Source organism: Haliscomenobacter sp. (genome assembly GCF_040403615.1).
Lineage (GTDB): Bacteria > Bacteroidota > Bacteroidia > Chitinophagales > Saprospiraceae > Haliscomenobacter.
Map to the genome: position 1 here is coordinate 1 of NZ_JBBAKG010000051.1, position 42,319 is coordinate 42,319.

The following is a 42,319-nucleotide window of genomic DNA, read 5'->3' on the forward strand; positions in this document are numbered from 1 at the left end:
CAACCCAAATATTCCATGCTCGACCGCTGGGTGGAAGATGGTTTGTTGGATGTGTTGGAAGAAACCGGAGTAGGCTGCATCCCATTTTCGCCACTGGCGCAAGGTTTGCTCACCAATAAATACCTGAAGGGCATTCCCGCAGATTCCAGAGCATCCAGCCACCGCGGCAATGGTGCCATTGAAGAAGACCAAATTTCGGAAGATAACATCAGCAAGGCCCGCCAATTGAATGCCCTGGCCGAAGCACGTGGACAGAACCTGGCGCAAATGGCTCTGGCCTGGATATTGAAAGACCAACGCGTCACTTCAGTATTGATCGGTGCAAGCAAACCCGAACAGGTTTTGGATTCCATCCGCTGCATCGATAATTATGCGTTTTCTGGTGAAGAGCTGAATCGAATTGAGGCAATTTTGAAAAACGCTTGATTCTCATATCACGCATCAAAAACAAACAATTCGGATTGTTTGTTTTTGATATAAAAACATTTTTCTTGACTAAACCCCAAAATTTTGTAAATTTGCTTGCCAAAACATCCACAGCAGCAATGGAAATAAGTAGCCAAGACAGCAACTATAACGAGTACATCATCATACCCAACCCTATTTATGATGTGGTGTTTCGTTATTTGATGTCAGATCACGAAAGTGCACTGATCGTGCTCTCTACTTTAATCAATGAAAAAATAACCAAACTGCAACTCGAACCTCTCACTTTTCCAGAGAAAAAAGAAAAATCCAACTCCGTACAATTGCAAGACCCCAAAACGAAAGATGACATTCAACTGTTTCATCTGGATTTTACGGCAACCATTGAACTGGCAGACGGCTCAGAAGAATTGATCATGATCGAGCTTCAAAAGGCCAGTGAACCAGAAGACATCTTTCGTTTCAAGCGCTACATCAGCAAAAATTTTCAGAAGAAACAGGAAATTGAAGTAACCGATCTGGAAACCCAAGCCATTAAAAAGGTAAATCGCCCTATTCGTTTGATTCCTATTTTTATCCTCAATTTCCGCATCGAAAACGAAATCAACGACTTGTTGATCAAAACCAATCGCTTCAAAACTGGCTTGTTCAAAAACGAAGTCCTGAAAAAACACAATGAATTCATCGACAACCTTACTTATGATCTGCTGGTGATACAACTGCCCAATCTGCGCAACATCAAAGTAGAGGAGTACATGAACGATGAATACAAAAAAAGGCTATATTCCTTATTGAAGCTTTTCGATCAAAAAGAAAGGGTAACTGGCAATGATCACCGTTTGCGCTTGATCCGCAAATTTTTTCCAGGATTTCTGGATCGCGTCATTTCCCGGCTGCAATCCGCAGACATTGACAATCCCGATTTAGAAGAAAAAATGCTGGTGGAAGACGAATACCTTAAAGCCTTAATTGAACGTGACAATAAAATTGCCTTTTTCAAAGAAAAGTTTGAAAAAGCCGATGAGCTATTGAATACCACCAAAAAACAATTTAAAACTACTAAAAGGCAGTTGGATACCGCCAAAGAGGAATTGGATACCGCCAAAGAGGAATTGGATACCACCAAAGAGGAATTGGATACCACCAAAGAGAAATTGGATACCGCCAAAGAGGAATTGGATACCACCAAAGAGAAATTGGATACCGCCAAAGAGCAGTTGGATACCACCAAAGAGCAGTTGGATCAAGCTTTAAAGTTGCGCCAAGAAAAAGATAAAGAATTGATTGAAAGAGACTTATTGATTCTAAATTTGGCCAAAATGCTCAAGGAGAATGGTGTTTCCTTTGAAGACATTCACCGGCAAACTGGACTTTCAATAGCGGAGATTCAACAGCTTTAGTGGGAATTTATATCGTTCAGGTTTTGATCTTGAGTCCAAAAAAACATGAGGTTAATACACTGGAGCATCAAAGAATCCTCGATCCTTGATGCTCCAGTTTTACAACAGATCTATTCTTCCAATTCCAAAATCCGCGCGGGCAGATAACCCACAAAATCGCGAAAACGCACCTTCCACCATTCGTTGTTGGTTTTTTCCATTAATTCGAGGCGGTGACCAATTACTACAGGCAACAAGTCAAGACTATTTTCATCGGGATGTTGACGGATGGCCGAGTTTTCGAGCACGCGGTACACTATAACCCGACCAGGTCTTGAAGAAGGCTTACTGATCTGAGTTTCTGGCTTTGGAGCTGGTTTTTCTGGCACAACAATGGGTCTCTCTGGGATCGTAACCGGTTTTTCTGGTACAATGATCGGCTTGTTAGTAGGTTCAATGATTCGATCTGGCACCCGAATTTCTTCGGGTTCAGCAGGGGCTTCAATGGTTGGAGGCGCTGCTTGTACACCTGCTGTCAATTCAAATTCCCGTTTCAACTGGGGCAACCCTCCCATTTCATCTGTAGTCAGAATGATTTCTGTTGGAGCAAAACCCGATTTGCGCAGCATCAGGCGGTGATTGTGGTCTCTTTTTAAGGACATCAAGATGATGCCATTGCCAAAAGTTCGCTTGGTAATGACCGCCTCGGTTCCATCTTCATTTTGCATGAAGACTTCCAATGATATGCCCGTAAGTTGTTCTTTGCTGATGGAATTGAAAACCGTTCCAATCAAAGAAATCGATAAAGAAGGAGGTACGGAGCGCGGAACTGTCTTGGGTTCGTCTTTATTGCTTTTGTTTTCTGCCAGAAGTGGCTTGTCTTCCTCTTTTTTCTTTTTTTCTACCTTCTTTTTGCCATCCAATTCCGCGATGCGGTCTTCTCGGGTTTGGCGACCTATGTTGAAAGTTAAACCCAAGTTGAAATGAGCTGTTTTTGCACTCTTAAAAGAAAGCGCAGCGAGGGCATTGTCCGTAACAAAAAACAATTGGGCGGGACCCAAATTGAGCGCCGTTCCCAGGCCGAAATTGATACTGGCTTTGTTGAAAGAAGAAATATTGCCACCGATTTGTAGAAATTTGTTCACTCGGGAAGTCACCCCTACCGCAATCCCAAAATCAATTTCACCCAGAAAGAATCGGGGATTGATGGTCACATCGATTGAGGTAGTTGGGCTGACAAAATAGCTCCCCCCTACGTACAAAAGCATCGGAAGCTTGGTGCTAAAGGTGGTATCAAACTTGGGCTTGCGGCCAAGGCTATCAATGAATTCGAGTACCTCTTTGTTGTAGGTTTTCAGGTCTTGCGTAGGAAATTCGATGTTGTCGTCGGCAATTGGGTTGATGGTAATTCCTTTCTTCCAGGTGATGCTGCCCACGTTGAGCACACTGGCGTACAGGTCTATTTCGTCATTGATCCGGTATTGCAAACCTAGATCGAATGCGAAACCATTATTACCCGTTTTTTGAAAATAAGTGGATGGGTTGCGTTGCAAAGCCTGTACGGCTAAATTGCTGAAATTCAGGTTGCCCAGGGTTGCATAATAGGGATCAAGGTTGCTGGCACCTGAGCTCATAAAACTCAAATTGCCCAATACCCCAAAATAGCGGTCGTCTTTATCGCTTACAAAGCGCATCGAGTCGTTGAGGGTTTGCACATGGCTGATGCCCATTAAGGATTTTACCCGAATACCTGCCGAGAGTTTGTTGGTAATCTGCCGCGTGTACCCCAAGCCAATTGCCCGGTATTGCAATACATTGAGTCGGTAAGTCTGAATATCGTAAGTGCGGTCTACAATTTTGCTGTTGCCTACATTGAACAACATCTCCGCCATGGAGCGTGGATAACTCATGGCGGCATTCATGTTTTCGTTGACAAAAAAATTGAAGTAATTGCGCTTGCCAATACGAAACCCCAAATCGAGGAGATTGACACTGATGTCCATCGAAGCCTGGTTTTGCTGATCCAGTCCATCCAGGAATTTTTTGTAAGGATTGACTGGAGTGCCTTCAACGGAATTGCCTTCCTGAAAATCGCCCAACTTAAACCCCGAACTACTGACAGCACCATTTGCACCACTCATCAGCGGCAATCCGATATTGTATTTGGTCAAAGGAATTCTTCCAAGGTTGACCTGGTAAGATTGCGGCGCAAAGGACAGTTGGGAAAGGGTAAGATTTCGCTGCGCAAAAATTGGGTTGGTGAGCAACCACAGGAGGCTACAAACCAACCAAAAGGGTTGGGAAAGAAATGAAAAAAATCGAATACGTGGGTTTGGGGTAGCTTTCATCAATGGTTGTTTTGTAAAGTTACTCATGCTCTTCTCGGTTTTTGGATGCTACATTTGTAAAGTAAACGATGTTTTTTGATAGATCCACTTGTTCGTCAAGTCAAAAGAGCGTCAAAAAAAATACAATATATAAAAAAAAGCCACTGCGTTCAAGGCTACAGTGACTTTTTTAGGGCATTTTTCGCAATAAACCGGCTCGGTTTTCAGAGCTTAGATCAGCAAGGTTTTCATTTCAACCTGTTGACGAACAATTTCTTCGATTCTATCGATGTGCACGCGTTCCTGCTTCAGGGTGTCACGCTCGCGAATGGTTACGGTATTGTTTTCGAGGGTTTCAAAGTCAATCGTGACACAGTAAGGGGTTCCAATTGCGTCCTGACGGCGGTAACGGCGGCCAATCGCGTCTTTTTCGTCGTATTGGCATTGGAACGAAAACTTCAGTTTATTGAACACGTCCGTTGCTGCCTTCACCAACTCTTCGCGGTTTTTCAGCAAGGGCAATACGGCTACTTTGATTGGAGCCAATGCTGGATGCAGCTTCATCACGGTACGAGTAGAATCTTGACCGTCAGCATCGGGCACGGTTTCTTCAATCAAGGATTCGCTCATCATGGCCAAAAACATCCGATCGGCACCTACGGAAGTTTCAACTACAAAAGGCACGTAGTTTTCATTCAGTTCTGGATCAAAGTATTGCAGTTTTTTGCCCGAAAGCTCTTGGTGGCTGCTCAAGTCAAAATTGGTACGGGAGTGAATGCCTTCCAATTCTCTGAAACCAAAGGGAAATTCATATTGGATGTCCACCGCAGCGTTGGCGTAGTGGGCCAGGTTGTCGTGGTCTTTGAAACGCAATTTGCTCTGCGGCGTCCCGATCTTGAGGTGCCAGTTCATGCGCGTTTGCTTCCAGTAATCGTACCACTTCATCTCCTCGCCTGGGCGCACAAAGAATTGCATTTCCATTTGCTCAAATTCGCGCATGCGGAAAATGAACTGACGGGCAACAATCTCATTGCGGAAAGCCTTTCCAATTTGTGCGATTCCGAAGGGAACCTTTTGGCGGGTAGACTTCTGGATGTTGAGGAAATTCACAAAAATCCCCTGAGCCGTTTCGGGGCGCAGGTAAAGTTTGCCTTCTTCTCCCGCAATATTTCCCAATTGGGTATTGAACATCAGGTTGAACTGACGCACTTCCGTCCAACTGCGCGAACCTGTGTCTGGATCGGTAATGTCGAGGTCATCAATGATTGCTTTCATCTCGGCCATGTCGCCATTGGACATCGCCGCAGTCAAGCGGTCATTGATGGCTTCGGCTTTCTGGGTATACTCCAGTACCCTGGGGTTGGTGGTGCGGTACAGCGCCTCGTCAAAGGAATCGCCAAATTTTTTCTTGGCTTTTTCTACTTCCTTATCGGCTTTGGACTGCATTTTATCAATCTCTTCCTCAATCAGTTGATCGGCGCGGAAGCGGCGTTTGCTGTCTTTGTTGTCGATCAGGGGATCGTTGAAGGCATCTACGTGACCAGAAGCTTTCCAGGTTTTGGGATGCATAAAAATGGAAGCATCCAAACCCACGATGTTGTCGTGCATTTGCACCATGGCAGCCCACCAATAATCCTTGATGTTGTTTTTTAATTCTACGCCATAGGGACCATAATCGTACACTGCGGCAAGACCATCGTAAATTTCGCTCGATTGAAAAATAAAACCGTATTCTTTGCTGTGTGCAACCAATTTCTTGAACAGATCCGCTTGCTGGGTCATCGTGACGTATTGTTTGTTAGAGCATGTCTAAATGCTAAATAGGCTGCAAAAATGGCAAAATTTCGGGTTTAAAGAGGGAGAAATAGCGATTTTTTTGGTTTTCCCTGCCGTTTATATTTTAAGTGTGTGCTAAAATAGGGGCATTGGCCGTTCTTGACATCTTTATAAGTGCTAGACGCCTTTACTTAGGCTTCTAGTTTTGCTTCACGAATTTAAACAACAACAAATATGAAACGATTAATGCATATTGGATTGCTTCTGAGCGTCCAATTCCTGGGCTTCAATGGGAATCTACAAGCGCAGAAAGAAATCAAAGTAGAGCCGTTTGACCAAATCAGCGCCACGGGCAGTGTAACCGTACACCTCGAAGCCGGAGATGCCGACAAGGTGGTGCTTTACATCGATGGCATTCCTGAAAAAGAGATTGAAGCCAAAGTCTCTAAAGGCGTATTGCGCATCCAGGTTTTGAATGGTTTTTTGTACAAAGATGAAATCGTCAAGGCTTATGTGACCTACAAAGCACTGCGCGGAGTAAGGGCAAATGCGGGCGCAAAAGTGGATGCCAAAGAAACCCTCAAAGCAGATTTGTTTTCGGTAAGTGTCTCCGCAGGAGGACAATTGGACTTGAGCCTGGATGTAAAAAACCTGGATGCCAATGCCTCAGAAGGAGGTCAGTTGAACTTGAAAGGAACGGCAACCTCACAGGAAATCAACGCCAGCACTGGAGGTGTATGCCGTTGTACTGACTTGATTGGCGAAAAAGGCAACGTCAAAACCAGTACAGGTGGTCGGGCAGAGGTACACATTACCGATTTGCTGGAAGCTTCAGCCAATGTTGGCGGCGAAATCTTGTACGAAACTGACCCAAAGGAAAAACGGATCAAGCAGTTTTTGGGTGGCGATGTACGAAAGTATTAAAATGAAATAGGGTTGTACCCAATTTTCACATTGAGTACAACCCTAAACACAACACCGAAAAAATTATTCCTTATCGAACCTGATTTCCTGTACAAAGCATTTGTCCCCTTCTACCCGTACATAGGTATACACCCGGTATGTACCTGTAGCCGTACTCATGCTGCCAATGCTGTATTGGGCTTCTTTGCCTTTTGATTGACCCGTGTGCATTTGGCTGAACGTTACCGGTTTGTTTTTCAGGAAGAAGTTTTTAAGAATTTGCACCGCTTCGGTTTTGCCGTACACATTCTCTTGTTCCAGAATGGAAATTTCCACTGATTTATCCAGGTAAGGTTCCAATGCAGTAACATTACCAGTACTGATGGCTTTGGTAATGTTGTCGAATGCGAGCTGCTGATCCCAGAAATTCAGGGCAAGCAGCAATATCAACATGCTTTTCATAGTCGTCCTTTTTTAGGGTTAGGCCGACCGATTTGGTTTAATGAAAACGATCGACCTTGAAAATGTAAAGTTTCATAAACATGATTCACCTCCTTCACCGTTTTATCTTTTTGACGCAATTGTCGGGTGATGGTAACATTTTTTTATAAGGAACGCAGAAAAATTACTTCCCGATTTTGGGTTTTGAATAGGAAGTCGAACGGTTCATTTCAAGTGAGCTTCCTATTCAAAAGCCCCTCAAAAAATCGGGAAGTAATTTTTTGCGTCATACATGGCATACAAATACTTAACGATTTCTTTGTTTTTAAATTGTTTTTTTCTTTAGAAAAAAAGCCTTTTGCACTTTAACTATCAATTGCTTGTGTTATTTTCGGCGCGAGATACTGATAGCAGCTATTTTGAAAATTTTAACCAAACACCCCATTTTAAATTTCGGGGCAGACAAACAAACATGAGCACAAAAAAAGTTCTACTGGTCATTATGGATGGTTGGGGATTGGGTCAGATACCTTCAGCTGACGCGATTGCCCAAGCCAACACTCCTTTTGTAGATGGTTTGTACGCGAAATACCCCCACGCCACCTTGGTTACACACAGCGAGCAGGTAGGTTTGCCGGATGGGCAAATGGGCAACTCTGAAGTAGGTCACCTCAACATTGGTGCAGGACGCGTGGTGTACCAAGAATTGGCCCGCATCAATAAAGCCGTAAGAGAGCACGAATTGAACCACAATCCGGTATTACTCGATGCCATAAAATACGCCAAAGACAATGGCAAGCCACTGCACATCATGGGACTGGTTTCTGACGGAGGCGTTCACTCACACATCAACCACCTCAAAGGACTGATTGACATCGTGGAAGAACAAGGCTTGACCGAAGCGTACATCCACGCTTTTACCGATGGGCGAGATTGTGACCCCAAAAGTGGGCTTGGCTTTTTGCAAGAGATTGTAGATTATTCCGCCAACAAAGCCACCAAGCTGGCTTCCGTGGTAGGGCGCTATTACGCCATGGATCGCGACAAGCGCTGGGAACGGGTCAAATTGGCTTATGATGCTATGGTCAATGGCATTGGCGAGGCCAGCACCGATGTACTGGCTACTTTTAAGGCCCGTTACGAGGCGGGCGAAACCGATGAATTCATCAAACCAATCATCTGTACCGATGCAAAGGGTGAGGCCGTAGCCAAAATTAAAGATGGCGACGCCCTGCTTTGTTTCAACTTCCGCACCGATCGCCCTAGGGAGATCTCTCAGGTATTGACTCAAATGGATATTCCAGATTTTGGGATGCACAAGCTGAATCTGCACTACACCACCATGACCACCTATGACGAAACCTACCAGAACGTAAGTGTGCTTTTTGAAAACGACAACCTCGCCAATACCCTCGGAGAAGTGATCTCCAAGGCGGGCAAGACCCAAGTACGCATTGCTGAAACCGAAAAATACCCCCACGTAACCTTCTTCTTCAACGGCGGTCGCGAAGAAGTATTTCCTGGAGAGCGTCGCTTGCTGATACCCTCACCCAAAGTAGCCACTTACGATCTACAGCCCGAAATGGGCGCACAGGGCATCACCGATGCCATTGTGAGCGACATCGTGGAAAACCAACCAGATTTCATTTGTCTCAACTATGCCAACGCCGATATGGTGGGGCATACCGGGGTGTTTTCAGCAGCCATCAAAGCCGTTGAGACCGTAGATCATTGCATGAACAAACTCATCAATACTGCCCTCGATTACGATTACGATTGCATCATCATTGCTGATCACGGCAACGCCGATTTCATGATCAACGAAGATGGTACACCCAATACTGCACATACAAAAAACCCGGTTCCAATCATTTACGCCAGTGCCCAAGCTGCTGGAGCAACCGTAAAAGATGGAAAACTGGGCGATATTGCGCCAACCATCCTCAACTTGATGGGCGTTCCGGTTTCTCCTGAAATGACAGGATCGGTGCTGATCGGGCGCTAAGCTCTACTTGAACACAAGTTACAGCAGTAAGCAGTTCCGCTGCTTCATGTATTCACCACGACGAAACGACGGACACGACGTTAGCTCCGCACAACCCAACGCAAGCGTCGTGTAATTGGGGTGCGTAGCATGCCAATCGTCGTGTTCGTCGGCCGTCGTGGTGAATTAAAATACAGCGAAGCTGCGCCTTGCGTAATCGTGAGGAACAAAGAGACAGGATGCAAAAAAAATTGTGCTTATTGACTTTGTGGGCTTTGCTGCGCAGCAAGAATGGTTAACTTTGTCAAGTACATCACATCGCAAAGTCAAAGTTTACCTACATGAAGCGCATTTCCTTATTCGCTCTGCTCGCAGTATTCCTCTGCGCCATCATCGCCTTCCTCAATGCCGATGGAGACCCTGCCGGCACCGACTGGCCCGAATACCTCGGCGGCCCCGACCGCAACCACTATTCGGTGCTGACCGAAATTACTCCCGACAACGTAAGCAAGCTGAAGATTGCCTGGCGCTATGCTACCCCCGACTCAGGTCAGATGCAGGTCAGTCCGATCGTGATCAAAGGGGTGTTATATGGTGTTACTGCAAGCGTGCAAGCCTTTGCGCTAGATGCCGCTACCGGAAAAGAACTTTGGCGTTTTGGTGATCCGCTGAAAAACTGGGCCAGTACCAGTCGCGGAGTAACGTATTGGCAAGACGGAGCCGATCAACGCATCCTGTACACTGCTGGCCCCAACCTTTGGGCACTCGATGCCAAAACGGGCAAAGCCATTCCCAGTTTTGGCGATGGGGGCAAGGTCGATTTGCACACTGGGTTGCCTGCTGTTTCCCAAAACAAGTTCGTCATTTCCAATACCCCAGGTACGCTATTTGAAGACCTGATTATCATGCCCGTTCGGCTTTCGGAAGGAGCCGACGCCGCTCCCGGCGACATTCGCGCTTTCAATGTAAGAACAGGCAAGCTGGAATGGACCTTTCATACCATCCCCTACCCTGGCGAGTACGGCTACAAAACCTTTCCCAAAGACGCTTACCTCAACAACTACACCGGAGCGGCCAACAACTGGGCGGGCATGTCGGTCGATCGCAAACGTGGGATTGTATATGTACCAACTGGTTCGGCAGGTTTTGATTTTTATGGCGGCAACCGCAAAGGACAAAACCTTTTTGCCAATTGTCTGCTCGCACTGGATGCGCGTACCGGCAAAAGACTCTGGCATTTCCAGACTACCCACCACGATATCTGGGATCGAGATATGCCCGCTCCGCCCAACTTGATTACCCTCAACAAAGACGGGAAATCCATTGATGCAGTTGCCCAAATCACCAAGCAGGGTTATGTGTTTGTCTTTGATCGGGTGACCGGAGAGCCGCTGTTTCCGATCAACGAAGTGCCTGTTGCTGACTCTGATTTGAAAGGAGAAAAAGCCTGGAAAACCCAACCCATCCCCAGCTTGCCTGCGCCTTATGCGCGTCAATCCAAAGACCTGACCGAAAAAGACATCAGCCCTTATGCGGAAAACCGCGAAGAGTTGTTGCAAAAATTCAAGACCTACAAAAAAGGATTTTACGATCCGCCGAGCAAAGAAGGTACCATTATTTTCCCAGGATTTGATGGCGGCGGAGAGTGGGGCGGTGCGGCCGTTGATCCTGATGGTATTTTGTACGTCAACAGCAACGAAATGGCCTGGGTGCTGACCATGATCGAAAAACCAGCCAAAGAAGAGATGGCCAACGCCAGCCCCGGAGAAAAAATTTACCTGACAACTTGTGCATCTTGCCATGGGGTGGATCGCAAAGGCAATCCGCAAAGCAATTACCCTTCACTGCTCGGCATTGAAAAGAAGCGCGACAAAGCTTTCGTGACTCAAATCATCACTGCGGGCAAAGGAATGATGCCTGGTTTTACCTCGCTTTCATCAGAACAAAAACAAGCATTGGTGGCCTATCTTTTCGGAGACGAGAAAAAAGAAGTGAGTGCAACTGCTGCTGCTTCCAAAGCCGTGCAGCTTCCTTATGGCATCACGGGGTACAACAAGTTTTTGGACAACAAGGGCTTACCCGCCATCGGGCCACCCTGGGGTGCACTCAGCGCCATCAACCTCAACACCGGACAATTCCTCTGGAAAGTGCCTTTTGGCGAAGAGCCCGCCTTGATTGCCAAGGGCATTCGCAATACCGGTGTGGAAAATTACGGCGGCCCCGTGGTGACTGCTACCGGATTACTTTTCATTGCGGCAACCAAAGACGGCATGTTTCGGGCTTTTGACAAAAAAACCGGTAAAATACTTTGGGAAACCAAATTGCCCGCTGCTTCATTTGCCACGCCCGCAACTTACGCGGTCAATGGCAAACAATACATCGTGCTGGCTTGTGGAGGTACCAAACTAGGCACCCCCAAAGGCAATGAGTACGTAGCCTTTGCTTTGCCCAATTAAGAACAGGCAATTATTGAACCAACTGTAAACATTCAACAAAATGAAAAAGTTAATCCTTTGCATCCTTTTGGCTGGTTTTTCGGCCACAGGGTTTGCCCAATCCAAAGCAGAACAGCAAGTAGCAGATGCGGTAAACGCCTGGCGCAAAGCGATGCTCGATGCAGATAAATCTGCACTGCAAAATGTGCTGGCCGAAGAACTCAGTTATGGCCACTCCAGTGGAAAAATTGAAGACAAAGCCATGATCGTCACCTCCATCTCAACGGGCCAATCCGATTTCGTTACCATGGAATTGACGGAGCAAACCATCAAAATTGCGGGCAAAACGGCCATCGTACGGCACAAACTGGCCGGCGACATCAACGATGGCGGAAAGGCAAGTAGCGTAAAACTGATCGTGTTGCAGATTTGGCAGAAGCAGGGGAGTGCTTGGAAACTGTTGGCAAGACAGGCGGTGAAACAGGCTTAATAACGCAGGAAAATTAACTTCCCGAGTTTTTGCGTCAACCTGAAAACAAAAAAGGTCGCCTGATGCTGTTTCAGGTGACCTTTTTGATTGGACAATCATTAAAGATCGACCAAATGTTGGCGGTCCGGACGGGACTCGAACCCGCGACCCCCTGCGTGACAGGCAGGTATTCTAACCAACTGAACTACCGAACCAATATTTAATCAAACTTTGATCTAAAAAAAAGCGTAGAAGCAATCACAAAAATTGCCTCATTGATGGCGGTCCGGACGGGACTCGAACCCGCGACCCCCTGCGTGACAGGCAGGTATTCTAACCAACTGAACTACCGAACCATCGATGGGCAACCTTGCGGACACCCATATAGATCAAAATTGTATATGGTAACAGAAACGGCATTTCTGGCGCTTCTGGAACGCACACAAGCACTTTTTGCAAGTGTGGCTGCAAATGTAACGGGAGTTCTCGGAACTTGCAACTGATTTTCATCAAAAAATAAAAAAAATCTTCCCTTTCAGCATTCCATACAGGTAATTGTTAATTTTGCACCTCTAATCTAATTGCATAGCTATGGTCTTTTTGGAGTTTGAAAAGCCGTTGGAAGTATTGTATGAGCAACTGGAAAAGCTCAAGGAAATCGGCGCAAGCGGAGAAATCGACGTTTCTGAGTCGATCAAAGCCCTGGAGACCAAAATTTCCGATAAGCGCAAAGAGCTGTACGACCACCTCACTGGTTGGCAAAGGGTGCAACTTTCTCGCCACCCGGAGCGGCCTTATACCCTATTTTACATCGAACAAATGTGCAGCAAGTTTATTGAGCTACACGGAGATCGGTATGTAAAAGACGATAAGGCCATTGTCGGTGGGTTGGCAGAAATAGATAGTCAAACCGTAGTCATCATCGGACACCAAAAGGGCATCAACACCAAGATGCGGCAATACCGCAATTTTGGGATGGCCAACCCCGAAGGTTACCGCAAAGCCTTGCGCCTGATGAAAACTGCCGAACGCTTTGGTTTTCCAGTGATTACCTTGATCGATACTCCAGGCGCTTATCCTGGATTGGAAGCCGAAGAGCGCGGCCAGGCAGAAGCCATCGCCCGGAATCTTTTTGAAATGGCGCAGTTGAAAACGCCTATTGTTTGCGTGATTATTGGCGAAGGTGCTTCTGGTGGTGCCATCGGAATCGGCTTGGGCGATCGGGTGTTTATGCTCGAAAATTCCTGGTATTCAGTAATTTCTCCTGAAAACTGCTCCACCATCCTTTGGAGAACCTGGGACTACAAAGAGCAAGCGGCTGAAGCACTCAAGCTAACTGCCGAAAATATGTTCCAAAATGGGCTGATTGATGGCATCATTCCAGAACCATTGGGAGGGGCACATTCTGCTCCAGAAGAAATGGCTCAAATTCTAAAAGCATACATCAAGAAAACCTTGGCTGAACTACAAATGTTGAGCACAGATGAACTTGTTGATGCCCGGGTAGATAAATACGCCAAAATGGGTGAATACGAATACGTTCATACAGAGGCAAAATCGGAAGACAAATAACCCCCTACCCAAATCAGCAACGATGAAGATCATTCACGATATCAGAACCTACTTTCGCAACAATTCGCTCAAGAGCAAATTGCAGGCGCAAAGCAAGCAACAGCGCAAACGGATCAACTTTGAAGAAGCACAAACAGTCGGGCTCATTTTTGATGCCACCGATAACGACAAGCGCCAAACTGCGCTGGGCTACGCTGAAAAATTGAGCAAATTGGGCAAAAAAGTCAAGTTGCTGGGTTTTTTTGACAGCAAGCAAGACAGCGTCGACTTCACTTTTGGTTATTTCAACCGCAAAAACATCGATTGGGCGCTGCGACCCAATGGCAAAAGTGTAGAAACATTTTTGCAAGGGGCTTATGACATTCTCATCACCCTCAATCCGCTGACCAATCAACATGTAGAGTACATTTCTGCCTTGGCCAATGCACACCTCAAAATTGGCCCCGACACCAATAATACTTATTGCTACGATCTGATGATCGATGTGCGCAATAAAAATAGTGTGATGGACTTCATCCGCGAGATGGAGCAGTTGTTGACCAAGACAAATATCAAACATGGGGCAAGCAAAGTTTAGAGGCACAGGTGTAGCATTGGTTACTCCTTTTCGCCAGCACGCCATCGATTACAATGCCCTTGAAGCCATCATCGAGCATGTTATTCAGGGTGGGGTAGATTACCTTGTTTCATTGGGTACTACTGGCGAGGCAATTACACTGAGCAGCAAAGAATGCCGCGAGGTGTTTGATTTCACCATCAAAGTGGTAAACGGACGCAAGCCGTTGGTTGCCGGCCTTTTTGGCAGCAATTTTACGGAGGCACTGGTAGAAAAGATCCGCAATTACAACCTGGAAGGTTTCGACGCCATCATGTCGAGTAGCCCGGCTTATAGCAAGCCACCGCAAGAGGGCATCTACCAGCATTACATGCAGGTCGCCGGGATTTCACCAGTGCCGATTATCATCTACAACGTTCCCGGAAGAACAGGCAGCAACGTCAAACCAGAAACCATCATTCGCCTTGCAGAAAGCAGCGATAAATTTGCCGGAGTAAAAGAAGCCTCTGGCGACATCAACCAGGCCATGAAAATCCTGAAACACCGCCCTGAAAATTTTGCGGTGATTTCCGGCGAAGATTCCCTGACCGTACCAATGATGTCTTGTGGAGCAGATGGCGCCATCTCGGTAATCGCCAACATGTATCCGGCGCATTTTTCCAGCATGATTCGTAGTGCATTAGAAGGAGATTTCCCCACGGCAGCCCGGCTCAACGCAGAGTTGCTCGATATTCACCAATGGTTGTACGTCGAAAACAACCCAGTGGGTGTAAAAGCGGGTATGGAAATTCTGGGATTGTGCAGCAAGGAAGTACGCATACCACTGGTTCCGCTTTCAGAAGCCAATTACTCGAATCTGCAACGAGAAATGGCCAGGGTACCAGAACTTACTTTGGTGTAATTTGGTTTTCAATTGAGTGCTTTTAGGGCACAATACATCAACGCCATGCACAATCCAATTCCCACCATTCCTCGCCTCAAAACCCTGCTCAGTTCGCTCAGATTCCTGCGCGATCCATTGACGGTCATCACCGGCAATATTGCCCAGTATGGCCACACCTATCGCTTTTACATCGGCGGCATCATCCCGGCCACTTTTACTGCTGACCCTGCTTTTATTCAGCACATTCTGCAAAAAAACCACCGTGGATACGTCAAATCTCCCATCCACTTTGAACACCTGGGGCATTTTGTCGGCAAAGGCTTGCTTACCATCGATGGTGACCATTGGTTGCGGCAACGCCGCTTGATCCAGCCCAGTTTTCACCGCTCCAGACTGGCCAGCTTGACTAACCTGATGAATGGAGTCATCGCCGAACGCCTGGAAAAGTTTGAACAAGAGGCCCAGCAAGGCCCCGTCAATGTGGCCGAGTACATGATGGACATGGCCTTTAACATCATCATGCGTTCGATTTTCAGCGTAACGGTTCCCGAAGAGCAGGTGCGCAAAATGAGCAATCAAATCACCCAGATTCAGGCTTTTGTGATTCAATTGATTCGTCAGCCTTATTTGAATTGGTGGCGAAAGCTAAGTGGCCTCATGAAACAGCACGAGCAAATTGCTGCCGATTTGGATCAGGCCATACTTGACCTGGTACACCAACGCCAGGCCAGCGGCGAGCAAAGAGATGATTTGTTGCAAATGCTGCTCGATTCCCGCTATGAAGATACGGGGGAGGCCATGAGCGAACAACAGTTGCTGGACGAACTTAAAATCATTTTTGTGGCTGGCCACGAAACTTCCGCCAACGGCCTGGCCTGGGCCTGGTACATCCTCAGTCAACACCCGGAAGCGGTGGCCAAAATCCGCACCGAATTGGAGGAATCTGTAGGTGATCGCGTCCCTGCTTTTGAAGATTTGCCCAAACTGGAATACCTCAGTCAGGTGGTAGATGAGGTCTTGCGCATGTACCCTCCTGCCTGGATAACCGACCGCATGGCGGCAGAAGATGACGATTACAATGGCATCAAAATTGCCAAAGGAGCCATTGTGGCTACCTATATATATGGAGCACACCATTCTCCCGAACATTGGGACGAACCCAACACCTTCAAACCTGAGCGATTTGACAAGGGCACCAAGATTCCGCCCTTCGCCTACTTGCCTTTTGGTGGTGGTCCTCGCTTGTGCATCGGCAACCATTTTGCCTTAATGGAGATGCAATTGGTGATTGCCGAAATGACCCGGAGGTATGATTTCGCGCTGGAACCCGGCCATGAGGTCGTGCCTCAGCCATTGATTACCCTGCGGCCCAAAAATGGCATCTGGATGCGGTTTGGGAAAAGAAAAGTAGCGGCAAATTAGGCCCAGGCTTTTTCTCCTTTTTTGTAATCCACGCAGCCATCAAAGCGGCCAGGAATAGGGTTGTAGCGCAATGCCTTGGTTGTCCCCACTTCCGAACTGAAATAGGCAAATACCGAAAGTTGCTTCAGTAAGGTGAAGTAATGACTGGGGGCATCGTCCGTTTTACTCGATTCGTATTGCTGGGCTTCTTGGTCCAGATTGGCTAGCAGATCATGGCGTTGTACGGCATTGAGTACAACAAAGTCTCCTTGGTTGGCTTGTTTAGCGGCAGTTTGTATCTTTTGTAAGCCTTCCAACACCAGTTTTTGCTCCCTTGATTCGTAACAATCCTCCACAATCAGCATCATGAATGCCCCCACGCCAGCTTGCTTTGCACCAGGAGAATCGGGGGTGTCGGGCAAAATGGTATCGGCAATTTCGGTCAGCAGCGCTTCGTCTCCCTCCTTAAACAAGCCTGACTTTTTCTGCTGCGTCTGGGGTACACAGCCACTCAGGATGGCCTCTGCGCCAACGATGGTTCCACCAAGCAGGAATGCGGTGGTTTGAAGTGCGGTTCTGCGATCCATATTATAGGTTTCCTTTTTTCATTTCTGCTGCCGCAAAATTTGCAGCGCGTGCAGTCAATGCCATGTACAAAATCGATGGACTTTGGTTACCCATGCTGGTCATGCAAGCGCCGTCGGTTACAAACACGTTTTTGCAGTGGTGCAATTGGTTGTGTTCGTTGAGGAGCGAGGTTTCAGGGTCACGGCCCATCCGTACGCCGCCCATTTCATGGATGTCCAGTCCAGGAGCTTGCTTGTTGTCATACGTTTCGATGTTGGTGCAGCCAGCGATTTCGAGCATCTCGCGACCCTGGGTCAAAAAGTCTTTGACCATTTTTTCCGCGTTGTCGTCGTAGCCTACCGAAGTCACCAGCAAGGGGATGCCCCATTGGTCTTTCTGATCGGTACTCAGGCGCACGTGGTTGTTTTCGTTGGGCATGGATTCACCCTGCATGTACATGTATACCCGCCAGCCAGCCGGTTCGGACAAGGCTTTTTTGAAGTCAGCCCCGATGCCTTCCACCTCGTTGGGGCGTGCCCGATACGCCCCCATGAAAGAGGTGTAACCGCCAAAGAAATCGGTGTCCTGTTCTTTCAGGTTGCGGAAATTGGCCAGGATGCACTCCACCGGATTGCGGCCATACACGTACTTGTCTTCATAACCCGGCATATCTGCCCCCATCGAGCCACGGTAAATGTGAAAACCAATATACTTGCCCAGTAGCCCATTGTCGTTGCCCAGGCCATTGGGGAAGCGTTTGCTGGTTGAATTGAGCAAAATGAGGTTGCTGTTCAGCGCCGAAGCATTGACAAAAATGATGCGGGCCTTGTACTCGATGACTTCCTTGGTCTGGGCATCGATCACGCGTACGCCGCTGGCCTGGCCCTTGGTTTCGTCGTAAATGATGGAATGCACCACCGAGTGTGGCCGAACGGTCAGATTGCCCGTTTTTTTCGCCCAGGGCAAAGTGCTGGTCACCGAGCTGAAGTAACCACCATATGGGCAACCTCGCATGCAGAGGTTGCGGCGTTGGCAGCGACCACGCCCTTGTTCCAGGTGAATCTCGTTGGGTTCAGTGAGTTGTGCCCAGCGGCCTTGCACCAGGTAGCGGTTTTTGTAGTGCTCCAAAAACTTCTTTTGCAGGACACTTTCGACACAATTCAATTCGATGGGGGGCAAAAATTCGCCGTCGGGCATGGACTCAATGCCATCCTGGTGACCACAAACCCCGATGAATTTTTCCACATGACTGTACCAGGGTGCCACATCCTTGTAGCGAATCGGCCAATCGATGCCATATCCAAAGCGGGCTGGCGCCGAAAACTCGTATTCGCTCCAACGCTGGCAAGCCCGTCCCCAAATCAGGGATTTTCCACCCAGCTGATAGCCCCGCACCCAGTCAAATGGCTTTTCCTGTACATAAGGATGGTCTTTGTCCTGTACAAAAAAATGCGCAGTATCTTCGTTGTAGCCTGCCGCCTTGCTGATCAGGGGATTTTCTTCCCTTGTCTGGCGGGGCAAAAAATTTCGATGCTTGAATTCCCAGGGTTCGGTAAAGGCAGTAGGGTAATCGGCAATGTGCTCGATATTGCGGCCGCGCTCCAATACCAGGGTTTTTAAGCCCTTCTCGCACAATTCTTTTGCTGCCCAGCCGCCACTGATTCCCGATCCAATGATGATGGCGTCGAAATCTGACATAGCTTGTGTTTTTGTTGGAACAAGTTAGGAGAGAATGCTGAGAAAAAAAGTAGAAATTTTTGCTGTACCCAACGGATAGATCACCGTTCATTTAGCATCATTTTTTCTTTTCACACAATTAATATTTCAATCCCCCCGTATTTTACTTAATTTGCTTTGGTTTAACAGGCTACTTCAAAAAACTAAAATATGAACAGACGAGAAGCAATCAACACAGGTTTACTGAGCCTTGCGGCGATGCAAGCTCCCAGCATGGTAAGCTCCATGCTAGGGGGATCAAACCAAAAAGAAACAATCATGAAAACCAAAGCTCCTTTTCACCACTCTGTATGCAAGTGGTGCTTCGGCGACCTTCCGCTTGAGGCCATGGCCGAAAAGGTCAAAGACATGGGCATCACCTCCATTGAATTGGTGGGTGTAGACGACTGGGCCATTCTCAAAAAGCACGGCCTGACTTGTGCCATCGGCAATGCCCCATTCATCAGCCTTACCGACGGGTTTAACGACGTCAACAACCACGCCAAGTACCAAAGCATGTTTCCTGACCTGCTCAAAAAAGCAGCGGATGCAGGCATCCCCAATATCATCGTTTTCTCGGGCAATCGCCGTGGAAAGAGCGATGTGGAGGGTATGGAAAACTGTGCCAAAGGCCTGGATCCCATCGTGAAACAAGCCGAAAAACTGGGCGTAACCATCGTGATGGAACTGCTCAACAGCAAGGTCAACCACAAGGATTACCAATGTGACCACACTGAATGGGGCGTGCAATTGATGGAAAAAGTGGGGAACACCAACTTGAAGTTACTGTACGACATCTACCACATGCAAATCATGGAAGGGGACGTTATTGCCACGATCAATAAGTACAACAAATACTTTGGGCACTACCACACTGCGGGTGTACCCGGACGGCACGAGATTGACGAAAATCAGGAATTGAATTACCACGGAATCATGAAAGCGATTGCGGCTACTGGTTTCAAAGGCTATGTAGCGCAGGAGTTCATTCCGATCGCGCAGGATAAATTGGGCAGCTTGCGCAAAGCTGTCGAGATTTGTGATGTAGCGTAAAGAATAAATCGGCGGTCGGTCGTCCCGACCGCCGATTTATTTTACTCCCAATCGCAGCCAATCGGCGCGCCATCAGGCATCGCGGGTGCTGCTGGCACTTTATACGCAGCAGGATCAGCGCGGAAACTGCGCAATTGCTCCCGCAAATATTCATAGTGCGCCCGTTGGTTGATGTCTTCCACTATCAATCGACCGAGCAAGTATTTTTCTATCTGGGTCAGGCGCAATAAAGCATGAGCCGACACTTGTTGGTTGATTTCTTTGTCGCCCGCCAAATTGAGTACATGCAACACCAGTGATTTCTCCACCATCCGGTTCAATTCCTGCAAGTAAGGCGTGAGTGGGCGTTCTCTTTGTACTGCCCCAAACAAGACATCAAACAAACCACTTAGTCCCAGTCGCTTGCTGTCGCGGGCATTTTGCTCCACCAAACGCGCCAAGCGTTGCGGATTGAGGAGCATATCCAGCGTATGTTCTACTGAGCTTTCGGCAGCAGCAATCGGATCAAAAGTAAGCCCGGTATGTACCTTGAACAGTTCCCGGTCGCGGCGATAACCTGTCGGCTGAGGAGGAATCAAGGCAATGACTCGTTCCGGAATAGCCAAAAAGTCGGAGCTAAGCGTGGCGATCAAGGCATTTAGTGCATCGCGTTGTGCAGCATCCTCGATCATTTGGTTGGTAGCCTGCCCATCACCACGTACGGCGTAGGTATAATTCACGCCAGCAACCAGTTTCGCAGTGGCCTCTACCTGATAGCGATGTGCCAAATAAACCGGCACCAGCACACTCTCCAAAGTTCCCATCGGAGCACCCATTGGGATGTTTTTCTCACTGAATCCATTCAATGCTTTTTGGCGCACCTGGATGATCCGGCGCAATTCTTCGGGGGCTGACTTTCCGCCGTCCCACAGGTGGGAGTAAGGATGTGCGCCACCGGGTGCTCTGGAATCTTCGTCGGTGATGAATTGGAAACCCAGTTTGATGTTTTCGTCCAACATTGCTTTAAGGGCTGCTGCCTCATCCACATTGTCTGGGAAATCCTGGTAGCCATACGTGATGCTGCGTTTGTCCCAGTCGCCAATGCCCACGGCATAAGCTTTAGAAAAGTCGATGTTGCCTGCATTGTCCAGCGCAATCAGTGGGTGCGGATAATCCATTACGGAAGCGCGGTCTTTGACGCTGGCCGCAAAATTGTGCGCCAGTCCCAGGGTGTGCCCCACTTCGTGCGCCGACAATTGCCGCAAGCGGGCCAATGCCATTTCCAGTAAGCGAGGATCCGCAGTGGTGCCATTTTGATATGCTTCCACCATGCCCTGGGCAATCAGGAAATCTTGCCGTACCCGCAAAGATCCCAGCAGTACATGTCCTTTGATGATCTCACCAGTACGCGGGTCAGTCACCGTGCTGCCGTAGCTCCAACCACGGGAGGAACGGTGCACCCAGTTGATCAGGTTGTAGCGCACATCCATGGGGTCGGCGCCTTCGGGCAATACCTCAACCTGGAAGGCATTGCGGTAGCCTGCGGCTTCGTAAGCTTGGTTCCACCAACGCGCTCCTTCGAGGAGGGCAGATTTGATGGGTTCTGGCGCACCCCGATCGAGGTAATAAATGATGGGTTTGACCGGATCACTGATGGCCGCCGTAGGGTCTTTTTTCTCCAAACGGTGACGGGTGATGAAACGTTTTTGCACGGGTTGGTCAATTGGAGTAGCATAATCGCGGTATCCCGTCATGAAGTACCCCGAGCGGGGATCATAAATCCGAGGCTTGAAATTGGCATCAGGCAGTTCGACCAAGCTGTGGTGCATGCGCACCGTAACTGCATCTGGGCTAGGGGTTACAGAACGCACCCATTCGCCTTGGGCATCGCCGGTAAAGGTGATGAGGGCTTCAAATTCGCTATTTTTGGGAAAATTTTTGGTTCGTTCCAGGAAAATGGCCGAGCGACTGGCATCCACATTGTAGCTGCCTTGTCGAGCGGCGCGCAAGCGATTGGCTACGCCGTGGGCATCCCGCAGCAAAAACGGGGTGAAATCGACAAGAACTTTGCCGCCTTCTTCGGCCTCTGCTTTGAAGCCCCAAAGGGTGGAACTGGCAAATGCTTCGGCAACGGAGCGGGCTTCGTCTGGATTTTTACTGATGGCGCGGTAGTCGTAATTGGGTTGAATCATCAATACCTTGGGGCCAACGCGTACAAACCGCACGATGCGCTCGCTGCCCAACTGGTTGCGATCCAGGCCGATGTCGTTAGAACCTACGCCTGCGGAGAGGCCATTGACATACAGGATTTCCTGATCCCATTTGTCGATTTCGAGCCAGATTTTTCCTTCTTTTTCGTCCCAATAAAAATTGAAATAGCCAGTATAGGCTTTGCTGTTTTTGGTTTTGTCCGCAATGCTGGGTGTTTTGTCCTGGCTCCAGGAGGTAACTGCAGCCAAGGCCAGCAAGAGGAGGAGGGCGTATTTTTGCATGTTAGTGCGTATTGTTTGGTGAGTGATAGGGTAAAAATAGGAAATAAATGGTTGCGCTAAAAAACACCTGCTAAGCAATTACGCCAAAGCCACAAAAAACAACCAACTTTGGCCACTTATAAAATTCATACTTTTAGAAGGTGTAAACCAAAGGTGTTAAAAATTATCTTAATCATTTCATTATCAGTTACTTATTTTTATTTCTCTAATTTTAAACTTGGCCAAAGTTGTGCTTTTTTCTTAGTTTTGGCCACTTATAATTTTTTCAGCAATTTTTTCTCAAAAACAACGGTATGAAAAACCTGCTCTTGCTACTGCTTTTACTGCTCGGCAATCTTGCCCATGCCCAATTTTTCAAACAAGACAATGGCCTTGCCCATACTTTTTCCATTGTAGCCCGCGATGAAAAAACGGGAGAAATGGCGGTTGGAGTCCAAAGCCATTGGTTCAGTGTGGGTACCTCTGTTTCCTGGGCTGAGGCGGGGGTAGGCGCAGTGGCCACCCAATCTTTCACCAATAAATCTTTCGGCATTCGGGGTTTGGCCTTGCTCAAGGAAGGAAAGACAGCTCAGGAAGCGCTGGATATTTTATTGTCCGATGATCCAGGCAAGGAGGTACGCCAGGTTGGGATCGTGGATGCGAAAGGCAATGTGGCCAATTTTACCGGAAAAAACTGTGTGGACTTTGCCGGAGATTTGAAGGGAAAGGGCTACGCAGTACAGGCCAATATGATGCTGACGAACAAAGTTCCCGCAGCCATGGTCAAGGCGTATGAAGCCAATGCACAGCTGCCCCTGGCCGAACGGGTTTTGGCCACACTCAAAGCCGCACAACAAGTCGGCGGAGATATTCGCGGCAAACAATCGGCAGTTATTTTGGTGGTAAAAGGAGACGCGACAGGCAAACCCTGGGACGAAAACCACCTGGTCGACTTGCGGGTAGATGATCACGCCACTCCACTGGTCGAGTTGGAGCGCCTTTTGACCTTGCACCGCGCTTACGAGCACATGAACAATGGCGACCTGGCCACCGAAAAAAACGACATGCCCCTGGCCATGCAGGAATACAATGCGGCGATGAAAATGTTTCCCAACAATCTGGAAATGCAGTACTGGACAGCCATAACATTGGCCAACAACGGCAATGTGGCCAAAGCGGCGCAAATGCTCAAGGTGATTTATGCGAAAGATCCGAATTGGCGGGAAATGACGAAAAGGTTGCCGAAGGTGGGCTTGCTGACGGTGAAGTCGGAGGAGATGGGGCTGTTGGTGAAGTAGGGTTAGGCTACCGCAAACCCCGTATACTGCCGCTTCGCAGGAGCATGAAAGGCCAAGACGATGTCCTGTTTGGGTATCCCTGCTTCTGCAAACAAATCCGCGAAACCCTCGTCAGTTCCATCGTATTCCACATACACTTTTTCGTTTTTAATGCGCACATGCAAAATGCAGCCATAACTGCGGCTATTTTGCTTCCAGGCATTGTGGTAAATGAGGTAATTCATCTTCACTTTGTCCTCTACTAGATAGACTTCCTCATCAAGATTGGATGGCATAGTAGCAGTGTAGTCATCCAGGATTGATTTGATGATTTGTTGATAGTGTGCTACTTTTTCCATGCGTGAATGATTGGGTTTTGAATATCAAAAATAATAAGTTTTACCCTGTGTCGATCTAAAAATGTTTGAACGATAGGTTCTCGAATTAGATCCTCATAGGCATCTTGAGGCATAGCCAAATAAGGGATGCGCTCTGGTTCTTGTTCTTCTAGCAAAAGTGCATAAAAATCATATTGTCCAACAGAATGATGCAATTCATTTATGTTGGAAGAAGTGATGAAGCTTTTTATTTCAACCAATATTTTTTCGGTATTCTTTTCAGCAATGATAAATTTTTCAGCGGCAAAATCAGCTGCAACTTGTCGTCTGCCTATTCCTACTGTCAAGTAGTAAGGGTCATGGGTAACAGACCACCCTTCTTGTTCCAAAGCTTTTTTCACTAAATTATGATAAATGTCTTTTGCCAATTTATAATGGTATTTTGATTATCATGATCTTTTTTTGACGTACCCAAGTTAACATTATTTCTGAATTATCGCAACTTAGAAACAGGGTACTCGGTGAATGGTATTTTGAGGAGTCGGGCAAGCGCGAGGCTTGCCCTCTACGACATCGCCTGCAACTCCACCAACTTCCGGTATTCGCCATTTTTCTCCATTAGCTCCGCATGAGTACCCCGTTCCACAATCTGGCCAGCGCGCATCACGATGATCTCATCGGCGTGCTGCACGGTAGACAAACGGTGCGCGATGACTAGGCTGGTGCGGTCTTTCATCAGGTTAAAGAGGGCTTCTTGTACCAGTTTTTCGGATTCAGAATCAAGTGCTGAAGTGGCCTCGTCAAGGATCAGGATGGGTGGGTTTTTGAGCACCGCCCGCGCAATGGTCAGGCGTTGGCGTTGGCCGCCGCTGAGTTTGTTGCCCCGATCGCCGATATTGGTTTGGTAGCCATTTTCTGAGGCGATGATGAAGCTGTGGGCGTTGGCTATTTTAGCGGCGCGTTCTACATCTTCAGCGCCTACGTTTTCCAAACCAAAAACGATGTTGTTGTAAATGGTATCGTTGAAAAGGATGGCTTCCTGGGATACAATCCCCATCTGGTTGCGCAGATCTTTGAGGGTCAACTCCTTGATGTTGATGCCGTCGATAAAAATGCCGCCTTCAGTTACATCGTAAAAACGGGGTAGGAGGTCGGCCATGGTGGATTTGCCCGCACCAGAAGCGCCCACCAAGGCAACCAATTTGCCTTTGGGGATGCTCAGATTGATGCCGCGCAACACGGGTTCGTCGGCATTGCGGTAGCTAAAACTTACATCGCGGTATTCAATAGCCTGGGTGAAATGCTCAAAGTGTTGGGCATCGGCCTTTTCTTCAATCAGGGAAGGTGCATTGAGGATGTGCTCCACGCGCTGCATGGCTGCGATGCCTTTCTGGATGTCGTACAAGCCGCGGGAAAAGGCTTTTGCGGGATTCAACACACTGAAAAATGCGTACAAAAAGGAAATAAAAGTACTGGCCTCAATACTGCCCTTGAACACCATTCTGGACCCAAACCACAGCAAGACCGATACTACGGCGATGCCCATAAATTCGGATAAAGGTGATGCCAAATCACGCCGCCAAAACATTCGGGTTTGCAAGCGCCGATAAGCATTGTTTTCACGGTTGAATTTGGTTTCCTGGTAACGTTCCGCATTAAATCCCTTAATGATCCGCAAGCCGGAAATGGCTTCTTCCACAATGGACACTATGGTACCGAGGCGTTCCTGGACTTTGGAAGAGCTTTTGCGGAGCGTGCGCCCGATGCCCCCAATAATGACTGCCGAAAAAAGGATGAGGACAAACACAAAGCCCGTCAGGACTGGGCTGACATACAACATAAAAATTAAACTCAGGGTGATGATGATCGGTTCCCGAAAAATGGATTCCAGGGTATTCAGGATGCTCCATTCTATTTCCTGGACATCTGCGGTGATCCGTGACATGAGATCGCCCTTGCGCTCTTCTGAAAAGTAGCTGAGGGGCAGCACCAGAATTTTACCAAACAATTGTTCCCGCACATCGCGCACAATCCCATTGCGGGCTGGAGCCATGAAAAACATAGCCAGGTAATTGAACAGGTTTTTGCAGAAAAAAACCAGCAAGATCACTGCGCAAATCCGAATCAGTGCTGCTTCTTGTCCATGCACCTGGATCAAATGACTGATTTGGTAATTGAGCTGATCCTTGAGGCCCTCTGCACTCCAGCTCCAAACGGGTTCGGGTAAGGCTTGTGCGTTTTTTTGGAAAATAATATCGAGCAAGGGAATCAGCAGTGGAATACTGGCTACATTGAAAACAGCCATCAAGATATTGCTCGCAATGCTAAGCGCTACGTTGACGCGGTACTTGCGGAGAAAAGAAAGTAAGCGCCAGAAACTGGTCATAAGAGTTATAAGTTATGAATTATGAGTTATGAGCTGAGCCTTGAACCAAAACAAGGAGTTTTCTCCATTTAGTAAACAACTCATAACTCATAATTCATAACTCACAACCGGTATTTTAGTCCTTAAAATTGAAATCATTTAAAAAGCTGGTATTGAAATTTCCCTTACGGAAATTTTCATCCTTCATCAATTTTTGGTGAAAGGGTACCGTTGTCTTTGGCCCTTCGATGATGAACTCGTCCAGGGCACGTTCCATTTTGCGGATACACTCCTCGCGGGTGCGGGCACGGCAAATGAGTTTGGCAATCATAGAGTCGTAATACGGTGGAATGGTATACCCAGCATAAACATGCGTATCTACCCGTACTCCGTGGCCTTTTGAGCTGTGGAAGGAGGTGATTTTGCCCGGGCTTGGACGGAAATCGAAGTTGGGATCTTCCGCATTGATGCGGCATTCCATGGCGTGCATTTGCGGATAGCGGTTTCCACCGGTAATTGGGTCACCTGCGGCAATTTTGATTTGTTCTTTGATCAAATCAAAATCGATTACCTCTTCCGTTACCGGGTGTTCTACCTGGATACGGGTATTCATTTCCATGAAATAGAAATTCCGGTGCTTATCCACCAGAAACTCGATGGTTCCTACTCCTTCGTAATTGATGGCTTCCCCCGCCCTTACCGCAGCATTGCCCATTTCTTCGCGCAGTTCATCGGTCATGAAGGGAGATGGGCATTCTTCTACCAGTTTTTGGTGGCGACGCTGAATAGAGCAATCGCGCTCGGAGAGGTGCACGACCTTGCCATATTGATCACCCGCAATTTGGAATTCGATGTGCCGCGGTTCTTCCACAAATTTCTCCATATAGATGCCGTCGTTTGAGAACGACGCTTTGGCTTCCATACGGGCTGCATTCCAGGCATTTTCAAAGTCTTCTTCCTTCCAGACTACCCGCATCCCTTTGCCCCCGCCACCTGCGGTAGCTTTGAGGATGATGGGGTAACCCACTTCTTTGGCCTGCTTTATCCCAGTAGGAACATCAGGAAGCAGTCCGCCAGAGCCGGGTACCACGGGTACTCCAGCTGCGATCATGGTTTCTTTGGCCGTGATTTTATCTCCCATTTTCCTGATTTGGGCAGGAGTAGGGCCGATAAACTTGATGCCGTATTCCGCACAAACTTCAGCAAAATCAGCATTTTCAGCCAAAAAGCCATAACCGGGATGCACAGCATCCGCGTTGGTGATTTCTACCGCGGCCATAATGCGGGGAATACTCAAATAGGACTCTGAAGATTGAGGAGGGCCAATACAAACCGCTTCATCGGCAAACCGCACGTGCAAACTTTCCCGATCGGCTGTGGAGTACACAGCAACCGTCTTGATGCCCATTTCCCGGCAGGTGCGAATGATACGCAGTGCAATTTCACCGCGATTGGCTATGAGGATTTTATTGAACATGCTAACCTGTGTTTTCAAGTTTTCTAGTTTTGGGTGTAAAAATGTGGTCACTTCGGCTTCGCTCAGTGGCCACATTTTTACACCCAAAACCCAAAACTTATTTCGGATCTACCAAGAAAAGAACCTGATCGTACTCAACGGGTTGAGCATCTTCTACCAGCACTTTAACCACTGTTCCGCTGATGTCAGACTCAATTTCATTGAACAACTTCATGGCTTCTACAATACAAACGACGGAACCCACGCTAATGGCATCGCCCACTTTGATAAAAGCAGGCTTATCTGGCCCAGCAGAACGGTAAAACGTACCCACAATCGGTGACTTAACGGCTTTGTAGCGACTCTCGTCTCCACCACTGACCGCAGCAGGAGCCGTACTTGGAGGCAGATCTGCAACTGGTGTTGGAATTGGCGTGGCTACCGGAGCAGAGGTTTCTGCGTTGGCCTGAGTTGAGACAACGGGTAATACCTGAGGAAGTGGCGCTTGACCTGAAGTCACAACGACTTGTTGCCCTTTCCCAAAATACTTGGTGCGGATCAGCAATTCAAATTCGCCATCTTTCATTTTGAACTCAGAGAGTTCGAGCCGGCTGACCAGCTTCAGTAGTTCTTGAATCTCCTTTGCATCCATGAGTTACTATTGTTTTACGCGTTCCATATAAGCACCCGTCTGGGTATCGATCTTGACTAAGTCACCTTGATTGATAAACAAGGGGACTCTAATTTCTGCGCCGCTTTCAACGATTGCGGGCTTAAACGCATTGGTTGCCGTATCTCCTTTAAGGCCAGGCTCGGTATAGGTGATTTCCATAATTACCGACGTGGCCATTTCAAGGGTCAATATCAAATCTTTAGCAGCGTGGTAAAGGATGTCCACTTCCATGCCTTCTTTGAGCAAATCGGGACGCTCGATCAGTTTTTCATCGATAGAAACTTGCTCGTAATCTTCATTGTTCATGAAGTTATGCCCCATTTCATCTTTATAAAGGTACTGAAATTTGCGACGTTCTATCCTTACTTCGTCAATTTTTGCACTTGAAGGAAAAGTATTGTCCACCAGTTTCCCGTTGGTCATAGACTTAAGCTTGGTACGCACGAAGGCTGCACCACGAGCTGGTTTCACATGTTGAAATTCAATGACGGTCCAGATGTCGCCTTCCCATTCCATACAGAGTCCGTTGCGGATATCGGATGTAGAAGCCATGAAAATTCTATTTAAATTGTTTCAGAAAATTTTTCCAACCTACAAATTAATTTGCAGGATCATATGCCCACTTGACGTAAATGGCGCCCCAGGTAAATCCACCACCAAATGCTGTTAAGATCAGGTTGTCTCCTTTTTTGAGTTGAGGCTCCCATTCCCACAAGCAAATCGGGATTGTACCCGCAGTAGTATTGCCGTATTTGTGGATGTTGACCATTACCTTTTCCATCGGGAAGTTGGCCATTTCCGACACCGTTTCAATGATGCGGCGATTGGCCTGGTGCGGCACCAGCCAGCTTACATCATCGGCAGTTAGATTATTGCGTTCCATGATGCGCGTCACTACATCCGACATGCCCGTTACGGCAGCCTTGAATACAGGCTTTCCGTTTTGGTACACAAAATGTTCACGGTTTATGACGGTATCAATGGTTGGCGGATACCTGGAACCGCCCGCTTTTTGGAACAGGTATTGCTGACCAACGCCATCGCTGTGGTGCAACGAATCCATGATGCCGTATTCTTCATTGGGTTCCAACAAGACTGCGCCGCCGCCATCACCAAAAATGATGCAGGTGGTACGATCGGTATAATCAATGATGGACGACATTTTATCCGCTCCAACGACAATTACTTTTTTGTGGCTTCCCGATTCTACAAACTTTGTTCCGGTAGTCAGCGCATATAAAAAACCCGAGCAAGCCGCGTTGATGTCGAAGCAAAAAGCATTTTTGATGCCTACTGCGTCGGCAATGATATTGGCGGTATCCGGAAAAGGCATGTCGCCAGTCACGGTTGCACAGATCAGCAGGTCGATTTCCTCTGGCGAAGTATTGGTTTTTTTCAAAAGCCCATTCACCGCATTGATGCCGATGACCGAAGTACCTTGCCCCTCTCCTTTAAGGATATGGCGCTCCTGAATACCTGTGCGGGTAGTGATCCATTCACTGGTGGTGTCCACCAGATTCTCTAGCTCTTGATTGGTCAGTACGTAGTCAGGTACCCATCCCTGAACGCCGGTAATCGCGGCACGAATTTTAGACATAGCGTTGGATTTGAATCCAGTTGGCAAATTGCGAGCGCAAAAATATCAATAATCTTTTGCTTGTTAACATTTAATTTAAAGCAGCTGTGGTTTTCCGGTAGGAGATCAGCCAAAGCCCCAACATCGTCAGCAAACCGTTGACTGCGATGTTGAGAAAACCGAATTTAAAATGGAACCAGGCCTCGCCATAAATATCGATTTGGTAGGTCAATACCGGGGCAATAATGCACACCAGAACCACCCATTTATCGCGTACTGCAAGCTTGGTAAGCAAGCCAAACATAAATAAGCCAAGCAATGGGCCATAGGTATATCCCGCTATTTTGAACAAGCTGCTAATCACCGCGTCATTGTTCAGCAATTTGAAAACAAGGATTTGAACCAAAGTTAACAGCGAAAACCCTACGTGCACCCACACCCGAGTGCGCTCTTTTTGAGCCTCCGAAGCAGTAGATTTGTCAAAATTGAGAAAATCGATACAGAAGGAGGTTGTCAGCGCCGTCAGCGCTGAATCGGCGCTGGCATAGGTACAGGCAATGATTCCGAGCATAAAACAGATTGCCGTAGCAGCAGACATGTGATTGAGTGCCAACGTTGGATAAACCAAATCTGAAATCAGCTTTCCATTGGCATTTTTGGGCAACTCGATGCCTTCCTTCGCCGCATACAGGTACAACATCGCCCCCAAAGACAAGAAAAGAATGTTGACCAGCAAAAATATGGAGGTAAAGGTCAGCATGTTTTTTTGGGCATCTTTGATGTTTTTGCAACTCAGGTTTTTTTGCATCAAATCCTGATCCAGCCCCGTCATGGCAATGGCAATCAGCGCCCCGCTGATGAATTGCTTGAAAAAGTTGTTGGGATCAGACAAGCCACTGTCGAAGAAAAAGACCCTGCCGTATTCACTGCGGCTGATTTCACCAAACATTTGTCCCAGGTTCCACCCCAGGGCGTTGCTGATGGTGACCACACTGAGTACCAGCGCGGACAACAGAAATATGGTTTGCAAGGTATCGGTGTAGATAATGGTAGCCACTCCACCCTTGAAAGTATATACCCAAATCAGGCCGATCGTAATGACCACTGTCAACCAAAACGGAATTCCCAGTGGGCCAGTAACGAACATATCCACCACGTTGGCAGCCAGGAAAAGGCGAAACGAAGAACCAATGGTACGCGAGATGAGAAAATAGGCCGCTCCGGTTTTGTAAGAATACACCCCCAACCTTTCTTCCAAATAAGTGTAGATAGAGGTGAGCTGCATGCGATAATACAAGGGCAGCAACACGGTAGCGATGATAAAGTACCCCAATAAATTGCCCAGCACCAATTGCAGGTACGAAAACGCTTGATTGTTGCCTCCTGCTCCTACCACCCCTGGAATAGAAATGAAGGTAACTCCAGAAATGGAAGTTCCAATCATCCCCACCGCAACCAAAATCCAGGGTGCTTTGCGGCCAGCCAGAAAGAAAGAGCTGTTGTTGGCATTGCGACTGGTGCGCAGTGATACAATGATCAACATTGCAAAATAGGCAATGATCAAGGTAGCGATGAGCCCGGGTGAAAGTATGGCTGCAAACATGGTTGTTATTTGGTTTTAGGCAAAGAAAAAGGGTTAAGGTTGCGTGGTAGTTTCTTCTGAGTTGGGCATTTCTGGTTGTGCCTCTTCATCCAGCGCTGGCGTTTCTTTAACGGGCGTTTCTACTGGCAACGGTTGTTTCTGAAAAAGAAAAGGCACCATCATAAATAAGCCGAGCATGATGGACATGTCGGCCACATTGAATATCCCCGTGCGCAGTGAACCAATGCCCATGTTCATAAAATCCACGACGCGGCCTTCCATCAACCGATCAAAAATGTTGCTCAATCCGCCTCCCAGGATAAATCCAAAAGCAGCTTGCTGGGAAACGTGCAGGTTTTGAGCGGTCAGCACATGGTAAAAGATGTATAGCAAAACCAACACTGGCACTATGGCCAATACCAAATACCGCAGGGTGTCATTCATCCCCGATCCCAGACTCAAAAATGCTCCGGTATTCTCGGCATAAACCAGCCTGAACATGTCGTTGAGGTAGCTGCGCATGGGCTGCTCCCGCAGGTTGTTTACGGCCCATATTTTAGACCATCGATCCAATCCTGTAGCCAATAGCCCAGGAATTAAAAGTACAGTAAGTCTTCTTTGCCACATATATTTAAGTTCTAACGATCACAGTTTAAATTCTAACGATCACAGTTTAAATTCTAACGATCAGGTCAATTGATCCTCTTTGGTCAAGCCTTGATGGGGGTGAAGATAATAACGGTATTGAAAATTTTAAAAAATACTTGAGCAGCACAAAATTAAGAAAAGGGGCTTTTCAAAAAATCGCCGTTTTTTTATCGAAATGAAAATTTTTTAGAATTTTCTTTAAAAAATTTGCATAAATGTAGAGTTGTTTTTAACTTTGCTTCATCAAAGCAATTGAGCGGAGCGATTTTGGGCAGCAAAGATGCAAAGATTCGCTTTAATTCCAAACTCAATTTGCCCTCAAACAACAATGTGAGGTGATGAAATTTTGGCAGCCATGCCCTCTTGTCTCGGGGGTAGGGAGCCCGGAATAAACTTAGCATAGGACCGCGGAAACGGCCCAGGGGTTGACCACCAAGTTTTCTGTGCTAGCGCTAACCGCCCTGTGAAGGTTCGAGTCCTTCCCTCACAGCCAAAACAAAAAAAGCATTATCGATTGATTTCGGTGGTGCTTTTTTGTTTTCCCAACTTCGTAATTTTTTTGTTGATTTAAACGAACTGGTTTATTTTTGTAAAAATTAGACTGCTACAAGTAAACCAACTCACAAATGTCCAACTTAGTAAACCCTGCCATCCTTACCATTGCCAACGCACAATTTGACCTGGAAAAAAAACTTGCCCAATCCGCTGTGGAGGGGCTGGTTTCACGTCAGGTTGCACGCATAAAAAACGCCCTGGAATCCTTGGGGTTACACATTCAGGATCCTCAGGGGGAAGTATACAATGAAACACGCACCGACTTAGAAGCCAGTATTGATGGGCCTTCCACCGAAAACCTCCGGGTGGTTTCAGTCATCAAGCCCATTATTTTTTTTAAAGAGGAACAAAAACTCTTGTTGGTGCAACGCGGTGTGGTGATTGTATCCGCTGTTTGATTACATTAAAATAGTGTGCATAAAGCCCCGCGCTTTATCTTTAAAAATAAACTCATGACCATAGATTTCGGCATAGATTTGGGTACCACCAATTCCTTGATCGCCCATTACAAAGAAGGCAAAGTAGAAGTATATAAAAATCCGATTGGGTGGAAAAATACCCTGCCTTCCGTAGTTGCCTTCCGCAAAGACCGCGTCATTGTAGGCGATAAAGCCCGAGAATACGTGGAAAAAGACCCCAGCAATGTATTCGGCTTTTTTAAGCGCAAAATGGGCACACCCGAAACATTCACCGTACCCAACCTGAATGCCGACAAAAGCCCCATCGAACTCTCTGCCCTGGTGCTCAATGAGCTGAAAAACTTTATTGTAGATGCCCCGATCCCGGATTCGGTGGTCATCACTATTCCGGCTTCCTTTGATACCATCCAGAGCAATGCCACCAAAAAAGCCGGCTATGAAGCAGGTTTTCAAGAAGTAGTGCTCCTACAAGAGCCCGTGGCAGCCAGTCTCGCCTTTGCCAATTCGGGTGCTGAAACCAAAGTACTCGAAGGCCAATGGATCGTGTATGACCTGGGCGGAGGCACCTTCGATGCGGCATTGGTCAAACTCGAAGAGGGCGAAATGCGGGTTTTAGACCACCAAGGCGACAATTACCTGGGTGGACTAGATTTTGACAACCTAATTATCGAGAATTTAATCGCCCCCTATATTGAAGCACAAGGTACTTTCCGAAATTTCTATGCCGATCTGAAAGGCAAAAACGGTCGACTCAATCGGCTATATTACGAGCTGTTGTTCAAAGCAGAAGAAGCAAAAATTCAACTCTCGGTGTCCAACGTGGCTGAGGTAGAAATCGAAACCGAAGACGATCTTGGCAATGATTTTGAATGCGTTGTACCCGTGCGCCGCCAGGATTTTGAGGCACTTATTGGCCCGAAAATCGAAAGTACCGTCAACATGGTTTTGAGCCTGCTCGAAACCAATGGCCTGACTCCTGCTGATCTGAATCAGGTAGTTTTGGTGGGGGGCAGTACTTACATTCCCTACGTGCGGGCTCAAATCGAGCAGGCCTTGGGGGTGCCAGTCAACTTCAGTGTAGACCCCACTACCGCCGTGGCATTGGGTGCTGCTTATTATGCCGGAGGTAAAACCAAACAGCAAAATACAAATCCAGTCTCCCAACCCCTTGCCAAAGGAAGCATCGAGGTCAATATGGCTTTTGCAAAAACCAGCCAGGAGACCACCGAATACTTTACTGCCGAACTAAAGGGCTTGTCCAAAGGTATGAATTACCGGATTACCCGCGAAGATGGCGGCTATGACAGTGGCCTCAAACCAGCACAAACCCGAATCAGTGAAATGCTGCCTCTGGTACGCAATGCATTCAATACTTTTCAATTGCGTTTTTTTGATGCAAAAAACAACCTGATCAGCTCCGACGCCAGCCCAATTGGGATCATTCAGGGAAAATATAACCTGTATGGCCAGCCTTTGCCCAATGACATTTGCCTGGAGGTGGACGATGTAGACATCAATGCGACTCGACTGGAACTGGTTTTTGAAAAAAATTCCATCCTGCCGCTCAAAAAAACCCTTTTCCGCACCATCAGCCGCACCATCAACAAAGGTTCGGACGACTCGGTGATCATCAACGTTCTGGAAGGGAGCAGCGGTGCCTCTCCTTCCAGTTGCTTGCCTTTGGGCATCATCTCCATTTCGGGTAGGGATATCCCCTTCAACCTGGTCAAAGGCTCGGATGTAGAAATCACCCTGGAAATTTCGGAATCGCGCGACTTGAAAATCAACGTTTGGTTTGCGATGACTAGCCAGGAACTAGAAAACACCTTCAACCCTTCGGAACGTTACCTGAACATCGACAAACTGCGGCAAGAGGTGAAAGAGTTGCTGTTCAGGGCGCGCAAAAACCTGGAAAAACTGGAGCAACGGGAAGACTACGAGCGGGCAGGTCGCTTGCAAAGACTCCGCCACGAGTTGGAAGAATTGGCCAGAATGTTGCCCAAATTGATGGACGAAGACAGTGGCGATCTGAAATACCAAATGGAAGAGCAGAAGCGCCAACTGGCTCAAAGCCTGGATCTGCTCTTTAAAGTGGATCGCACGGAAGCGATTCGGGAAACCTATTTTGAGGCAAAACGGCGTTGCGAAGCAAGCGTGGACAGCATAGATTCAAAAGCGTACAAAACCCGTTTTGAAGAAATCATCAAGAACGAGCGGGAATACCTGAATGGAGACAACATTGCCATCATCAAGCACAAAATTGAAGACCTGAATACGTTATCCTGGGAAATAGAACAAAAAAATCCCAAGATCCTGGCCATGTACTTTCATTATTTTTCTTCCATCCCCAACGATCGGTACCTCAATCCGGACAAAGCCCAACAACTCAAAGACATTGGTGAAAAAGCACTGGAAAGACAAAATTACGACGAGCTCACCTCTATCATTTATGGTTTGCTCGCCATCTTGCCTTCTAGTGAAAAGCAGTCAGCAGAAGTGGCCGCGCTAACTGGCTTGCGGTAAATTTTTCGACGTTAATTAATTGTTGCAAAGCGTCATTAATCTCAGTAACGCAATGACGATGGAGATGATAACCCACGTTCCACTTCGTCCTGAAGAGCCGCTTGAACTGGATCTAGCCGCTTGCAAATCGAGCTTGTTTAATTCTCCAATGAAATTATTCAATACAAATTTGAAGCGGTAACCGCCATTCAAATTCTCGACCCGATTGACAATGTATTCGCACGTTTCGGCTTGCCCGCTGTTGTAGCATTGAGCGGCCAATTCGATCAGTGCAAGTCCATAATTTGACCTGAATTCTTCGAAAGAATCGGGCAAAAAATTCAATAATGACACCACATCAGGATGAAAAAACCTTTTTTCCCCACGGCCACCAACACTGATGCCATAAGACGTCAAATTGCTTTTTGCCGACTTGAGTTCTTCCAGTCTTTTCTCCAGGGCAGTGCCAATTTCACTCCAGCATTGCTGTTCGGATGCACTGTCCCATAGTCTGGGCATTGCCAGCAAAGCTTTGCCCTTCACGAAATCGGGATTATTGAGCAACGCCACATAATTTGCACTCAATGCCGCCCCGAAGTACGGCCCAACAAACGCCTTGAATGCCTCGTTTTGATAAAGGGGATGCTCTACAAATTCATCATCTGGATTGAATTGGTGTTTTTCGAGAAATTTCTTCAGTTCAGGATCCTGCTGAATGACGTTGTGAAATTCGATGAGATTGCTCGAATCAAAGGAGTCAAACATTTTCAACACGTCGTCCCGGCTGATTTCCCGGCCTTCCCAGTTGATGGTGGTCTGTTGTTTCAAATCAAATTCAGCAAGCAATACTTTGCGGGCAAGATTCAGATCCGCCTTGGACAAAATGCCACTGGGATTCAGGTTTGCTTTAGACAAAATGCTCAATGGCGATTGGTAACGGACGGCTTGTTTTGCGGCAGTCTGACTCATATTGGGCTTGTATTTACGTAGTGCAATTTTAGGCAATTTATTGCTGGAATTTCCCCATTTGCCTCCAACAAATTATTTTTGACTGCGGTTCCTTTTGAATCAGTTGGTGCTAATTCGGTAATCCCCAATCCTTTTTCTACCTTTGCCGGGCTATCGATTAGAATTGTTGCAACCCAATTAGTCATGAAGCACTTGCTCCTGTGCATTTTCATATGCCTGAGCTGGCTGAGCTGCCAGTCCCAGATTTACATTCCCACATCCTTGATGCCTCGGGCAGGCGATACCCTTATGACCGCCGTAGACAATTTGCCGGCCAACATCCGCAATATTGGATCAGGGCGCAACCAGCGTTGGGATTTTGCCATGCTGGAAGCCCCCTATACCCGCAGCACCGTTTGGCGTGCAGCCAGCAAAGGGAGCGCAGACCAGCTTTTTAAAAACGCTGAATTTACCGCTCCGCTTGACGAACAAACCGAAGGGTATTTCCGTACCCAGGGCAATGATCTTATCTTAGTGGGGGCGGTTGGTCCCGATCCACTCAACCTGAATAAAAAATCCATCTTGCGCTATTCTCCAGGGCTCGTTGAGCGGCGCTACGGCCTCCGCTACGGCGATGCTTTTCAGGCCGATGGCAACCTGGTGCTTACCTTGGGGGAAGACGAAATTCCAAGCTGGTTTCGAAAAAAACTGCCCGTTAGCCCCGATTCCCTCCGCTTGCGGGTCAGCTACGACCGCCAATACGATGTCGATTCTTATGGGCGCATCATCGTTCCCGGGGGCATTTTTGAGGTGCTGCGCGAAAAACGCATCGAAATCGTAGAAATGAAACTGGAAGTGAAAGTAGGCCGCCGCCGTTGGCAAGACGTAACCAGATCGGTCAGAGATCGGGAATTGTTGCGCACCCAAAAGCGGATTTCGTACCATTTTTACAACAGCAAAAGCAAAGAACCGGTGGCGCGGGTATGGATGAGCTCCAATGAAAAAAAAGTACTCAAAATAGAATTCAAGCCCCGGGAAGAAGAAAACCCCGTGCAAAACCTGGCCAATGTCCGATCTGACATCTACGTCTCCCCCAATCCTGCAATTTCTGATGTGCGTTTTGAGTTTTTCAATCTGCCTCCCGGCACTTACAAGTTGTCGATCTATAACATCATCGGACAAGAAGAATGGAGCAAAATGTACACCATCAATGGCAATTACACCGAGCAGGTAGATATTTCCAAACTGAAGAAAGGGGCGTATTTGTACAGCCTCAAAGACGAGCGAGGGCGGACGCTTAGTACGAAAAGATTGATGGTTATTCGACCGTAGTTTTTTTCAATGTCCAATAATCAATATCCAATATCCAATGTCCACGCGGGTTAAAGTTGGTTCGAGAATAAACCATTTGAACCCGCGGATGTAAATTCGGGATCTTGCATCCGCGAGTCAAAACCTTGCTTATCCCTCCATTCCAACCCGCGTGGATATTGGACATTGATTATTGGATATTGGATATTGATTATTGGATATTGAAAACACAAAAAGGGCTAGTCGAGGTAAATTCTAAATTACCCTGACTAGCCCTTTTTGTGTATAGCGATCGGCATTCCGCCGAAAAAGATCGGTGGAAGTTACATCGTGGTGGTGTCCTGCTCGTCGCGAACCTGCTCGCGGTAGATGGCTTTCAACACTTCACCGCGGCGTTTTACGGAAGGCTTCACAAATTCTTTGCGTCTGCGCAATTCTTTGATCACGCCAGCATTTTGGAACTTCCGCTTGTAACGCTTCAGTGCTTTGTCGATGCTTTCGCCATCTTTGATTTCGATGATCAGCATAATGGATGATGATATTTTGTGATTCTAACAGAAAAAAATTGCTTATCCCCGAATTGGGAATGCAAAGGTAAAAAAACAAAAAAGAATTTGCAACGAATTGGAGTACATTTTTTTCAACGAAGCCTCAGATTAATAATCATCGCCGTCGTCGTCACCGTCGTCGCTGCCATCATCATCGCTACCCATGCCAATGCCGCCCAAAAGTTCGTCATCGTCATCTTCGGCACCATTAGAGGAGGTATCTTCAAGGAGATCTTCTTCAAGATCAGAAACTGCGCCGTACAAAATGTCCTGATCATCGTCAAAGAAGATGTCTTTGCCAATGCCCAGTTCGTCGTCTTCGTCTTCCAGGTCTTCGATTTCAACCGGTTTCTTTTTGGCTGGTGAAGACTTGCGGATGATGGTCGTAGTAATGCGTTTTTCCACTGGTTTCTTTTCCACTGGTTTTTTCTCTACTACGGGTCTTTCTATTTCCTGGCGCTCTTTCTTTTCAGGCGTAGGTACTTGCTCTGCTACTTTGGCCGCCAAACTCTTGGTGGTAGTTGGCACAGCCAAGAGGCGGCGCTTGTCGATCAGTTGGCCGCTGATGATACAAATACCGTAAGTCTTATTTTTGATCCGTACCAGAGCATTCTCCAGATCCTGGATGTACATGCGTTGGCGAATGGCCATGTTGTTGAGCATCTCAACATCGTTATTGATGCTGCTATCATCTACCCAGTCACCACCATGCTCGTCGCTGGTGTTTTCGGTGATTTCAAGAATTTGCTCTTGAAGTCCGCTCAGATGGGTGGATGCACGTTCTAGTTTTGTTTCTATCAGCACTTTGAACTCTTCCAATTCTGCATCTGAGTACCGTACTACTTCATTCTCCATAGCGGGAATTTTACTTTTCAAAATATTGCGCAAATATAAAATTTAATGCCACGAAATAAAGAAATCGCCAAAAATTATATTTTTGCTTTTGCTTCTATTTTGCGCGGGCATTTCAAAACCCTAAGGAAACGCTATTTACGGAAAATTAGTTTGGCCTTCAAAAAAAAATAATCAAGTGGCTGAAATACATGCTATTCATAGCGTCAGATTGTTTTCCAATGGATGCCTGTAAAATTCAACCAATGCGTTACTTTTACGATTGTGAAGGAACAACACATACTTGAAAGTGGTTCAAAACAAAAAGCAGGTTCATGAGCAGCCCCGAAAAATCTAATAATTTCCATCCAGGTCAACTTGATATACCCGAGCTGGCCCTGGTGGTGCTCATTGGCGCCAGTAGTTCCGGCAAATCTACTTTTGCCCGAAAACATTTTCTTCCCACCGAGATTGTCTCCTCCGACTTTTGCCGCAGCTTGATCACCGACGATGAAAATGCCCAGGGAGTCAATGCCGATGCTTTCGAACTGCTGCACCTGATTGTGGCCAAACGCCTGAAGCAAGGCAAACTCACCGTGGTAGATGCCACCAATGTGCAGCCCGAAGCCCGCAAAAATCTGCTGGCCATCGCCAAAGCTTACCACGTAATGGCCGTGGCCATCGTTTTGAACTTACCGGAAAGGCTCTTGCTCGAGCGCCATGAACAGCGCATAGACCGCAATTTTGGCCCCCACGTCATCCACCACCAGCGCCGCGACTTGCAGCGCTCCCTGGGTTTTCTGCGCAAAGACGGCTTTCGCTACGTCCATATTCTGGACAGTGAGCAGGATATGGATATGGTACAGTTCCGTCGCACCCCATTGTGGAGCGATTTTTCTTCCGTACACGGTCCATTCGACATCATTGGCGACGTACACGGCTGCTACGAGGAGCTGCAACTGTTGCTCGAAAAAATGGATTACCACATCGAACGGCAAGATCCCGCTCTGGATTACGGCTTTAACGTAACTCCCCCACCTGGAAGACAGGCTGTTTTTGTAGGCGACCTAGTGGATCGTGGCCCCAAGTCACCGGAAGTACTAAGGCTGGTAATGAGCATGGTTAAAAATCAGCAAGCCTGGTGCGTTCCTGGCAACCACGATGAAAAATTGCAACGCAAACTCCAGGGCAAAGAGGTGCAAGTGCGCCATGGCTTGGCCGAAACCCTTGCTCAACTGGCCGACGAGCCCCTCGAATTTGTGCACGAGGTACGCAAATTCTTGAACGAGCTGGTCAGTCACCTGGTTTTTGACGACAAAAAACTGGTCATCGCCCACGCCGGCCTGCGCGAAGACATGCAGGGCCGTGCCAGCGGCGCGGTACGCTCCTTCTGCCTTTATGGCGAAACAACGGGCGAGATCGACGAGTTTGGCTTGCCCGTGCGCTACAATTGGGCCGCTGAATACAAAGGCAAAGCGATGGTCGTTTTTGGACACACCCCCGTACCCGATCCCGAATGGCTCAACAATACCATCGACATCGATACGGGTTGCGTTTTTGGCGGCAGACTGACCGCCTTGCGCTATCCCGAAAAAATCTTGGTGACGGTGCCCGCCCTGCAAGAATATTACAAGCCGACACGACCCATCCAACGCACTACTGCTACTGTAAGCGTGAGCGCCCAGCATGCCAATGACGATATGTTGGACATGGAAGACGTGAGTGGCCGCCGCTTCATCGATACCCGTTTTGAAAAGCGGATTTTGATCAAAGAAGAAAACGCCATCGCGGCGCTGGAGGTGATGTCGCGTTTTGCGATCAACCCTAAATGGCTGATTTATTTGCCTCCCACCATGTCGCCTACTGAAACAAGCCAATTGCCCGATTTGCTCGAACACCCAACGGAGGCCTTTGAGTACTACCGCAAAATGGGGCTTACCCAACTGATTTGTGAGGAAAAACACATGGGCTCGCGGGCTGTTGTGGTGGTGTGCCAAACGCCAGAGGTGGCCACTAGCCGTTTTGGTTTGTTCAAACCGGCCTGGGGCGTAGCGTATACCCGTAGCGGGCGGGCTTTTTTTGACGACAAAGCCCTGGAATCCGCTTTTCTCCAACGCATCAACGCGGCATTGACACAAAGTGGTTTTTGGGAAAAACACGAAACCGACTGGGTTTGCCTGGATTGCGAACTGATGCCCTGGTCGGCCAAAGCGCAGGAATTGCTCAAAAACCAATACGCCAGTTTGCACGCAGCAGGAACTGCTTCGATGGCGGCATTGCAGGCGGCCTTTGAGCTGGCAACACCCCGTGACTTGCCACTGTCTGAGTTGCAAAACCGCTACACCGCGCGCGGCGAAGCAATTGAAAAATACACCCAAGCCTACCGCAATTATTGCTACCCGGTGGATGGCCTCAAGGGGCTGGTGCTGGCGCCTTTCCACATTTTGGCCACAGAAGGGAAGGTACACAGCGCCCAGGATCACCTTTGGCACCTGGAGGAAATTGCCGCTTTTTGTGCCGCCGATCCCGAACTGCTTTTGGCTACCCCCTATCAACTGGTGGATTTGGCGGACGAAACCAGCATTCAAGCCGCCACTGCCTGGTGGACGGAACTGACCGCCCGCGGCCAGGAAGGCATGGTGATCAAACCCCGCCAATTCTTGACGCGTGGAGAAAATGGTTTCATCCAACCAGCCATCAAATGCCGGGGTCGCGAGTACTTGCGCATCATTTACGGCCCGGAATACGATCATCCTGAACAAATTCAGCGCCTGAAAAGCCGTGGCCTGGGCCACAAGCGCTCGCTAGCCATCCGGGAATTTACCCTGGGACTCGAAGGATTGGAGCGCTTCGTAGCCAAAGAGCCGCTGCGGAGAACCCACGAATGTGTGTTTGGGGTGCTGGCGCTGGAAAGTGAAGAAGTTGATCCGCGGTTGTGATTCAATGTCCAAT

34 protein-coding genes and 2 tRNA genes are annotated in these 42,319 nt (G+C 47.7%); 16 read left to right on the forward strand and 20 right to left on the reverse strand.

From position 1 onward, the window contains the following. Together ABW391_RS16655 and ABW391_RS16660 are read left to right on the forward strand one after the other, a co-directional pair. Nucleotides 1-426, forward strand: a 426-nt coding sequence (locus tag ABW391_RS16655) for an aldo/keto reductase (protein ID WP_353483029.1), incomplete at its 5' end; no start/stop codon positions are given. A gap of 119 nt (nucleotides 427-545) precedes the next feature. Beyond that, nucleotides 546-1,826 carry a coiled-coil domain-containing protein gene (locus ABW391_RS16660; protein ID WP_353483030.1) on the forward strand — a complete coding sequence of 427 codons (1,281 nt, stop codon included), beginning with the start codon at nucleotides 546-548 and terminating at the stop codon, nucleotides 1,824-1,826. A 110-nt stretch (nucleotides 1,827-1,936) separates the two neighbouring features. On the opposite strand, the gene ABW391_RS16665 is transcribed toward ABW391_RS16660, so the two are convergent. Together ABW391_RS16665 and ABW391_RS16670 are read right to left on the reverse strand one after the other, a co-directional pair. Then, entirely contained in the window at nucleotides 1,937-4,180 is a 2,244-nt protein-coding gene (locus tag ABW391_RS16665) for a DUF5723 family protein (protein WP_353483031.1), read from the reverse strand. 183 nt (nucleotides 4,181-4,363) lie between these two features. Continuing rightward, on the reverse strand, nucleotides 4,364-5,914 hold the full coding sequence (locus tag ABW391_RS16670; RefSeq protein WP_353483032.1) for a glycine--tRNA ligase: 1,551 nt from the start codon (nucleotides 5,912-5,914) through the stop codon (nucleotides 4,364-4,366). Between the two features lie 228 nt (nucleotides 5,915-6,142). Between ABW391_RS16670 and ABW391_RS16675 the strand changes: the two genes are divergently transcribed. Further along, nucleotides 6,143-6,832 carry a head GIN domain-containing protein gene (locus ABW391_RS16675; RefSeq protein ID WP_353483033.1) on the forward strand — a complete coding sequence of 230 codons (690 nt, stop codon included), beginning with the start codon at nucleotides 6,143-6,145 and terminating at the stop codon, nucleotides 6,830-6,832. A gap of 63 nt (nucleotides 6,833-6,895) precedes the next feature. Here the strand turns inward: ABW391_RS16675 and ABW391_RS16680 are convergent, their stop codons facing one another. After that, nucleotides 6,896-7,273, reverse strand: coding sequence for a DUF4783 domain-containing protein (locus ABW391_RS16680; protein ID WP_353483034.1), 378 nt, complete (start codon nucleotides 7,271-7,273; stop codon nucleotides 6,896-6,898). Nucleotides 7,274-7,724: 451 nt separating this feature from the next. Between ABW391_RS16680 and gpmI the strand changes: the two genes are divergently transcribed. The 3 genes from gpmI to ABW391_RS16695 all read left to right on the forward strand — a co-directional run bounded on the left by gpmI (nucleotide 7,725) and on the right by ABW391_RS16695 (nucleotide 12,161). Beyond that, nucleotides 7,725-9,257, forward strand: coding sequence for a 2,3-bisphosphoglycerate-independent phosphoglycerate mutase (gene gpmI / locus ABW391_RS16685; protein WP_353483035.1), 1,533 nt, complete (start codon nucleotides 7,725-7,727; stop codon nucleotides 9,255-9,257). A 320-nt stretch (nucleotides 9,258-9,577) separates the two neighbouring features. Beyond that, nucleotides 9,578-11,692: an outer membrane protein assembly factor BamB family protein gene (locus tag ABW391_RS16690; RefSeq protein WP_353483036.1), complete on the forward strand. Its 2,115-nt coding sequence runs from the start codon at nucleotides 9,578-9,580 to the stop codon at nucleotides 11,690-11,692. Between the two features lie 40 nt (nucleotides 11,693-11,732). Further along, on the forward strand, nucleotides 11,733-12,161 hold the full coding sequence (locus ABW391_RS16695; protein ID WP_353483037.1) for a nuclear transport factor 2 family protein: 429 nt from the start codon (nucleotides 11,733-11,735) through the stop codon (nucleotides 12,159-12,161). Between the two features lie 117 nt (nucleotides 12,162-12,278). Here ABW391_RS16695 and ABW391_RS16700 read toward each other — a convergent pair. Further along, nucleotides 12,279-12,355: transfer RNA gene (locus ABW391_RS16700), tRNA-Asp, on the reverse strand. 64 nt (nucleotides 12,356-12,419) lie between these two features. Further along, nucleotides 12,420-12,496 (reverse strand) — tRNA-Asp (locus ABW391_RS16705). A gap of 235 nt (nucleotides 12,497-12,731) precedes the next feature. Here ABW391_RS16705 and ABW391_RS16710 point away from each other — a divergent pair. From ABW391_RS16710 to ABW391_RS16725, 4 genes are read left to right on the forward strand one after another with little or no spacing between them, the layout of a single operon-like run. Next, the gene (locus tag ABW391_RS16710) at nucleotides 12,732-13,712 is read left to right on the forward strand and encodes an acetyl-CoA carboxylase carboxyltransferase subunit alpha (RefSeq protein ID WP_353483038.1); all 981 of its coding nucleotides are present in this window, start codon (nucleotides 12,732-12,734) and stop codon (nucleotides 13,710-13,712) included. A 22-nt stretch (nucleotides 13,713-13,734) separates the two neighbouring features. Next, nucleotides 13,735-14,289, forward strand: coding sequence for a DUF6913 domain-containing protein (locus ABW391_RS16715; protein WP_353483039.1), 555 nt, complete (start codon nucleotides 13,735-13,737; stop codon nucleotides 14,287-14,289). Further along, on the forward strand, nucleotides 14,270-15,169 hold the full coding sequence (gene dapA / locus ABW391_RS16720) for a 4-hydroxy-tetrahydrodipicolinate synthase (RefSeq protein WP_353483040.1): 900 nt from the start codon (nucleotides 14,270-14,272) through the stop codon (nucleotides 15,167-15,169). The genes ABW391_RS16715 and dapA overlap by 20 nt, the downstream gene beginning before the upstream one ends. 45 nt (nucleotides 15,170-15,214) lie before the next feature. Further along, nucleotides 15,215-16,573 carry a cytochrome P450 gene (locus ABW391_RS16725; protein ID WP_353483041.1) on the forward strand — a complete coding sequence of 453 codons (1,359 nt, stop codon included), beginning with the start codon at nucleotides 15,215-15,217 and terminating at the stop codon, nucleotides 16,571-16,573. Here the strand turns inward: ABW391_RS16725 and ABW391_RS16730 are convergent. Next, entirely contained in the window at nucleotides 16,570-17,139 is a 570-nt protein-coding gene (locus tag ABW391_RS16730) for a gluconate 2-dehydrogenase subunit 3 family protein (protein ID WP_353483042.1), read from the reverse strand. The genes ABW391_RS16725 and ABW391_RS16730 overlap by 4 nt on opposite strands. 1 nt (nucleotide 17,140) lies before the next feature. Then, nucleotides 17,141-18,817, reverse strand: a complete 1,677-nt coding sequence (locus tag ABW391_RS16735; protein ID WP_353483043.1) for a GMC oxidoreductase — start codon at nucleotides 18,815-18,817, stop codon at nucleotides 17,141-17,143. 189 nt (nucleotides 18,818-19,006) lie between these two features. Between ABW391_RS16735 and ABW391_RS16740 the strand changes: the two genes are divergently transcribed. Next, nucleotides 19,007-19,888, forward strand: coding sequence for a hydroxypyruvate isomerase family protein (locus tag ABW391_RS16740; protein ID WP_353483044.1), 882 nt, complete (start codon nucleotides 19,007-19,009; stop codon nucleotides 19,886-19,888). 41 nt (nucleotides 19,889-19,929) lie between these two features. Here ABW391_RS16740 and ABW391_RS16745 read toward each other — a convergent pair whose 3' ends face one another. Then, nucleotides 19,930-22,359 carry a zinc-dependent metalloprotease gene (locus ABW391_RS16745; RefSeq protein ID WP_353483045.1) on the reverse strand — a complete coding sequence of 810 codons (2,430 nt, stop codon included), beginning with the start codon at nucleotides 22,357-22,359 and terminating at the stop codon, nucleotides 19,930-19,932. Nucleotides 22,360-22,652: 293 nt separating this feature from the next. On the opposite strand from ABW391_RS16745, the gene ABW391_RS16750 reads away from it, so the two are divergent. Continuing rightward, a complete protein-coding gene (locus tag ABW391_RS16750) occupies nucleotides 22,653-23,636 on the forward strand; it encodes a DUF1028 domain-containing protein (RefSeq protein ID WP_353483046.1) in 984 nt (327 codons plus the stop codon). Between the two features lie 2 nt (nucleotides 23,637-23,638). Here the strand turns inward: ABW391_RS16750 and ABW391_RS16755 are convergent, their stop codons facing one another. The 9 genes from ABW391_RS16755 to lspA form a co-directional block, all read right to left on the reverse strand. Beyond that, nucleotides 23,639-23,974, reverse strand: coding sequence for a XisI protein (locus ABW391_RS16755; RefSeq protein WP_353483047.1), 336 nt, complete (start codon nucleotides 23,972-23,974; stop codon nucleotides 23,639-23,641). After that, complete coding sequence (locus ABW391_RS16760; RefSeq protein ID WP_353483048.1) at nucleotides 23,962-24,381, reverse strand: element excision factor XisH family protein; 420 nt, start codon at nucleotides 24,379-24,381, stop codon at nucleotides 23,962-23,964. Before ABW391_RS16760 ends, ABW391_RS16755 begins: the two co-directional genes overlap by 13 nt. Nucleotides 24,382-24,518: 137 nt before the next feature. Then, the gene (locus ABW391_RS16765; RefSeq protein ID WP_353483049.1) at nucleotides 24,519-26,339 is read right to left on the reverse strand and encodes an ABC transporter ATP-binding protein; all 1,821 of its coding nucleotides are present in this window, start codon (nucleotides 26,337-26,339) and stop codon (nucleotides 24,519-24,521) included. 115 nt (nucleotides 26,340-26,454) lie between these two features. Then, nucleotides 26,455-27,795, reverse strand: a complete 1,341-nt coding sequence (accC, locus tag ABW391_RS16770) for an acetyl-CoA carboxylase biotin carboxylase subunit (protein WP_353483050.1) — start codon at nucleotides 27,793-27,795, stop codon at nucleotides 26,455-26,457. A gap of 97 nt (nucleotides 27,796-27,892) precedes the next feature. Next, a complete protein-coding gene (gene accB / locus ABW391_RS16775; RefSeq protein ID WP_353483051.1) occupies nucleotides 27,893-28,426 on the reverse strand; it encodes an acetyl-CoA carboxylase biotin carboxyl carrier protein in 534 nt (177 codons plus the stop codon). A 6-nt stretch (nucleotides 28,427-28,432) separates the two neighbouring features. Next, nucleotides 28,433-28,999: an elongation factor P gene (gene efp / locus ABW391_RS16780; RefSeq protein WP_353483052.1), complete on the reverse strand. Its 567-nt coding sequence runs from the start codon at nucleotides 28,997-28,999 to the stop codon at nucleotides 28,433-28,435. 46 nt (nucleotides 29,000-29,045) lie between these two features. Continuing rightward, entirely contained in the window at nucleotides 29,046-30,044 is a 999-nt protein-coding gene (locus ABW391_RS16785; protein ID WP_353483053.1) for a beta-ketoacyl-ACP synthase III, read from the reverse strand. Nucleotides 30,045-30,114: 70 nt separating this feature from the next. Further along, nucleotides 30,115-31,626, reverse strand: a complete 1,512-nt coding sequence (locus tag ABW391_RS16790; RefSeq protein ID WP_353483054.1) for a sodium:solute symporter — start codon at nucleotides 31,624-31,626, stop codon at nucleotides 30,115-30,117. A 33-nt stretch (nucleotides 31,627-31,659) separates the two neighbouring features. Further along, the gene (gene lspA / locus ABW391_RS16795; RefSeq protein ID WP_353483055.1) at nucleotides 31,660-32,232 is read right to left on the reverse strand and encodes a signal peptidase II; all 573 of its coding nucleotides are present in this window, start codon (nucleotides 32,230-32,232) and stop codon (nucleotides 31,660-31,662) included. Nucleotides 32,233-32,879: 647 nt separating this feature from the next. On the opposite strand from lspA, the gene ABW391_RS16800 reads away from it, so the two are divergent. After that, the gene (locus ABW391_RS16800; RefSeq protein ID WP_353483056.1) at nucleotides 32,880-33,206 is read left to right on the forward strand and encodes a hypothetical protein; all 327 of its coding nucleotides are present in this window, start codon (nucleotides 32,880-32,882) and stop codon (nucleotides 33,204-33,206) included. A 54-nt stretch (nucleotides 33,207-33,260) separates the two neighbouring features. Further along, complete coding sequence (locus ABW391_RS16805; protein ID WP_353483057.1) at nucleotides 33,261-35,750, forward strand: Hsp70 family protein; 2,490 nt, start codon at nucleotides 33,261-33,263, stop codon at nucleotides 35,748-35,750. A 15-nt stretch (nucleotides 35,751-35,765) separates the two neighbouring features. Here the strand turns inward: ABW391_RS16805 and ABW391_RS16810 are convergent, their stop codons facing one another. Continuing rightward, nucleotides 35,766-36,698, reverse strand: coding sequence for a hypothetical protein (locus ABW391_RS16810; RefSeq protein WP_353483058.1), 933 nt, complete (start codon nucleotides 36,696-36,698; stop codon nucleotides 35,766-35,768). Between the two features lie 183 nt (nucleotides 36,699-36,881). On the opposite strand from ABW391_RS16810, the gene ABW391_RS16815 reads away from it, so the two are divergent. Beyond that, nucleotides 36,882-38,009, forward strand: a complete 1,128-nt coding sequence (locus ABW391_RS16815) for a T9SS type A sorting domain-containing protein (RefSeq protein WP_353483059.1) — start codon at nucleotides 36,882-36,884, stop codon at nucleotides 38,007-38,009. A 302-nt stretch (nucleotides 38,010-38,311) separates the two neighbouring features. On the opposite strand, the gene rpsU is transcribed toward ABW391_RS16815, so the two are convergent. Together rpsU and ABW391_RS16825 are read right to left on the reverse strand one after the other, a co-directional pair. Continuing rightward, nucleotides 38,312-38,515, reverse strand: coding sequence for a 30S ribosomal protein S21 (gene rpsU / locus ABW391_RS16820; RefSeq protein ID WP_353483060.1), 204 nt, complete (start codon nucleotides 38,513-38,515; stop codon nucleotides 38,312-38,314). A 129-nt stretch (nucleotides 38,516-38,644) separates the two neighbouring features. Beyond that, complete coding sequence (locus ABW391_RS16825) at nucleotides 38,645-39,391, reverse strand: TraR/DksA family transcriptional regulator (RefSeq protein ID WP_353483061.1); 747 nt, start codon at nucleotides 39,389-39,391, stop codon at nucleotides 38,645-38,647. 311 nt (nucleotides 39,392-39,702) lie between these two features. On the opposite strand from ABW391_RS16825, the gene ABW391_RS16830 reads away from it, so the two are divergent. Continuing rightward, nucleotides 39,703-42,306, forward strand: coding sequence for a polynucleotide kinase-phosphatase (locus ABW391_RS16830; protein WP_353483062.1), 2,604 nt, complete (start codon nucleotides 39,703-39,705; stop codon nucleotides 42,304-42,306). Nucleotides 42,307-42,319: the final 13 nt, after the last annotated feature.

Excerpts from the sequence above, each read along its gene's own strand:
- ABW391_RS16790 (WP_353483054.1), bottom strand. The coding sequence starts at position 31,626 with ATGTTTGCAGCCATACTTTCACCCGGGCTCATCGCTACCTTGATCATT.
- ABW391_RS16670 (WP_353483032.1), bottom strand. The coding sequence starts at position 5,914 with ATGACCCAGCAAGCGGATCTGTTCAAGAAATTGGTTGCACACAGCAAA.
- ABW391_RS16690 (WP_353483036.1), top strand. The coding sequence starts at position 9,578 with ATGAAGCGCATTTCCTTATTCGCTCTGCTCGCAGTATTCCTCTGCGCC.
- ABW391_RS16745 (WP_353483045.1), bottom strand. The coding sequence starts at position 22,359 with ATGCAAAAATACGCCCTCCTCCTCTTGCTGGCCTTGGCTGCAGTTACC.
- accB (WP_353483051.1), bottom strand. The coding sequence starts at position 28,426 with ATGGATGCAAAGGAGATTCAAGAACTACTGAAGCTGGTCAGCCGGCTC.
- ABW391_RS16675 (WP_353483033.1), top strand. The coding sequence starts at position 6,143 with ATGAAACGATTAATGCATATTGGATTGCTTCTGAGCGTCCAATTCCTG.
- ABW391_RS16735 (WP_353483043.1), bottom strand. The coding sequence starts at position 18,817 with ATGTCAGATTTCGACGCCATCATCATTGGATCGGGAATCAGTGGCGGC.
- ABW391_RS16695 (WP_353483037.1), top strand. The coding sequence starts at position 11,733 with ATGAAAAAGTTAATCCTTTGCATCCTTTTGGCTGGTTTTTCGGCCACA.
- ABW391_RS16710 (WP_353483038.1), top strand. The coding sequence starts at position 12,732 with ATGGTCTTTTTGGAGTTTGAAAAGCCGTTGGAAGTATTGTATGAGCAA.
- ABW391_RS16805 (WP_353483057.1), top strand. The coding sequence starts at position 33,261 with ATGACCATAGATTTCGGCATAGATTTGGGTACCACCAATTCCTTGATC.
- ABW391_RS16810 (WP_353483058.1), bottom strand. The coding sequence starts at position 36,698 with ATGAGTCAGACTGCCGCAAAACAAGCCGTCCGTTACCAATCGCCATTG.
- ABW391_RS16715 (WP_353483039.1), top strand. The coding sequence starts at position 13,735 with ATGAAGATCATTCACGATATCAGAACCTACTTTCGCAACAATTCGCTC.
- lspA (WP_353483055.1), bottom strand. The coding sequence starts at position 32,232 with ATGTGGCAAAGAAGACTTACTGTACTTTTAATTCCTGGGCTATTGGCT.
- ABW391_RS16755 (WP_353483047.1), bottom strand. The coding sequence starts at position 23,974 with ATGGAAAAAGTAGCACACTATCAACAAATCATCAAATCAATCCTGGAT.
- dapA (WP_353483040.1), top strand. The coding sequence starts at position 14,270 with ATGGGGCAAGCAAAGTTTAGAGGCACAGGTGTAGCATTGGTTACTCCT.
- accC (WP_353483050.1), bottom strand. The coding sequence starts at position 27,795 with ATGTTCAATAAAATCCTCATAGCCAATCGCGGTGAAATTGCACTGCGT.
- ABW391_RS16665 (WP_353483031.1), bottom strand. The coding sequence starts at position 4,180 with ATGAGTAACTTTACAAAACAACCATTGATGAAAGCTACCCCAAACCCA.
- ABW391_RS16825 (WP_353483061.1), bottom strand. The coding sequence starts at position 39,391 with ATGGAGAATGAAGTAGTACGGTACTCAGATGCAGAATTGGAAGAGTTC.
- gpmI (WP_353483035.1), top strand. The coding sequence starts at position 7,725 with ATGAGCACAAAAAAAGTTCTACTGGTCATTATGGATGGTTGGGGATTG.
- efp (WP_353483052.1), bottom strand. The coding sequence starts at position 28,999 with ATGGCTTCTACATCCGATATCCGCAACGGACTCTGTATGGAATGGGAA.
- ABW391_RS16750 (WP_353483046.1), top strand. The coding sequence starts at position 22,653 with ATGAAAAACCTGCTCTTGCTACTGCTTTTACTGCTCGGCAATCTTGCC.
- ABW391_RS16660 (WP_353483030.1), top strand. The coding sequence starts at position 546 with ATGGAAATAAGTAGCCAAGACAGCAACTATAACGAGTACATCATCATA.
- rpsU (WP_353483060.1), bottom strand. The coding sequence starts at position 38,515 with ATGCTGATCATCGAAATCAAAGATGGCGAAAGCATCGACAAAGCACTG.
- ABW391_RS16815 (WP_353483059.1), top strand. The coding sequence starts at position 36,882 with ATGAAGCACTTGCTCCTGTGCATTTTCATATGCCTGAGCTGGCTGAGC.
- ABW391_RS16725 (WP_353483041.1), top strand. The coding sequence starts at position 15,215 with ATGCACAATCCAATTCCCACCATTCCTCGCCTCAAAACCCTGCTCAGT.
- ABW391_RS16800 (WP_353483056.1), top strand. The coding sequence starts at position 32,880 with ATGTCCAACTTAGTAAACCCTGCCATCCTTACCATTGCCAACGCACAA.
- ABW391_RS16785 (WP_353483053.1), bottom strand. The coding sequence starts at position 30,044 with ATGTCTAAAATTCGTGCCGCGATTACCGGCGTTCAGGGATGGGTACCT.
- ABW391_RS16680 (WP_353483034.1), bottom strand. The coding sequence starts at position 7,273 with ATGAAAAGCATGTTGATATTGCTGCTTGCCCTGAATTTCTGGGATCAG.
- ABW391_RS16765 (WP_353483049.1), bottom strand. The coding sequence starts at position 26,339 with ATGACCAGTTTCTGGCGCTTACTTTCTTTTCTCCGCAAGTACCGCGTC.
- ABW391_RS16730 (WP_353483042.1), bottom strand. The coding sequence starts at position 17,139 with ATGGATCGCAGAACCGCACTTCAAACCACCGCATTCCTGCTTGGTGGA.
- ABW391_RS16830 (WP_353483062.1), top strand. The coding sequence starts at position 39,703 with ATGAGCAGCCCCGAAAAATCTAATAATTTCCATCCAGGTCAACTTGAT.
- ABW391_RS16740 (WP_353483044.1), top strand. The coding sequence starts at position 19,007 with ATGAACAGACGAGAAGCAATCAACACAGGTTTACTGAGCCTTGCGGCG.